The organism is Streptomyces sp. NPDC026417, from assembly GCF_055567695.1.
Genome location: NZ_JBVHPY010000021.1, coordinates 1 through 57466 on the forward strand (window position 1 = coordinate 1; position 57466 = coordinate 57466).

Consider the following 57466-nt stretch of genomic DNA (forward strand, 5'->3'; position numbering starts at 1 on the left):
CTCCGCCAACTGAGGCCGTGACAACGGAGGAAGAGACGAGCCCGCAGCCGAAGGTGAGGGTTGATAAGCCACCCCGAAAGCCTCCCACCCACGCGACCAGCACACCCACCGAACTTACGAAAAGATCAGTAGGGCGTGTATCTGAAGTCTCAGGTAAGGAAGGTGCGAGGGGTCTCTGTGGGCCAGAATGCTCGGATGGTCCTGCTTGAAACTCCCCGGTTAGTCCTGCGTCGTTGGCACGCGGATGACGTTGTGCCCATGGCTGCTGTCAATGCAGATCCCGAGGTGATGCGGTGGATCGGTGATGGCAGTGTCCGTGACGAACAGCAAACTCGCCGAGGGATCGAAGCGATGGAGCGCGAGTGGGACAGGCAGGGCTTCGGCCTGTTCGCCGTGGAGATCCGCTCAACTGGCGAACTGGCCGGGTTCACCGGTCTTTCGGTCCCCGACTTCATGCCGGAGCTCCTACCTGCAGTTGAGGTTGGCTGGCGGCTGGGGCGTGCCTATTGGGGGCAGGGCCTGGCCACGGAGGCCGCTGCGGCTGCAGTGCGATTCGGGTTTGAGGACTGCGGACTGGGCCGGATTGTCAGCGTCGTCCAGCTCGGCAACGGTGCCTCGGAACGCATCATGACGAAACTGGGGATGCATCCGGTCGGTGAGACTGTCGATCCCAGTTGTGGTCGTCGAGTGCGGGTGTTCGAACTGTCATCGGACCAGGACGTCACAACCACTCGTTGATGGCAGCAAAGAGGACTGTCACCTTTCGGAGTGCAGGGCGACCGCCGAGGCACGAGGGGCCCACCGGCATCCCGCCCGGTGCGCCCTGGTGCGTCACGCCCCAGCTGCGGCCCAAAGGCGGTCCTGCCGCTTGCCTCGGTTGAACGCTCTCAACCCAGGCGATTGCCGGTACTGGGCAGCAGCGTTCACCAAGCCACGCTCGGCATCGCCCGGGTCCACAACTTGGCCCTCACTCAATGACTCGAGCCCATACGGGACAACATGTGGCGGCGATTCAGTGCCCTCCGGAGGGCAGCCCGCTTCGGAATTACTCCCCACGCAACCCGGCGATCAACTCGCCCCGCAGCGCAGGTAAGAGGACTTGGCCTTCAAGGCCCTTGCATTTGGCGGAGCAAAGATCGCGCGAGAACGAGATGGCGATGCTCTGGCTCCAGTACTGCTTGGGCGTCGTTCATGATCTGTACGAGCTCCTGCCACGCCGGATCGGTGCGGCCAAGGCTCATAAGTGCTTGAGCTCGTTGCAGCCGGGTGTGGAGGGCGTGAGGATGGTCCCGTCCCAGAATTCTGCTGCGTTCCGTGAACAACTCTGTGAACACCGCGATCGCCTCCCGGGTCCGGCCTGCTCGTACATGGAAGTCCGCCTGGGTGCTGCGGATGGCGAGTAGGTGCGGGTCGCCTGGCTCCAAGCTTTCCTTGGCGCACGCTGCCAGCTGGTCCAGTTCCTGCTCGGCCGCTGCGAGGCCATCGGTCATGGCGGAGAACCATATGAGGCTGCGCCGGACGGCAAGCACTTGGGGGCTGCTGGGTCCCTCCAACTGTGTGCGGAAGTGCCGAAGTTCCTCAAGCTGCTCTACTGCGGATGCAGCGTTCCCCGCTTCCCCAGTGAAGTAGGCACACTGATGCCGGGCGGCGAGTGTGTCAGCGTGCGCGGGCCCCAGCGTCACGGCCGTGGCGGTGACCAGGTCCCGGAATGCCTCAGCAGCGGCCTGCGCTTCACCAGCTTCTCCAGTGAAGAACGCCCACTGATGGATGCACGCCAGGGTCTCGGGATGGCAAGGGCCAAGCCGGGCCCGCCTGTGCCGCATGATGCCTTCCAGGCTCCGGGCCGCTTCGAGCGGTCGGCCACGCTCGCCAACTGCGATCGCCAGCGGGTATTCCGCTCTTGTGATCCCGCCAGCACGAGCACGCTCCAGAGCTTGGGTCGCTCGTCCCAGTTGGTTCGCCTGGTGCGCGAGAATTCCCATGTCGTAAGCGTCTGCTGCCCTCACCCGCGATAAGAGCCCTTCCCAAAGGTGATCGGGAACGCGGGGTAGCCCTGGAGTACTCAGCAGGTAGTCGAAGGCTGTGTATCCCTCACTGTAGTTGCCGATCAGAAGGCCGCTTGTGGCATAGGCAGCCTTGCAGGCCCATTGCATCGCTTCGGAAAAGGGTTCGGGCTGCAGGTCTGGTCCGCCACGCTCGGCAAGATAGGGCAGATGGAAGTCGTGCAGCCACTGCCTGCTTGCTGGCCTTCGTAACCCCGACCTGCGGCAGTCGACTGCCGCTGCGACGATTGCTGCGCCCCGCGGATTCGCTCCCGGCGCCCAGGCGTTCTCCCATGCCGCCAATAACTCTGGTCCTGCCGCCAGGACTTCAGCGAGCCCGAAGCGGTCGCAGCTCCGCAAAGCCAGTTGGACTCGTGGATCCGGTTGCGCGTCAGCGCGAGTCCGCTCTTCGGCCGACCAGCGGCGATCCAATCGCACCTGGGTAGCCATGTGAAGGACTTCGCGTTGGACTCGCCAAGCATCTCGGTCCGACCCCGTGAGCCGGCTCTCCTCCCGTGCGTCGTAGTGACGGAACTCTTCCGAACGCATCGTTGCCAGCACCACGACTTGGCCGAAACCGCCGTCCATCAAGCCAGCCATCTCAGAGGCTGTCAGCCCGTCAGCTCCCAGGTAGTTTTCGAGATCATCCAGCCAGAGGACGGCGCGGCGGCGACGCCTGGCCACCTTGATGGCATGCGGGAGTGCCGACCTGGTCAGAGGGCGCACGAACGTGTACTTAGGAAGACACAAACGCGCGACCTCATACGCGAGCCGCGTCTTGCCTGCCGTCGACTCCCCCACGATGAGAACGAAAGCCTTCTCTTGCACGGCCCATTTGACGTCAAGGTGTGCATCGCGCTCGACGTAGGGGGGTGCGAGCTGATGATCGGGGTGTCCGTCGGCGGGATGAACGCCTGCCAGCTCAGGACGGTCCACCTGCTCAAGACGAGGGATACTGCCCGCGGCAGTGCGCAGGAGCGCCGTCTGGTGCGCTTCTCTGCGCTGCGGTCGCACCTGATCGGTGACTACTGTGTAGACAGTCGTGACCGCGGCCCCGATTCCGGCGGCTAGCGGACCAGAGGCCCACGTCGCGGACAGGGCGACAGCTGCCCCGCCGGCGCCTACAGCTGTCAGGTACCTCAGCCAGTCTCGAGACCGCTCGCCACTCTGGCGGAAATACGCTGACACGCTGCCCCCCCCTCGCGTGACGTGGTCTTCCATTCTCGCCACCATGCCGCTGTTGTCGAGAGAACCGCTCGGACAAATGCTGCAGTGATCAAAAGTCGTGTCAATGTCTGTTCATGGGACACAAAAACCAGCGGTGTTGCATGAGTTGACATCCGAATTAATAGTCACGAACGTATCTTGACCCGGCTGCGTCACAGGGACGATATAACGCGCCACATCCTCGTTCTCGTTCTCTAGGGCCACATACGTATCGGAGCGTTGCGCACCGTCGTCGGCGGCCACGGTCTTTGCGGCGGGGTGCGGGATGGGACGGGGGTCTCTCCTCGGATGTGGCAGCACCGCGCTGGGATGTCTGGGCTGCACCGCTCCCGGGAGCCGGGCTACGGGACGTGTTGCGCTCAGGGGATGCGGTCGGGGAGGCAGTACTCGTACTTTCGGGGCCGGAGGTCTTCTGCGGCGGGCTCCCAGCCCCAGTACTGCGAGACTGTGCCGCCGCTGGCCGTGTAGGGGTCGGTGTTGGTGTCGACCTTGATGTCACTGACGACATACAGATCGACGGTGTGGTCCTTGTCCCGGGCGTACAGGACGTTGTTGATGGTGAGTTCGACGCTGGTGGCGGCCCCGGTGGTGCCCTTGACCTCGACGTGGCGTTCCTCGGCGGCGCGGGTGCAGCGCAGGCCGTAGGGTTCGCCGAGCTTCTCGACCGTCCAGCCCTGTTGTTCGCAGTGGGCGGTGGTGAGTTGTTCGGCGTTGCGGTCGTGGCTTTGGCCGGGGTGGGCAATCCAGCCTTGGCTGGCGGGTGAGGTACTTCACCGACGACGACTACCTCCTGCCTGTGGCGAGTGCGGGGACGATGACGCCTTCGCCGCCAGTTTCGCGTCGGCACAAGACGCTGCACGTCGGTTGCTGCAGAACCAGCGGCAAGTCCGCCGCTATCGATCACGTGCCGCCGATGAACGCGATCATGCGCTTCCAGGGCAACCTGTGCGCCCTGCGCCAAGAACGCTTCGTCGATCCCCCCACTCCCCCGATGCCGTCGGCTTCCGGCACACCGACCACGACCACCGCCGCCCCTCGCCCGGCGGCTCAACCTCACACGAGCGGCCGTGGAAGCGGGCGGCCGGCACCCAGCCTCGTCCTGTCCGATAGATGCCTGTTGGGTATCCGGTTCGCGATGATGTGATCACTTCCATGAAGAAGATCACGACACTGGCCGCCGCAACGGTGGGCGCCGCTTCCTGATGTCGGGAACCGCTGGCGCTGCCCCGGTGCCCGAGGTACCGCATCAGTGGGACAAACAGTCAAATGCCAGACCAACGATCCGAAAGGAGGCACATCGTCACCCGCTACGGGAACTCGGACCTGGGCTGGTACCACTTCACCGGCCGCCACAACATCAAAAAATGCTCCTCGCTGGCCGCGGCCCTTCACGGACGCGTGGACCGCAACGACCACCACGGTCATCTGGAATACGACGGGGTGGTCATCGAAACAGGCCCAAGACCGCGGCAGGTGAAGTTCACCGTCGTCGTGCAGTACACGCGCAAGACGACGGACGGCCCTACGATGCCGGGCGAGGTCAGAAGATTGGCGTCATCACGGCCTACTGCCACAACCAACCGAGGAACAAGTGTCCCGCATGGGCCAACATGTGAATTCACCCGAACCCGAACCCGGCACCGAGCAGGCGACCACGGGCCATCTCCTCGACCTCGTGCGCTCCTTCGTCACCACGCACGTGTCCTGGAAGCCGCTGTTCATCGGCGCGATCATCACCGGCGACGACCGTATGCGCCTCTACTTCCGTTCACCTGAGCGGAACCGCACGTACGGCGTGGACGTAGTGGTCAGCAATGCAGGCCCTGGTCTGCTCGGCTCTCTGGTTTCTCCGGCATTTCTGGCCAACGAGCACCTGCATCAGCCTTCCGACGATCCACACTGCGACGTGATCGTGGACCTAACCGACTACTGAGGCACGGGCAGAGGTGCAGCTGAGTCAGTTCAGGTGTTGCCCAGGCCACTCAGCGCGGCGGAGCCGACCTGGGCAAACCCCGCCGGCGTCAATTGACTGATGCAGGGCGCAATCGTCACAGCATTCGCAGCCAGCGCCCGCCCAGCTGCTGAACTGGTGAGCAGACAGCTGAGCAGACGTAAACCAGAGACGGACGCGGGTGGAGATCATGGGTACGCGAGAGGTCACATTTGCCAGCGGACCGGTAAGGCTGGCCGGCAGCCTCGGGCTGCCGCAGCAGGAAGCAGTCCATGCCGGAGTTGTGCTGGTCGGAGGGTCCGGGGACTCCGACAGGAACAACGACACGTTGTTTCCGCCGCTGCGCCGACATTTGCTCAGCGCGGGGTTCGCCGTGCTGTCTTACGACAAACGAGGCGTCGGCGAGTCCTCCGGTGACTGGCGCGCGGGGACACTGGCAGAGCTGGCCGCCGACGCGGCCGCGGCCCTCGATCTCCTTCGTTCCCAGCCCGAGTTGGACTGCGGCACGGTGGGTCTCTTCGGTCACAGTGAGGGCGGCTGGGTTGTGCTGCGGGCAGCAGCGGGCCGCGACGACATTCCCTGGGTGGTCACCAATAGTTGTCCTGCGGTAAGCCCGGCGGAACAGGAACGCTACGCGCTGGCACGTCATCTGGCCTCATCGCACGCCGACTGTCCGCAGGACCATGCGCGCACGCTTGCTCTGTACGATCGGCTCATCGAGGCGGGCCGCGGGGGCGCGGACTTCGCGACGGCAGCGCGCATCGTCGACGCTGCCGGGCAGCCGCCTGGGCTGGCCTACTTCTGGGCCGATATGGACGAACCGCTGTGGACATTCCTCAGGCGGAAGCAAGATCACAACCCAGTCCGTGATCTTCGAAGGCTGCGCTGCCCCCATCTGGCCTTCTTCGGCGGCGAGGACTCGTTGGTTCCAGTCGCCGACAGCGTGCACACGCTAAGCCGGACTGCCTGCGACGCGGCACGCCCGCGCCGAGCGACTCTTACGGTGGACGTCTTCCCCGGAGCGAATCACCGGTTGCAACTACCCGACACCAGCGAGCTGGTACCGGGATACCTCGATCGGCTGAACGGCTGGCTCCGCCAGCAACGCCCGTCTGGTGGTCAGTGGCGCTGTCCTGTGTAGGGGACGAGGAGCTGCGCCGCCCACAGGACGTCGAGGGCCTGCCGGTGGGGGGCTCGTCCATCTCGCTTCTAGCGGGGGCGACGCGCCGCGCCGGACCAGGCAAGGCGACCGTCTGATCAACAGGAACTGCCCCTGAAATCAAATCTGTCGGTTCAGTGAACGGCTTCCTGTTGCGCGGTAGTGGGGGGCAGGCCGGAGATACTGGCGCCAGGAAGAACCTGAGGTCGGAGCAGAAGGCCGTCACCTGCGCAGACCTATACTGATGGTCTCCCTCATCCCGTGCGGATGGGTGGGCCGGGACAGACGGCTGGCTTTGAGACGGCGTGGCCGTCTGTCCCGGGGATAGCTACCGCACGAAGAGGCGGGTCTCATTCAGGGGTAAGAGTTCGGCCAGCAGTCGGCACCGTCCAGCCATTCACCAATCAGGCGGGCATCCCGCTCGGCACGGGAGGCATTTCCGGTCACGAGCAGGTCCTCCAGTAGAGTTGATATCGCTGACTCCCATGGGACATCATTCGGCATATGCCGGTTCCACATGAACTCGGATCTCCCCCGAACAGACCAATCGCCGCGGGCCCCCACAGAACCAGAAGACAACAGGGGCGTGTCCGTTGCCGTCTGTTCGGCATCTCGCCTTTGCGCGCCCTCGGGATAGCGCAGATCTGTTGCGGTGGCTTAACCGGTTGGGTGCCTTCGCCCGGCGAAGAGGAGCGGGGTGAAGCCGGTGTGAATCAACTCCTCCGCCTGGCAAGCGTCTCCGGTTGGGTCATAGGTGTGCGATAAGACTGTGGGGCGCTCGGTGGGCGCGCCGGTCGGGCAGGGGGCCGCCGAGCAGGATGAGGCGCGCTGCCAGGTGGCGTTGTCCTGCGCAGGGGGCGAGGAGCTGCAGGATCATCTCGTCGGTGCCGTCGCCGCGGCCGGTGAGGGCGTAGCCGATCTGGACGGGCAGGTGGAGGTCGCCGAGGGTGAGGGCGTCTGGTGCGCCGAGGGTCCGCTGGAGGGTTTCCGCGGCGGTCCGGGGGCCGATCCCGGGGATGAGCTTGAGACGAGCCATGGCACTGGGCCGGGCCATGGTGGCGGCTTCTCCAGGCGCGGCTGACCGTCGCGTTTCTTGCGTGAGGTGATCTGGTCGGTCACACGCCGTCGATGGCCGCGAAGATCATCAAGGCGAACCACGCAATGGCGGCAGACCACGAGAGCAGGGCCGCGAGCGTCATCAGCAGGCGCACGAAGACGGAGGAGACGCCGACCGCGATGTGGGGGTGACGCGGGTCGTAGGCGATCTCGACGTGGGTGGTCCCCCGTGACGTTTTGAAGGTGTGGGTCTCGCCGTGCTGGTCCGTGTATTCGTACGTCCGTGTCGACTTGCCGCGGAAGGCGAATTCGGCCTGCACCGTGATTCCACGTCGGGGCAGGTGCCACATGTTCTTGGCCTGCGACGCCAGGATGAAGCAAGCCGCGTTCAGGCCCAGTCCCACGATGCCCAACACGAAAGTGACCAGGAGACCGGCCGGTCTCCCGCGGACGACGACAATCGTGCTGCTGGCTACGAGCGCCGCAAGGCCGGGGCTGAACACGGCCATGATCAGGCCCGATGCGAGGAACTTGTCTCGGACGCCTAGGGCGTGCGGGTCGGCAAGGGAGCGGGTGGTCACGAGTGCGGCTCCGTCAAGGGACGGGTCCGAATCGGGGAGTTGAGCCACGGCAGCGTTCACTGCTGTGGCGAACATGCCTGCTGCGGCCTCGCTGACACCGTCCACCCGCTGCACGACAGCCTGGGTGCCCTGCGGCATCCGTAGCTCGACGGTGACGGTCCGTCCGCTCGTCACGACGTCGTGGACGGCCTCCAGGGGGATGCGTATTTCCTCCTCTGCGCGGCGCAGGGTCAGCGCCGCCCCGTCGTGCCGGAGGACGGCACCCCCGCTGCCGCGCAGCACTGGAATGGAAGGTGTGACAGCCATGAGTGTGATCATATGAGGTCGACGACGTCTTGAGGGTTCGGTTCGTCATCATCTCCGGCATGACCAGGACCTTCCCAGTCCCACGCACTTTTCGTGGCCACGGCCAATCCGCTTCAGCACCGGCTGCTCTTCGAACACTTCCTCAATGCGCGGCGCACGTCGCTGCACGACATCGACCTGGACGTGGAGTCCGAGCGGCGCCTTGAGGTGCACGACGCGATCATCGAGTGATTCGGCAAGGAGCGGACCGCGGCCACCGGGATGCCCGAGACCTGTCGAGCCCGGCACGTCCTGCGCGAGACAGGACCTGCCCTCGGCATCCCACCGCAGGTGATCGGGGACATCGCCAAGAGCTTCTCGCACATCCGTGCCCGGGACATCCGCGGCGCCCTCGCCGGACTACCGCAACTGCGGCAACTCGTTGGTCGCGCCCATCAGTTCGGTCCGCTGTGGGAGCTCGCGGCAGGCCTGGACGCTCTCCCCCGCGGCTACGCCATGCACCCCAGCGGGGTGATCATCTCCAACGCGTCCTTGCTGGACCGCGTCCTCGCGCAGCCCACCCCGGCCGGCTACGCGAGGTTGCAGGCAGACAAGGAGGATGTCGAAGATCTCGGCCTTCTGAAGCCCGATGTGCTGGGCGTGCGGATGCAGAGCTCCGTGGCCCCCGCCGTCGCCGAAATCCATCGGGCCACCGGCCGGGTCCTCGACTTGGACAACCCCGATCACGTCGACCTCGACGACCCGCTCGCTTTCAAGCTCATCCAAGCCTCCGACACGGTCGGTCTCTTCCAGTTGGAGTCCCTAGGCTCGACCACCCAGCGGTGCCGGCCCAGACGTACCGCTGACTCGAAGGCCTGGCGCGACTCCGGTTTGACCAGGCACTGCGACGCCGTGACCGTCCTCGGCGACGGCGCATACATCAACACCGGGCTCGTCGTCCCGCACCGCAAACGCCCCGGCCGGGCCCTGCAGCCCGGCGAGGAGGAGGAGGACAACGCGAAGCACCGCAAGGCCCAAGCCCGAGCTGTGCACGCCTTCGCCTGTTCAAATACAGCCCTGGTTCCAGCGGTCATCCAGGTAGGGCTTGAACGGTCGGGCTTGGACGGACGGCCCTGCCACTGCCCGCGGAAGAGGTCCTCCGGGAGGGCTCCGTCGGCGAAGAGCTTGACGGTGAGCAAGTTCATGCCGAGTTGGCGGCCAATCGCCCTGCAACTGAGTCCGGGGGTCAACAGTTCATGGACGGTCGCGTGACTGGCCCGGGTGCGGTCGGCGAAGCGGTGTCCCCTTGGCCAGGGGAGCCGGACCGGTCTTCGAACTCCGCCGCAACTTCTTCCACGGGTCGAACTGTCAACCAAACCGCCCTGAGGACAAAACATTTTCAGGCAGCTTCCCGCGGCCCCGGCCGCCCGACAAGCGTCACTCCGCGTATGGATTCACGAAAAGTGAGCCAGAACCCCGGAGATGACGTCACCCGACCGACGGAGATCGTTGAGACCGGCCCTGACCGGACTTCGTGGAGGCGCCGATGCGTGACAGCTGAGCGGTCTGAAAGCTGATGGGCCGAGGGCTCTCTCCGTCGACATACTGAGGGCGGCTGTCCTGTCGCAGAAGGAGACGTGTCCATGGAGGCGCCAGGGTTCACCGTGCTGGTGACCGAATCCGGGAACGGGGGACAAAGAGCCCTGCAGGCTGTTGGAGCGGTGACCGGACTGAGCCTGTGGCGGAGCAAGCTTCTTCTGGGCAGTGCCCCTGCGGCGGTTCTGGAAGAAGCCCCGCTCGACACGGCCGTCGTCGCAGCCCGGCGCCTGCAGGAGGCCGGTGTGCCCGCGGCCGTCCGGTGCACCTGGTGCGACCGGACGGTGCCTCGTGACGAGACGCTGCTCGACCCCGGCCAATGCGCATCCCGCTATTGGCCGACGGCCCATTGCCAGGCGAACTCCCTGACCAGCTGTGATTGCGAGTTCTGCAGCACCTATGGGCCCACCGGCCTCAGCCTCTGAAACTACGTTGAAGCATTGGCTACGCGGCTTCGGTGCCCAAGGAGATGAGCATGTGGGACTTGCCGGTGGCGGAGTCAGAGATCAGGCGGAGCGGCCGGCTCTTCTTGATCCACTCGTAGCTGGCGAGGGCAACCAATGGCGCCCCGTGGACAAGCCTCTAGCTTGTGTGCTCGTGACTGATGGTTCGCAGATGCTCCCGAATCGACATGTCCTGGTTCGGGTGTTCAACGAAGTGCCTGAGCTCTACCGCGACCGCTCGGGCGACTTCGGGCGTGTGCGCGATGATCCATACCTCGGCTCGCCCGAGCGGGCCAGTGTGTGGGTCTCGATGTCCTTCACGTGGGCGTGTTCCCTTCGGGGCGAGCGAGAAGCCGGCGGGTAGGGGCACCGTGGCGCCCTCACCCGCTGCCCGGGTCGTAGGAAGGCCCGTTCCTCACCGGTCGGCATTCGTGCGGTGGGCTCGACGACTGGTGTCGTCCGGCAGGCCCGGAGGTCTCGGCAGGGGGTCGCTAAAGTGGTAGGCCGCGATCCGTGCGTCGTGCTGGGCGTTGAGCAGGTGGATCAAGCGCATTCCGACGCCGGCCGCGAGGACCATCACCGCGATGATGACGAGGGTCTCCACGGAGCTCACCTCCAGCCGTTCCCGGGCTGCGGCAAGGCGCTTCGTTTCATCGGGCACCCGAAGGGAGACATGCAGGCCCCGCCCTCGCCCTCCCAGGTGGCTTCCCGGCGCACGGCGTCACGGATGCCGCGCCCGATGACGGCTTCGTTGGTCATCAGGACGCCCGCCGTGAAGAAGCTGCCCGGAATCGCGGCAGCGGCCATCAGGCGGGCCGCGGCGGTGGCTGCAGTCTCGGGCGGGATGACGAGGAGGTCCCAGCGGCCGACGGTGTAGGAGAGCAGAATGAGCTTGTCGGGGTCCTGTTCGGTGAACCAACCCACGTGCAACGTGCGCCCGTCCACGGCAACCGTGTGCGGGACGACGGGCCAGCGGGTGGGATTCACGGTGACGCGGGTGATGCGCCCCCAGGGATCCTGCAGGGCGGCGGCGAGCGCTGGGAGCTCGGTTTCGAGGTCGCGGGAGTAGGGCCACCAGGCCCCGTCCAACTGGCCGGCGAGCGTGGTCTTCGGAGTGAGGGACAAGCGTGCCGGAAGCTCTGCGGCGAGGTCGCGGGGCGCGGTCCGGTCGAAGGTCGTGGTCATGATGCAGACCTGCCCCCGGACTGCCCGTCGACAGCCCGGTTTATCGTGGTCGCCGGAAATGACACCCGCGTGAAAGCCAGTGTGCGAAGTACTCCCGGTGTCTTCACTGTACGCCTGCTCGGCGGACTATGACCGGCGTGACCAGGTACTTTCCGGGGGTCGGCGGGAGTATCGTGAAACGCATTCGATTGGCTTCGGGTCACTTGCAGCAGTCGCAGCCGGGGCGGCATCCGCACGAGTCGGCTTCGATGCCGGCGGGCGACGCAACCGCGGCGGCCGGGGTGGCGCAGCAGCCCTAACCGGGGGCCGCGTCGAATAGGGCTCTGACGTGCGGAGACCCCATACTAATGATCGCCCTCGTCCCGTGCGGGATGGGTGGGCCGGGACAGACGGCTGGCTTTGAGACGGCGTGGCCGTCTGTCCCGGGGTACAGCTACCGCACGAGAGGCTGGGCCTCATCCAGCGGCAAGAGTTCGACCCGCGGCCGGCACCGTACGTTCGCCGATCAAGCGGCGTTCCCGTTCGACGCGGACGGCCGTTCCGGCCATGGGCAGGTCCTCCAGTGGAATCGATGTCGCTGACCTTAGGACACCATCCGGCATATGCCCGTTCCATATGGTCTCGGATCTCCCCCAAACAGACCAACGCATCGCGGGCCCCACGGAGCCGGGAGACAACAAGAGCCCGTCAGCTGGAGCCGGTTCGGTATAGCGCCTGGCAGCGCACCCCGTCGTGGTCGAGGGTGAAAGCGGGGGGCGGCGGCCGACGTCAATTGGGATGTCAGTCCGCAGATCCAGCAGGGATGGCCGAGTTGCTTCACGGCGGCGGCAAGGCGGCAGTAGGGGCGCCGTTGCGGATGCCGGCCACGGGCGCCACCTCTGCTCGCGTCAGGGGGCGTCGGTCTCGACCCCGTCGACGTAGTCGTCGACATCGTCCAGAGCATCGTGGAGGTCGTCGGTGGCGTGCTTACCGGCGAGCTCCGCCCTGTCGCCCCGCACGGTCGCGTCGCCGACACCGTCGCACTCGGCGGGGTGGAAGACGTGCTGCCCGTTCTTCATGGCATCGAGGACCTGCTGCTCGATGGCGGCCTTGCAGGCAACCGGGTCGGCCTTGTCGTCGCTGCCGCAGCCGGTAAGGGCGGTGAGAGCAAGCAGGGCTGCGACTGTGACTGTATGGGCGTGCATGATCCGCCCGAGGACGTGGGGATCCTGATGGGGCATCATGCGTCTCTTGGGGGTAGCTGCGGGCCCGTGTGGCCGCTCGTGACCGCTCGTGACCGCTCGTGACCGCTGGGGGGATACGACGAAGCTCCGGCCTGCGCCCGCAGGAAGTGGACCTGACTGGTCGAGACTCCTGTGCGTATGGATGACCTAGCGGTCAGCGTCGGCCTCGGTGCTCCGGAACTTCCAGCCTCTGCCCTCGATTCCGTGGTTGCGCTATTGGCCAGACGTGCCGTCCGGCGTCATGGGCCGTGACCACCACCGCAGGCCCGGTCCCGGTCAAGGCGCCGCGCGTCGTGAACTGGCCAGAGCCCTCAGCCGCCCACGAACGCGAAGACCAGTGGTTCGGGCTCCATCGGAGGACCCGAGCCCTCGTCGCGTGCGCAGCATTACCGACCGGCGAGCTCACCACGCTCAACCTGGGGCGATGCGTCGCGGTCGTGTCAGGGATGGCCTGCTTCCTTCTTGGATGCCGGGCCGCAGGTAGGCACCCCGAGCCTCGCGGCCACCCGGCGTCACGGCATGCCCGCACCGTGACGCCCCGGCTGCACACTGCGGACGGGCTACGTCATCAACTCGATGTGCGGATGCTCGGGCTCTGCCGGGCAGACGAACAGGTGCTGCCGGTAGCCGCTGCCTATCTGGACCCCGGTCGCGTTGTAGCCGCGGTGGCCGGGGTACGGTCCGGCACCTGGGTGGGGGTGCGGAGACCAGCTGTTCCCGGCGTCGTCCCCTTCCTCGAACGTGGCGACGGTCATCAGGACCTCCATGCCGGTGCCGCACTCGGAGCAGGGCTGCGAGCTGGGGTCGGTGGAGTTCCAAGCGGGCCAGCCGCCGACCTTCCAGCCGGGTGCGTTGGACAGCACACAGTCGTAGTACGTGTCCAGGTCCATGTCTTCCTCCGCTGCCTGCGGCACGCTCCATTCCTTGAGCTGCTCCCGCATTTCTTCACTCAGCTCCAGATGGTCCGGGTACTCGGTGATCTGCTCCGGTTCGAGCACGCACGGTTCCGGTAGATAGCCGTCGAACTGCACTGCGGGCGGCTCGGGGGGCGTGTCGAGGATGTCGGTGACGGCGGCCGCCGAACGCCAGAAGAGCAGGGTCCTTGGCATGATCGGATGATCGAAGGGGCACCACAGAACCTGCAGCAGGTCCTTGCCTTCCGGCGGGCTCAGATCGGGCACATCCCGTACGTACAGCTGCGCGACGGGCAGCATCGCTATGGGGCCGTCGTACGCCTGGACCGCCAGCCTCACCGGATACGTCCGAGGGGGCCGGATCCGCTCGAGGGTCTCCCGCTCCTCCGGAGTCAGGTCCCGGCCGTGCGAGGCGGCGAAGATCCGTCGTTCCAGCCGCAGATCCGCCGGGGACCGGGCTGGGTTGATGCCGTCCACCTCATGCGGTTCCTCACAGTGCGGCCACGGCTCCTCGGCGGGCCACAGCAGCGGCCCGCCGATCGAGCTTTCGTGCCACGTCGGCGCCCCAGGGCGGGGGTGCAGGCGGGTCGCCGTGCGGGCCAGCGGTGCCAGTTGGGGAAAGACCGCGGCAACGTCGATCGGCCGTGGCGGAGTGACAGGAGCGACATTCATGACCCCAATCTTGCCAATCACCTCTGACAACGGCCCTCGTGGCCGACCCACGAAGAGCTCCGGCACGGACGCCACCCGGCAGAGCGCTACCGCCGGTCCGTTGCCGGCAGATGCCCCACGAGCAGCTCCACAATCGCCGTGTGGATGTCCGTCCACGCGCACGGTTCGTCGCCACGTACCACCTGGACAGGGACGACCTTGACGCGTCCATTTCGTCCGCACCGCCGCCGGTCAGGACATGGTCCATCACGATCTCCATCGGCCGTCACGCCGTGGCCGAACCCCTTGAAGTGGAGCATCTCGCCGATGGTGAATACGCAGACGGTCCGGGCTACAGCCGGTCAGGCCGCACCAGCCGATGAACGCGCCGTCGGAGACGCGGTCGACGGCCACCCGCGCTCCCGTGCCTTTCTCCTCGATCGTCCGGCAGGTCTCGATGAAGCGCTGGGCGTCGGCCGGTTCGGTCCACGGCGGGGAGTCCCAGTAATGCAGGACGTTGGCGCTTTTGTGCAGCGCGTAGAGCAACGCCGCGTCGGCGTCGGTGAGCGGACGCAGTCGCAGCTACGTCGGCAGTGACGCCGGACGCGCCGGATGGGCGGTGAGTCCGCAGTACCGTGCCAGCGTGGTGAGCAAACGGCCGCCGTGCTGGCGGACCTTCGGGACGCCGACCATCCTTGTGCTGTACCGAATCCCGAAGGGATGGAGGTACGCCGTTCACTTCACCGGACCGGCCGGCATCGCCGACGGCACTCTCGCTGGTCCTCCGCCCTCGTCCGAGCCGGACATCGCGCGGGCGGCCCTGGTTCACAAGGCGGAGGACCTCACTCACCGCCGGCTCGACGTCCTCTGGCACGCACCCGATCAACCGGACTGGTGGACTGGCACGGTCACCGTCGCAGGGCCGCTTCCACCTGCCTGAACCCAGCGCACCGACGCGGTCAGGGCCCCGGACCCCGACGGCGTCGGTCATCGCACTCGACAGCACCTCTCCGTGCCCGTGCTGCTGTCGAAACCACCCCGAGGCCCGCCGGTCGGTGCCGGCATCCCGTAGCGTCTGCCGGACGTCCCCGGTACGGGGTGGGCGAGGGAGGGAAGTTGAAGATGCGCGGCGTTCGGCCGGCGGCTGCGGCCGCGGCGGTGGTGCTGCTGGGGTTCGCGGTGGCGTGCGGGAAGCCGGATTCGGGGCCCGGGGGCGCGACTACTGCGCCACCGGCGCACGCCCGCTTCGAGGAGGAGGTCACGCTCGACGACGGCAGCCGGGTGGGCTTTTCCTACGCGAGGGGGCGCGGGCTCGTGGAGCAGCACCGCACGCCAGGAGCACGGGCTTGGAGCGCGCCGCACCTGGTGCACCGGACCACCTCCGATCCGTGCGGGAGCATGACGGTGACGCCGTTCGGCGCCACCGTCGCGGTCATCGCGAACTGGGGGCCCTACTGCGCGGACGGCGAGCCTCCCACGGAGTCGGTAGCCGCCGTCGGTACCGATGGCCCATCCCGGTGGGACACGAAGGTCACCGAAGACTTCGACGGGTGGGAGAAGGTGTCCGCCGTGCGCGGCTCTCAGGACCTGCGTTTCGAAAGCATGTCGACGGAATGGGCGACGCTGCTGCGCTGGAACCGTGACGAGGGCTTCGCGGAGGTGGACGAGACACGGCGCTGAGCCGAGCCGGGTGTGCGGGAGGCGCACGAGTGTCGGCGACGCTTGGCGAGTGAGCCGGCTGAAGAACCCGAGGCTCGCTACCGGTCGACGTTTCAGCCGTCGCCGACAGGTGGAGCCGGCGGCGGTCTGGCAGACCATGTCGCCGCCGCAAAGGACGTCGTGGCGTGGGGGCGTGGCGTGGGCTTTGCCGCAGCGGCGGACCCCATGGGGCAGGAGAGGCCCTGCACGACGGATTCGACGCCGAACTCCTCCGCACCCTGCTGAAGCCCGCAGAAGAAGGCCGCGGTGAGTACGACGATGATCTTGTGCAGCGTCTCGCGGTGGAGGCGATCACCCGCGCTCTGGGCGGCGGCCGCGCCGAGTTGACGATCCTGCCCAACAGAGTCACGCGCGCGGAGCGTACCGCAGGAGTCACCAGTCGTTACCCCGCGCCGACACCACACTGTGAAGCTCAGAAGTCGAGAGGAGCCCCCTACGCTCCCCCATCGCAGGACAGCAGGAAGTCGAGGAAGTGATCTGCCAGCGGTTCACCCAGAAGCGGTTGAAGGAAGAGGAACTGCCCCTGAGGATTCACCTCGAGCCATACTGGCTCCCCTCGCGGAGTCAATTTGATGTCGATGATCCCCATGCGCAAATCGAGTTTCTGAAGCACCGCAAAAGTCTGCCGCGCTACATCATCAGGGATTACCCATTTTGATATCGGTACGTTGAGATCGGCGCGCGAGTCCAGGTTGCCTGTCTCGATCAGAGCGGCATACATTTTGCCGCCAAAGCAGTTGAGCCTCACATGCCGGTGCCCCGGGATGTATTCCTGATACATTGCCGGGCACGCATTGAAGGACTCCTCTGGGATGTCAGCCGGGTCATCGACGTACTCGGTGAACATCATCGGACCAGGCACACCTACCATTGGCTTAACGATGACGCGCCCCACTTGTCGGGCGAATTCAACTACGTCGGCACGGGACTGCGACACCATCGTACGCGGAACCCGGAATCCAGCCTGCCGCGCCACAGTAAGCTGATAGAGCTTATCGGCGGCACGACTGGTGGCCTCCGGGAAAGAAATCCATTGCCCCTGATAAGACGCCGCAAAAATACCGCTGAATGCTCCCCGGGACTCCGTGTTCACCACGCGTCGCTGATGATCATCTACTGCGTTCTCCCACGCCTGCTGCCTCGCCATCGTCCTTCGCCACCAGACCACGGAGACATCACTGATGGGGACTGACATCCCCTCACCAGTCAGGATGGTGTTGGGGGCGTCTCCATGGGAACTCCAAGTCAGGCTGTGGCGACCGCTGATTTGGTCGCATTCGGCGATGTGGAAATCACGATAGCCACGGCTCAATGCCGTATGCTGCAGGACTCGAGCGTGAAGATCATCCTTGACCGAGACGGCGAGGATCATCAGCACATATCCGGATCCGTGATTGAGTCATCCCATATGCCCCCGGACAACGACTCGGACGCCATCCGTGAAAGCGGAGTCTCGATATCCACGTTGATGCCGGTGGTCTTCCGGAAGGAGTCTTCCCACTCTTTGAGCTCTTCCGGCCCGGACACTAGCCGACGGCCGTCAGACTGCACGTGGAAGATGATCGGCGGTGGACTATGAACGACACCTTCAGCATCTCTCGGGAGAGATTCTCCAAATCTGAACTGTGACGACGACATCGACATCACCTGCATCTTGTCCTGAGTCATCGAGTCTCTTACCAAGGTAAGCGCAACCAGGCAACCTTTGCATCTCGACAGGGGCCGGCCAGATTGTCGCTGCGTCAACTACCGACTTTGAAAGCGGGATGTTGTCATGAGCGGCTTCCAGGAGAACCTGGAAGCCGTACTACGAGCAGCACTGCACGCTGTGCGCGCCCCGGTCGGCGGCGGCCCTGGACAAGCCGGTGGATCAGTGGCTGTCCAACCTGCGCCGTCCTTGTGCCGGCCCGGCCACGCGGAGTGGAAGGCGGCGCCAAAGACCGTGGAGGAGGACTGGAACCCGCAGTGGCCGGTGGAGTGGCAGCGGCATTATGCCGCGCTGCGCGAACTCGTAGTGCTTGCTGCTTGCTGCTTGGGGCGACAGGCGGGCAGGCCGGGGTGGAAGCTCACTCACGCGCAGGCCCCGAGGACCTGGTCCAGGTCAATGCCGTCCGGGTCGCCGCACCCGCCCGCGAAGAAGGCGTTGACAGCCGGAGCCGAAGCGAGGCGGGCGCGCCAGCTGCGGACGACGTCGTGGACCAGGGCGAGGCTGAAGGAGTGACGGGCGTCGTCCAACGCGCCTGCCCAGTCCTGCTCGAACGCGGGCACCGGCGGGGGATGGTTGTCACAAGCACGGCACGCGGCTTGTCACACATGCTCATTCGGCAGTCCTCACCAGAGGCGAAGATCAACCGCCTCTGGCTCCCCGAGACGACACTTCACCACAACCGCGTCCTGCTCCTGTGCGTCCTACTACCGAGCGCCGGCAGAAGTCGGCTACCCCCGGGGGAACGGGACGCGAGTCATGCAGAAGTACGCGATGATCCAACACGTCACACGGTTCTTCCGGCCCCCGCGTGGTGCAAGACGGCAGCCACCCACGTTCGTCCGGCAACTGGTGGAACTCTGGCTGTTCGCGCTTGCCTTCGGGGCCGGGCTCACTGCGATCGGCTGGGACGAGGAGTTCGGCATGGGACTGCTGCTCCTCTTTTACGGCGACATCATCGACGGGGTGCGGTACCGCTGGACGGCCATACTGGCCGCGGTAACAGTCCTGTCGGCTGCGAGCCGGCACACGAGAGCCGTCCTGCCCGGCTCCCTCGACGATGCCTGGGCGCACAGCGTTGGCTCCGCTGTCGGTTTCACGCTCGGGCTGGCAGTGAGCGCCGCGATCACACGGCTTCCGGAACGCCGGCCACATCGGCCCGCCGGGGGACACGATTCCGGGTTCAGCGGGCAAGACTCGGCGTGAAGGGAGAAGGGCCGCCTCCGCATGACCGAGGCCATGTCGACGGTACCGACACCGACCAGGGTCTCGTCACGGCCATCCCCAACCATCTCGCTTGCGGCTTGCCGAACCGTCAGGAGCCGGCCCGCTTCCGAGTCGCCATGCAGCCGACGGAGCACCTCAGCCGGCGCCACACCGTGCACCACCACCACGGTGGGCAGGATGTAGTCCTCCTCCAGTTCCAGCTCGTAGACCCAGGCGAAACGCTGCTCCGCGACGTCGCCAGCCGTCAACCCGCCCAGGTCGTCGCCCGCCCATCCGAGGCCCACGGCACAGTTCGCAGAGCCCGAGGTGCCTGGTCAGGCGTCAGCGGCACGTACCCTCCGATCAAGCTCATGCGCGGCAAGTGTGGGGAGCCGCTGACAGATCTCCCCGTCGCTTCGCGGGAGCGTCTGTCCTACGCGGGCGGCAGAGACCTGCGTCATGGAAACGGACGGGTTCTGGCAGTTCATCGAGACCGCACGCTCAGGCTTTCGATGTCGACGGACGGCGCTCGGCCGGCGGATGCCCGTGTCGGCCGGTTGGTGGAGGACGCGACGGGTCCTGGGCGTACGTACCCCGATATCGTCCGTGCGTCCCACGAACCGTCAAGCCGCCGCCGATCCTCGCCGTCACCCCCGAGGCACGACCTCCGTGCCACCGGGCATCGCCGGGTATCGGGCAAGCGAGCTGGTCAACCGGCACGTGGCTCTCCGCCCGCATCGACCGAACGAGCATGGGAGAGGCACGTCGCCTGGTGATCTCTAGACGGTGAGCAACCCGGCGAGCAGCACAGCTGCCATCGCGGAGCAGACGCGCGGCTTCCTCCAGCCCCGCCCCGAGGCTTGGCGGTTCAACTCCCCCAGGAACACCAGCCCGCCGGCGAGGCCCAGCGCGCTCCGCAGCAGGAAAACGGTGGTGTGCACGGGGATCCTCCAGAGACCATCGGTTGGACAGGAAGGCTACATCCGATGAGGTCGCGTGAATTGCCGTCCCGGCTGCGGCCTATGGCGCTGAGAGATCGACTCCGAGCCTCTGGGCTGGAGCTGCCATGGGGCGAGTGAGCATGGCCCCGTAGTCAGCTCGGTCCACGGCGATCATTTCGGTCGTGACGAGACGCCTGAGGGACGCCAATAGGTGGGGCAGCCGCTGGGGTTGTGTTACTGCGCTTGTTGTGCGGCCTGCTTTGCTGCCAGGTTCCGGGCGTGAGCTTCGCGTCGTAGTCGGCGTTCGTAGTCGGCGATCTGACGGGCCAGGGGGGCGCTGGTGGCTGTGCGGATCAGCCGCTCGTTCTCACGATCCACTAGGAAAGGACCGTTGCCGCCCAGCCGAGGCCGCTGTCCGCCCTGGCCGTCCCAGGTCGCGCCCCAGTGGAAGATCCACCCGAACGGCAAGGCCTCCACGCGCAGGATCTGAAGGTCGTATGCAACGCGGCCCCGTACGTCGTCGATCTCGGCAAGCACCAGTCGGCGCGCGTCGTCCTCGGTCAGCATCGCTCGCTGTCTACCGTCGTTGTCGTCCGAAGTTCGATGTCAGGCCGGCCGAGGCACTATGTTCACTGCCCGGTAGTGGTAGCCGTCCTGCTTGAAGCCGGGGGCTTCCCACTGGAGATCTACACGTTGCCCAGGCGACAGCGTATGGAAGCCCTTCGTCTGGATGTCGGCGTAGTGGCCCCAACAACCGCCGGGTGTCTCGGGAGAGTCGAGCACCCCCCACCCTTCCTCGTCGTACCACTCACGGACAGTCGCCATCACCATGCAGTGACTATACGAGTCCCGGTTGCGCTGACGTATCAGGGGCTCAGCTTGGCATCGGTGCACTCGTCTTGGGTTCTTCGCCGTCTCGTGCATCGGTGTCACAGAGGCTGCTGTGTGTCGAGGCCGTCTGGAGGTGTTGCTGGCAGCGGAACGGCCGTCGGCACCGGAAAGGATTGCAAGCGCCTTCTCGCCGTTGCGATGGCGCTGGATCTTGTTGAGCACTCGGCAGCGCAACGGTGCGGTTTCTGTACTGGCCGCCCCTGCAGCCGGCCAGGATCCGGAACCTACGGGAGGGCGACCGGGACGGGAACGACATCGGCCGTCTGGTGTGGGTGGTATGCGACGCCTGCCACGTCGGCAACATCAACAAGATCTCCATCGACCGAGCCCCGGACGACGCATGATCCGCAGAGCCTGAACGACAGCCCACCCCGACTGCACCTGACAGACCACCCACCACTCCAGTTCTTCCCTGCCCTGAATCCTGGCAAGCTCAGCCGTGTCAAGGAGAGGCCAGGCTTGTGTCGCAGGGAAGCAATCGCGATCCACCCTGGTTCCTCGACGTCCAGGTCGAACTGTTGCTCCTACCGGTACATCCCGAATACCGGACTCCGCTGCCGGAGGAAAGCCTGCTTCCGAACAGTCGCCGTCGTCTCCTCCAAGCGCACGTGAGCTGCGCTGAAAGGCCATGGTGCCGTCCGGCGTGCGGTTCAGACGTCGTTTCCGATGGCTGCTCCACGGGCGTGGCAGACACGGCTCAGCGAGTCATGAATCGGTCCAGGCTGTGTGACGTCGCGCGCAGGTTGGCCGACCACGCCTCATGATCAGGAGGTGGATGGTTCGGAAGTTGGATGTCCCTCAGTCCGTCATCCGCGCCGAATCCGGTCGAGTTCCAGTCCACCGCGATGCCAGCCCTCTCCGCGAGCACCAGCACCATGGCGACGAATGCTTCGGACAGGGCGATCACGACGGCGTGGTTGATCTCGCGGTGCCACGCCAGCAGGGCATCGACGAATGCTTTGAAGTCGGCGGGGTTGATCTGGCACTCGTCGGCTGCCATCGGCCCGATGCCGGAGACCAGACCCAGTTCGGCTTCGTAGAGGGCCACTTGGCGCAGGAACAGCCGAGAGGCGCCGTTGGACGGGTTCCACAGGGTCTGCTCGGCCATCTCGTAGTACTGGCTCACCGGGCTATCTCTCTCCTGGTCACAGGCACAGCCTAGTCAGCCGACGGTAGCTGCATCGGGTTTACGAAGGCGCGAGGCGGCGATGGCATACGAGCGTGGCAGAGATGCTCGCGGAAGCGAGGAAGTGCTCATGCTTGCGCTGGTAGCAGCGGTGCAAGCCGTTAGCCAGGACAGGGTGCGTTCGACAAGCCGGCGGTACCGGCCCAGTCGGTGCGGGGATTCCACGCCTTTTGCCTGCGGTGTGGGGTGTGATGCCGCGCTCGCACTGCTCGTCGCGGGTGATCGTAGTCGTAGCTCGTGTAGCCGTGTCGCCGTGGCACTTGGTCGGCTCGCGGCGACGCGGTCCTCCCCGTGACCGGATGGGCGGAAGGCCACGGATCCGTGGTTCCAGGTCCTGGCAGTCGCGGAGATTGGCGCCCGAGATACCCCTCGATGACGGAAGGCCGTTCCGGTCGGTGATCAGGTGGATCTTCGATCCCAACTTGCCTCGGCCGGTGGGATTCGGTCCGGTCAGGTAGCCCCCTGCCGCCCCACGCTGACAGAGCCGATCGCGCAGCGCGACAAGTCCGCGTCCCGCGGCCAGGCGGCGCCGGCACTTCATGCCCGAGCCGAAGCCCAGCTCCTGCGGCAGGTGCTCCCTTCGGATGCCGGTGTGCAGCACGAACTGGATCCCGCACAAGGCCTGCCTGTCCGGGACCCGAGGTCTGTCCTCGACCAGCGTCGGCGCCGGCTCGGGCAGCAACGGCTCGATAGGCGACCACAGTTCATCCGACACGATCCAGGGCCGTGACTGACGTGTTCCCACGCTCGGACCACCGACCACCCAGGCAGAAGGTCACATGATCAACAGCTTCCATTAGACCGTCTAAAGAGGGCATCCGACCCGGCCGGTCGGCCGCATGGCCGGGTAACACTTCAGCGAGCAAAATGGACGTAAGAGCCCTGGCCGCCGCTAGTGGCGCCCTCGGCTGTCATCGATGCGCGGGAAAGGGCGCCGGGTGTCACCGAATCCACCGGGGGAACAGCAGGGCCCGGCACCTCTCTGGTCGGAGCCGGGAACGCTGCTGGAGCACGTGGCCGTCGCCGTGCTGGGGATGGATGACGAGGACCGGATCTGCTACTGGGGACCCGGAGCGCGGCGGCTTTTCGGATACAAGGCCACGGACGTCCTGAACAGGCCCGCCGCAAACCTCTTCCCCGCCGCCCCTGTGGACGGGACCAGCGCGGCACAGGTACTCGCGGAACGCGGCCGCAGCCTCGGCTACTGGCGGGTAAGGATGCCCGCCCTTCAGCAGGACGGCACGATCTTCGACTGCGGATTCCGGGTCTTCCCCGTCACGGACCACACAGGCCGCTCCGTCATCGTCGGCCTGGCCAGCAGGGGCGACGAACTCGATCGTGTGAAATCCAACCTCGCCTTCCTCGACGCACTCTTCGAGACGTGCCCGATCGGCCTCGTCATGCTCGACCAAGACCTCCGTTACGTACACCTCAACCAGGCTCTCGCCGACATGGACGGGATCCCGATCGAGGACCACATCGGGCGCCGCATGGAAGACTTCATGATCACCTCCGACGGGGGCGCGTATCAGCGCATGCTGCGCGCGGTCGCCGACGAGGGACGGCCCGTCGTGAGCGCGCTGGCCGTTCTTCGCACGCCGGGGCGTCCGGACCGGGACCAGGTGCGTTCGGTGAGCTTCTTCCCCTTGAGCCAGGCCGGCGATACGCGAGCTGGACTGGGCGGACTCCTCGTGGACGTCACCGACCGTGAGCAGGCCATCGTGGAGGCGGCGGCCGGACGGCAGCGGCTGGCCATGCTGGACCGGGCCACGGCCCGCATCGGCACCACGCTGGACGTGGACGTCACCGCCCGTGAGCTGGTCGAAGCGGCTGTTCCCGAATTCGCCGACGCCTCCGTCGTGGAGATCGTGGAGTGGATGGACGAGCCCGAGGTGTTCGACCCGGACAAGCCCCTGGTCACGCGCAGGATCGCATCCGGGACGAATCTGCCGCCCCCCGCTCCCGAACTCGTCGGCGGCGTAGAGCACGTGACGTACCCGCCGGGCTCCACGATCCACGAGATCGTGTCGACGGGCCTGCCCATATGCGTTCCCGTGGACGAAGAGTTCACGACACGGACCGTGATCCATCAGACCCGCAGCCAGTTGCTGATCGACAGCGGCCTGACCAACCTCCTCATCGCGCCCCTCATCGCCCGGGGCACGGTCCAGGGAATCACCATGTTCGGCCGCTCCGCCGCCCGCCCGCCCTTCACCGAGCAGGACCTCAGTTTGGCCGGCGAACTCGCCTCGCGCGCCGCCCTGTGCCTGGACAACGCCCGCCTCTACAGCCAGGTCCAGGAGATCGCGCTCACCTTCCAGCGTGCGCTGCTGCCCACCGCCCTGGCCACCAGCCCCTCTCTGCGCATCGCCCACCGCTACCTCCCCGGCAGCCACCTCACGGAAGTGGGGGGTGACTGGTACGACGTGATCGACCTGCCGGGCGGCCGGATCGCTCTCGTGGTCGGCGACGTCATGGGACACGGCGTGCCGGCGGCTGCGGCGATGGGCAGGCTCCGGATCACCACCAAGGCCCTGGCCCGCCAGAACCTGGAACCCGACGCCCTCCTCAAGGAGCTCGACGCCTGCACCCAGGAGGCGGGCATCGAGTTGGCCACCTGCCTCTACATCCACTACGACCCCGGGACGGGCCGAGCCCGCATCGCGAACGCCGGCCACCCCCCGCCTCTCGTGCGCGAGCCGAACGGCACGGTGAGGGTCATCGACGACGTGTTGGGCGTTCCTCTCGGTGTCGGCGGCTTCCGCTTCGACACACTCGAGATCGAACTCCGGGAGGGCGACACCCTGGCCCTCTACACCGACGGCCTCGTCGAGGCACGCGGCAAGGACATCGACGAGGGCATCGGGGCGCTTTGCACCGAACTTACCAGCGCCACGGGCACGTTGGAGGAGACGGCGGACGGCATCCTCGCGCAGCTGCGGTCGGCCGCCCCCACGGACGACACCGTGCTCGTGCTCGCCAAGGTCGGCCCACCGAGAGGACCGTAGGCAGGACCACGTGGGCTGGGGCGTCGCCTGTGCCCCCGTCGAGGCGTCGGCGAAGGCTTAGATCTGGTATTTGCCGGCGAAGCGCACCAAGGAGCACCGCAGCGCCGGGCCTGCTCTGTTCGGGGCATCACCGAGCGGCAAATTGCATATTCTGCCGCGCTCGACCTGCCCATGCCCTCGTGGAGTGGGTCACGATGCTCATCGTCGCCCTGAGAGGGACCGGCGCTGCAAGCTCCACCCGTCCAGCGCGCGATGGTGGCGCTGGTGCACCTGCGCGAGCACGTCTCCCTGGCGAAGATCGCTGCCGGGTTCAGGATCAGTGAGTCCACCCCCGCCTACACCAGCGCGGTCATCCACCTGCTCGCCGAACGAGCACCGGGTCTGCTGAAGGTCCTGCGCGAGGCCGACCCCGACTTCGTCCTGCCGGACGGCACCCCCGCCGAGTGCGATCGGGTCGGCGACTCAAGCGCGGACTACTCCCACAAGCACCGCCGGCACGGTGTGAACGGGCAGGTGGTCGCCGATCCAAGGCCGGCTGCTGTGGCTCTCGCCCGGGCTGCCGGGCCGGGCTCACGACCTGACCGCCGCCCGCACTCACCGGATCATTCGCATCTGCGAGCGCCAAGGCGTCCGTATCAATTCATTGTCCGACACCCTTTCCTCACAAGGCCGATCCCGCCACAATGGCGCCACAAACTGGCTGGTACGTCAGGAGACAGCGGCACGTACTGGGCGCGGGGAAGGCGGATAAACCTGATGCAGCACGACCCGGGCGACAGTGCCATGCCGACGGAGGGCGGCGGGCTGATCGACGACACGCCCGATGCTCAACTGACGGAGCTGCTGCGCGGCGACCCCCCTACCGCGTACACGGCCCTCAAAGCGCTCCGTGGACGCCACGGGGCCTCGGTCCTTGCCTACGCCCGGCTGTGCACCACGAGCGAGTCGCCAGCTGCCCAGCTTGCCGCTCAAGCCTTCACCCTCGCGGCTCGCGAGACGGCACACGGCATCGACCCGAAGGTCCCCTGGCGGCATCAACTCCTGCTGCTGGCCGGCCAGGTGGCCACCTCGTGGGTGCGGGACCAGCGGGCGGCAGGCCTCGACCCCGGTCTGCTCCTCGTTCTGAGCACCACCGGCCACGGCTCCCCCGTGCCGTCCCTGCTGCCCGCCTTCCACACTCTTCCGACCCGCGCCCAGGGCCTCATCTGGTACGCGGTCGTGGAGCGCGAGCCCACGGAACGCACAGCTGTCCTGCTCGGCCTGACCAGCGAGGAAGTCACGTACGGCACGGACCAGGCGCTTCAGTCCCTGAGCCGGGCTTGCCTGAAGCACCGGCTGGCCGAATCGGACGACCCGCGCTGCGGAGACTTCCGCCGCCTGATTGAGGAGTCGGTACGCCCGGACAACCCTCGCTCCAGCAGCGACCTGAACACCCACATGGCGCGTTGCGCCCACTGCTCGGCGGCCTACACGGAAGTGACCGCCCTGCGCGACGGTCCGCGGTCCGCACTGGCCGAGGGGTTGCTGCCGTGGGCGGGCACCCGGTACGTCGCCCATGATGTGGCAAGCCCGGAGACCCTCGCGCTCGAAGTCCCATACGGCCCGGGGGAATCGACGGTCTCCTGGCCCTCCCGTCGCTTCGTGCTGCGCTCGGCGGCTGTGCTCGGTGTGGCTGTGGTGCCCGTCCTGCTTCTGCTGCTGTTCTCGGGTGGCGCACCTTCCACGGACAAGGGCGCAGCACCGGATCCGCCGTCGGTTCCGCCCGCGGTCACGGTGTCCGTCACCGCGACACCCACGTCCCCGACGTCGCCCGCGGCAACCTCCGCCCGCCCCAGCCACAGTCCGGCGCCGTCGAGGTCGGCGGTCCCGAAACCGTCCCCAACCGTCACGTTCAGGCCGCCGGGTAGCACCTACGCGCAGGTGGTGAACATTGCCTCTGGCCTGTGTCTGGACATCCGGAACGGTGAACTGGCGAAGGGCACGGACGTCACGACGGCGCCCTGCACGGGTTCTCTCACTCAGCGCTGGCGCGTCGATGTCGACAGCACATCCCTTCGATCGGCAGCCGACGGGGAGCTGTGCCTGGACAGCCGCGGTTCGACCGACCGGGGCGTGGGCATCTGGCCGTGCTCCTCGCTCCACGGCGAGCACGGGGACAACCTGCGGTTCACCGTCGACGGGGACGGCGCCATCCGGCCGGCCGTGGCCCACGAGACCGCCGTCACCCCGGACGGCGACGACGGTATGTCGCTGGTGCCCTTTCGCGACGGTCCGAGTCAACGCTGGCGGGCAGGCGAAACGTGACAGTTGCGACCCGCTTCGTTCACCTCCATCCCACCGGCGCCGTGGTGGGCAGCGCAGTGGGTGATCACGAGACGGCGAGGTCGAGACAGGCCTTGCGCGTACGTCCTGATACGTCGGGCCTGTCGACTCCGCCCTGCCGGGTCCACTCTGCGCCGGCGGCCCGTCAGTCCTGGCCTGGACCACATGGAAAGTTCGACGCCGAGCAATGACGGAGCGTCACCCGGCACAGAACCCGAGCCAGAACCCGGAGCCGCGGTTCCAAGCCCCCTGCCGCGCTGACCAGCCGCGAACCGGCCTGGCCTGGACGTCGGCGCCTATGGGTGAACTGCTGGGCACGTCGGACACCCGGCCGGTACTAGGACTGGTCTGACGCACCGGACTGCATCTCGCCCCGGCAGCGGACTCGCCTGCGGCCATTCGTCCTTGGGCTGCGCGAAGCAGTCGCGGCGTGAGTGTTCCTCCGGCACCCGCGCACGGTCGTCCCGAACGTGCCAGAGCGCTTGGGTGGAAAAGGGTTGGCAGGCGCGCGCCAGATAGGAACGCGCCTGCGAATGCAGCTCCTCTCAGGACTTCGGCAGGACCAGTCCGCCCACCGCCGCCCACGCCAGTGCCTCGCCTCCTTGAGACCGTCGGCCGCCACGCCGACCGCGGTGAGGGTGCAGGGAGATTCCTCCCTTGCCACTCGAGCGCGCAGACGGTCTCCGAGCCGATCATCCGATGCACATCTCCGTATACCCAAAGAGGCAGTTGTCGTCGCAGTCCCGCACTGCCGACCGGATCGCGGGCAGCCTTTCCCTCTGGTCAGCAGGTCCCCTCGGCCGCCGCGGACCTGGACGCCCTGCTGTTGCGGCTGGTCCGCCACGCGAAGCGCGCCGCCTGACAGAAGCCGCACCGTTGACGCGCGTAGCACTTGGGCTCAGGCTGGGGTCGACGGCCGTCACGAGAGCGGCGGTCGCACCGACGACCCGGAGGTCTAGATGTTCAGACGGTTCGCACGCCTCCTCGCCGTGATTGTCATGTGCGCGTCAGGGACGGTGGTCGGTGTGGGCGCCACCGCGGGCACCGCACACGCCGACGAGTGCTACACCTGGAGCCGCACCCTTTCCCAGGGCGCCTCCGGCAGCGACGTCACCCAGTTGCAGATCCGGGTCGCGGGCTGGGTGACCTCCGGGGAGCGCCTCTCCTACGACGGCCAGTACGGCGCCCGCACGGCCGCCGCCGTGCGCACGTTCCAGTCCGCGTACGGTCTCGCCGCCGACGGGGTCGCGGGGCCGGCGACCTTCAGCAAGCTCTACGCGCTGCAGGACGCGGACTGCACGCCGATCCACTTCGCTTACGCCGAACTCAACCGCTGCAACTCCGACTGGTCGGGCGGTGCCGTCCCAGCCGCCACCGCCAAGGCGAACGCGCTGAAGACCATGTGGAAACTGGAGGCGATGCGTCACGCGCTCGGGGACGTCCCGCTCAACATCTCCAGCGGCTTCCGCTCCTACGCCTGCAACAGCGCCGTCGGTGGCTCGTCCACCAGCCGCCACCTGTACGGCGACGCCGCCGATCTGACCGGCTCCCCCACCCTCTGCCGCCTCGCCCAGCAGGCCCGCACGCACGGCTTCTCGGAGATCCTCGGTCCGGGCTACCCCGATCACAACGACCACACCCATGTCGCACTCGACCCTTCCCCGTACTGGTCCGCCCCCACCTGCGGCATCTGAGCCCCGTCGCCGGTGCCGGCGGACGCCGCGCCCGTGAACGAGGCTTCTCGGGACGACCGCGCGCCGCCGGCGGCCACACAACCGCCCGCGGTGCCCTGCTGATCACCTGCGCTCACCAACCGCGCTGCCCACGTCCGGCCGGACAGCACCACCACCGGCACGCTCGCCCGTCCCGTCGAACGCACCACCGCCCGCCCGGGTTCGGCGCACTCCAGCGGGTCTGGGAGGATGGCCGGCGGCGTCCGTAGCGGGTCCCCGTAGTGCACGGGCCCGGGTCCCAGGGCGCGGCGCGGGAACGGGCGGGCACGGGCAGCGGCCCGCGGGCGGGAGAGCGGAGCGGTGCGGCACATGCCGGAGTACCCGGAGTACCTCGCCGCGGTCGTGTTCGCTGCGGGTGGCGTCGTCAACGCCCTGCTGGCACCGCACCGGTTCTCCACCGCCGTCCTGTTCTGCCTGGCGGTGACCTCTGCCGGACTCGGCGTGGCCGCTCGCAGTGCGGCAGCGCACCCGGCCATCGCCACCGTCCTCGCCGTCGCCGCCCTGCTCCTGGCGCTCGCGCTGGGCCTGCTGCTGCTGGCCGACGGCGTCCTCCTGGTCCGGCGCTACGGACCGCAGGCGGCCCTCCTGGCAACGGGGGGCGCCGGCTGCGCGGTGCTGGCGGTGCTCGGCCTCGACGCGGTCTTCCACCCGGTCGGCGGCGAGGCGTTCGGCGCCCTCGTGGTCGCGGTCAACGCGGCCGCGGGATACCTCACTCTGCTCTTCCTCGTCTTCGCCGGCTACGTGTTCCTCCGGGGCCGCAGCACCCCCCTGCCGGGAACCACCCATGTCGTCATCCTGGGCGCCGGGCTCGACGGCGACCGGCCCGGCCCGCTGCTGACGCGCAGGCTGGAGCGCGCCCTCGCGATCGACACCGCCCGCGCACCGGACACGCCTCGTGTGGTGTTCGTCGTCTCAGGCGGCCAAGGCGATGACGAGGTCCGCTCCGAGGCGGACGCGATGGCCGACTATCTACGCGGACGCGGAGTGCCCGCCGACCGGATCGCGCGGGAAGACCGCTCCGTCAACACCGGGCAGAACCTCCGCTTCAGCGCGGCCCTCGTGGACGGCACCACTCCCGGCCACCGTGCCACGGTGGTCACCAGCGGCTTCCATGTCTACCGCACGACCCTGCTGGCCCGCCGCGTCGGCGTACCCCTGCATGTCGTGGGTGCGCCGACCTCGCCCGCCTACTGGCTGGCCGCGACACTGCGCGAATTCGCCGCCGTCCTCTGGCTGGACCGCCTCCCCCTGATCGGACTCAGTCTGCTGCTCGCCGTGCCCGTGGCGACGGCTGTCTTCCAGCACTGAAGCACCGGCCGCACACCTCGCAAGAGGTCCGCACAAAAGCGCAGGACGTGGGCGGCTCATGATCAGGCAGATGGCGAGGCCGAGAAATGCTTCGCGGATGTCGTTCACCGTCGACGGACTGCGGAGCCTTCCAGGCGTGGAGGCCTGTGGGCGGAATGGCGGAGGGGCCCGACGTCGCCGGGCCCCTCTTCATGCAGTGGGACTCAGCCCGGAGCTCTAGAAGCTTCGGACATCCATGCGCTGACCGTTCGGGTCAGCCGCGGACGATGTTCTCGGCCTGGGGGCCCTTCTGGCCCTGGGTGACGTCGAACGTGACGTGCTCGCCCTCGACCAGCTCGCGGTAGCCGTTGCCGGAGATGTTGGAGTAGTGGGCGAAGACGTCCGGGCCGCCGCCCTCCTGCTCGATGAAGCCGAAGCCCTTTTCGGAGTTGAACCACTTCACGGTGCCGCTGGCCATACTGCTGTCCTTCGAAATAGCGCCGGGGCTCCCCCGGCTGATCTGTGGCAGATGCTCCTCCGTCACCGGAGTGCACCCGACACCTGTTCTACCCCAGCCGCCCCGTAGATCAACCGTGCGCCACATCACATCCTGATGGTCGCCCGCGACCGAGGGATCGGCTTCACCTCGCTCCACGAGAACCCGGACGCCACGACCCCCGGCCGCCGGCTGGTCCTCCATGTGTTCGCCGCCCTCACGGAGTTCACCGCGAACTCATCGTCCAACCAGGGCCTGGCTGCCGCCCGGAACGCGCTGCCGACCCCGACCGTGCCATCGCCTCGATCACCGAGTTCCTCTGCGTCTCCCCGGGCACCCTCCACTACCACATGCCGTGGATTCGGTCCTCGACGAGGCGCCTGGCCACCGGTGTTGGCGGCCTGCGCGAGAGCGTCGTGGAGGGGAGCTGGTGACCGCGCAGTCCAGCGGCCTGCCGGAGATGAGCAGGCGCGACAAGCTGAGCGCGGAGCTGGGCACGTTGTCGATCGCGACGTCACGCACCATCTGCTGGACCACCACCACCGGCTCCTGCGCGAGCTCGGCGCGATCGACGCCGCCCACCTGAAGGGCCTGGATCCCGGCCAGCGCGTACTGGTTGCCGGCGTGCGAGCAGCCTCCGCCCGCCGCGACCATGGCCCGCAGGCCGCCCTCGACCTCCTCGGCCGCCCCTCCCCCGCAACGACACCCGCCCGGCCCACCACCCCGGTGCCGCAACGGACCCTCACAGACGGCACGGCCGGAGCGAAACTCCACCCCTACGCCGACCTCCAGCCCGCCGGCAGCCGCTCCGCCGACCTGCGGCAGCTCGGCCACCGAGTCAAGGAAGTGCCGGATGAACGCCGGCAGCAGCCGCAGCATCCTTCACCTGCGCTTCGAGCTACCGCCAGGCTCCGACGTCGAATTGCCCGAGCAGCTGCGCCGCCTGCTGGAGAACATCACCCCGGGGGTGCAGATGATCGAACCCGACAGCGCCGTCCCCGGCCCGACCGGCGCCCTCATTCCCTCTCCACGAATCCGGGTCGTCCCCGGCAGCCCGGGGACGACCCGGCCATGTCAAGAACGCCTGCGTCGGGCGAGCACGAGCAGGCCAGCCCCGACAATCAGGACGCCGGCAGCTATACCCAGCGGTACCACCGGGTCGGAGCCGCCGGTCTGTGCCAGCGGTTCGCTCCCGCCGTGGGCCGCGAGGTCGGAGCTGTCGCCACCAGTCGCGCCGGATGTCGCGGCGCCCTTGCCGCTGGTCGCACCCGCGCCGGCAGAGGACCCTGCGTCCGTGTCATCGGATGATTCGCCGGCAGCCGCGTTCGGGCTTTCCTGCGCTGCCGTGTCGCCGCCACCGGGAGCGGCTCCGAGGCTGTACGCGCCCCGGTCAGGTGCGCCCCCCTTGCGGGACTCCCCGGTGAAGTCGGTGATCACAGCCGGGAACGGGGTGGCAGAACCGATGGCGGGTGAGCTCTTGGTGAGCCGGAAGTCCGCGGCCAGGCCTTTGCCGGGGTCGGTGAACTTCGGGTCGGCGATGATGTCGTGCGGGCCCTTGGTCTCGGGTGCCTTGCCACCGAAGTAGAGGTTGTAGTCGTACGTGACGTTCACATTGCGGGACTTGCTGTTGGTTGCCTGGCCGGGGCGGCCGTAGGCGATGTTGTTGAGGAGCCGTACGTCGGTGCTGTCGTTGGCGAAGATGTTGGCATATGGCTTTTTCATACGGGTGCTTCGGCCATTGAGGTAGGCCGTGTTGTGGACGATGTCGACGTGCTGGCTCTTGTAGGCGTGGATACCTGAACCGCCGTTGTCGTAGCTGACGTTGTTGGCGACCAGTACGCGCCCGCTATAGGCGGGCCTCGCACGCTTCGGGTCGCCCTTCGTGGTGTCGACGATGATGCCGTTGCCGTCGGAGTAGCAGCGGCAGCCTTCCCACTTGACCTTGGTCTCGTTGTCGTGGACGCGGTTGCCGGTGATACGGATCTTGTATGTCCGGGGTGCGCTGCCGCCGATGTCGCGGGGGGTGAGGATGGAGATGCCGCTGGTGCCGTAGACGGTGAACCAGGCGTTGGAGTGGACGTGGTTGCGGCTGATGGTGACGTGGTCGGCCTCGATCGCGGAGATTCCGCCGCCCGCGCAGCCGTGTACCAGGTTTCCTGTGATGTTGACGTGGTGGGGGAAGGTGCCGGCCTCCCGGTTCTTCTCCACTGTTATGCAGTTGGTGTTGTACGTGGGGTCGGTCTTGCTGGAGGAGCGTTCGGCGTCGGCCAGGGACAGGGCGGCGTTGTTGCCTTTGACTTCCAGGTTCTTGATGACGATGTGGGACGCGCCGTAGACGCTGATGCCGTTCCAGGCCGTCTTGGGGTTCAGGACTGGCCGGTGGCCGGGATACGCCATGAAGGTGATGGGGGCTCCCGGACGCCCCGAGCGCTTGATGGTCAGCACGTTGGAGCCCTTGCGGGGCTCGGTGTACGTGCCGTTCATGACGGCGACGACGTCGCCGGGGCCGGCCAAGTCCGCGGCCCTCTGCGGCGTGCGCAACGGCGATCCGGCCGACGTGCCGGGGTTGGAATCGCTGCCGCTGGAACTCACGAAGTAGGTGGGGACAGGGGGCTTGGCGGACCGGGACGTGCGTGAGGCGACCGTGACCACGCGGGACGGGGCGGGGCCGCGCGGGTCGGCGCTCCGTTGGGAGGTGGGGGCGGGTGTCGCCGCCCTTGACGGACCCACCTGGGAGGCGGTACTCCGCGCGCCGGCGGAGTGCTCCGCCCCCGTCGGGACCAGGACGAGGCCCGTGACGACGAGCGCGGCCATCCCGGCGGCGACAGTCGCACCCGTCGCCTTGGCGGAGAGCCCGCCGACCATTCCGTGGTCACCGCGTGGGCGGTCGGTCGCGCGAGAACCTTGCCGGCGGCGCGCGGGCCGGTATGTGGTGTGCCGGACGGCTGCGGCCTGGTGGGACTGGCCAGCAGCGCCGGTGACACCGGCATCGACCGGGGCGTCCGCGCCGCCGTACGACCCGCCGACGGCGTCCGCCGGACTCCCCGCCTCGCCGAGCCCCGGCTGCACAGCCGGACCGGTCCACCTCGTCACTTCGGCTGCAACATCTCCCACTCGGCCCGGTACGAGCAGCGGCAGGCCCGCGAGCAGTCGCTCGGGCGGAACCAGCCGGCCGGTGGGATGACCACACGCCTCGCACGAGCGCAGGTGCCGGGCGATCCGCTTGCGCAACAGAGGGCTGGGCACCGGGTCGCCGGGGCCGACGAGCTCGGTCAGCTCAGCGCAGCGCGGAATACGAGACAGCGCTCGCACGACCGTCCGCGCCACGTCCAGCTGGGTCTTCATCCGCTGCACCTGGACCGCCAGATGGGTCGCCGGAAGCTTCAGAGCCGCTGCGATGTCCTTTCGGGACAGGCGTCCGCACGCCTCCAGCCACCACAGCGACAGCAGATCACGGTACGACGGGTCCAGCCACGCAGTGGCCGCGGCGACCTGCCGCTGCTCCGCGGAGAGCGATTGCCGCAGCAGGAAGAAGGTCGCGAAGTCGGGTTCCGGCGAGTGCCGTTCGTCGGCGTGCTCCAGTGTTGCCAGCCGGCCGGACCGCGCGCGGCGCCGGGCGTCGGTGAGCTGGCGGATCGCGATGGCCACCAGCCACGAGCGGAACTTCGCCGCGTCCCGCAGGTCCGGCAGCGCGCGGATCACCGCGACCATGGTGTCCTGCACGATGTCGTCGACGTCGAGGTCGGCCTCCGCCGCCCGCCCGACCACGTTGTAGACCAGCGGCAGGGCGCCTGCGGTGAGCCGTTCGATGGCCCCGGTGTCACCGTCTCGGGCTGCCTCTACCGTGCGGAGGTCCGGAAACGCATCGGTCCTGTCGGACCTGTCATGTCCCATGCGATACATCCTCGTACAAGAGCAGACATGGCTGCTCTGGTGAGCGGTTATCGCAACAGGAGACGAGAGGACGGCTAGGGAATAACACTTTCCCGTCCCGCGCCCCACCCGCCTTCCTCCTCGGCGCATAACGGCCCCTCAGCTCAGCCGCCGACGTCGGCTCGAGCAGGACGACGACGCTGGGACCAGCAGCCGTCCTCATCCGATCTGTTGCAGTCACAAGGGGCGGCCGCTCGTCCGGCGGGGGCGCGGCCTTCTGTTCCTCCCCCGCCAGGTCGGCGCCGTCGCGAGGCGCGTCGCCTCGGGCGGTGCTCCGGCACATGCGCGAGGGGTGGACTCTGCTGTTTCGGCGCAGCCTGCTCCTGCTTTTGTGTGACCGTCCTCAACCTGGTGCTGGTTGTCATGCTTGCGGCATTCCAACGGCTGCTGTTGCCGCCGTGGCGGTCTGGAAGAACACCATGCGCTGCGCGCTTCTCTGCACGACCTCTGCTGAAACAGGCCGCCGAGCAGCGCCTTCGTGAAGAACTTGCTCGACCGGGACACACCATGAAGGGAATCATGGGCGAGTGACGCCGACCGAAGCAGCAGCACTCGCTCTACAGGACCATGCCGTCCTCTGGAGCATGGGGGAAATCCGCGCGAGCGAGGTCGTCACTTCCGCCTGTGATGCGCTCGTCGCCGGACTCGACACCCCCGGCCTACGGATTCTCGCCGCCCGCACACGCGCCGAGGCGGACTACGACATCCACGACTTGCTTCCGCCGGCACTCGCCGAACTCGGCCTCACCCTCTTTCCACACGGCAGCAAGGCCGGCCAGGAAGCCGCCGCCCGAGCCCTCGCACGCCGCATGCTCGCCGGCGAGCTCGCCCCTTGGGAGTTCACTTTCCGGATTCATCACCGCTACGGACACGAACTGCCCCTGACCAAGCGACTCGCAGAGCTCGACGACGAATACGGCATCCTCGATCATGAGGACAAAACCGTCGTGGCCCAGGTCACTGCAGAGGTCATCGCCGAAGCCCGTCGTCTCACAACCCACCCCACACCTCCCACCGGCACACCCCGCCGATGATCACGTAACCCCGCTCCGTCGAGGATCTTGTGGTTAGGCTGGCGCTGACCCCGCGGCGGGGCAGGCGGCCCGGATCTCCTTGAGCCCCAAGGCATCGCCGGCGGTCAGGCGGTCCGGACCGGTCATGATCCGGGGGATGCCGTGACAGCCCTCGTTCCACCGTTGGTGCAGGTAGAACTTGTACGCGTCGAGGATGGACTGCCGATTGACCGCCTTGACCAGCAGCTCGTCGATGCTGGTGGCCCGGGGCGAATCGGGGGACGGTGGAGCGGTCAAGCCGGAGTTCCCGACCGATCGCCGTCAGGGACTGCCCTCGGCCAGCCGTTGCTGCACCGCCGCGTAGCGGTCCTCAAGCCCCGCCGCCCTCCCCCTCATGAGCCCTCGCCCAGGCGGGCAGCCTCACTGCCGCTCACCCCCGGGAACTGCGGCCGACCCCCCCGGTCGCAGGACTCACGAACGGGACCGTTGCTCCAGGCCGGCCCGGCGCGGACGGCTACGCAAGAAGCTCGATGGCCTCACAGCCGACAACGATCACACGAATCCCTACTCGGTGACGAAAGGTGCGTATCCGACCGGGACCTCGCTCACCTGAAGGTCCGAGAAGAGCAAGGTCACGTTGTGCGCGCTGGTCTCCATGCGCACCTCGTGAAAATCGATCCCGAGGGCCTTCGACCAACGGCGGGCCGCCTCCGACTCAGGAAGGAGTCTGGCTCCCGGGTACAGGGCGTGCCACTTCACACCCCAGACGTATCCGTCGAGGTCGACACCGGTTTCGTGGTCGATGAGCCGCTCGTCCAAAGAGACCCGCCAGGTGTCCGCCGGCACTGAGGTCTCACACCGGGCCTCAACGCAGTAACGGAAGAGGTACCGCAGATGGTTGGGCGCGATGCCGGTTCGCGCGTCAGCCGTCGCGTAGACGATGACCTCGTAATCGCGCATGTAATCGGTGTATCCGTGGTGCACAACGGCGTGATCGAAGGTCTCGTCCAGCATCCGCTCAAGTACGGCGATATCCATGCCGCCCTTTTACCTCACTGGGCAAGACCTTCGACAACGAGATTCAAGCGTGCTGGGCGCCTCTGCCCTCAGAAATCGCCCGGAGGAGTCCTAGAAGGTCAGGTTCCAGGCGTCGATCTTGCCTGTGTCGGAGGCGGCGTTGTCGTTGACGCGCAGCTTCCAGGTGCCGTTCGCGACCTCAGAGGAGGCGTTCACGGTGTATGTCTGGGCGATGTTGTCGGCGCTGCCGCCGGCGTGGTTGTGCAGCGTGTAGACAGTGCCGTCCGGCGCCACCAGGTCGACCTTCAGGTCACCGATGTAGGTGTGCTTGATGTCCACACCCACCTTGAGGGTGGCTGGGGCGTTGCCGGTCACGCCGGTTACGGCGATGGGGCTCTCCACGGTCGCGTTGTCGCTGATGGTGAAGTCCGCGAGGCTCTCGAAGTACTTACCGGGCGGCGGGGTGGTCCCGACGGCCTTGAGGGCGTCGACTTGTCCTTCGCCGAAGAACGAATTGTTGGCCGTCGTGCCCGTGCAGCGGCTGTCCGAGGGGCAGGCGATGTCGTTGGCCTGGGCGGCCAGCTTGGCGCGGATCTGCGCCGGGGTGATGCCCGGGTTGGCGCTGGCGATGAGTGCCGCCACGCCGACCACATGCGGGGTGGCCATCGAGGTGCCGCTCTTGCTGCCGTAACTGCCGCCGGGGACGGTGGAGTACACGCTGCTGCCCGGCGCCGCGATGTCGATGACGCCCTGCCCGTAGTTGGAGAACGAGGCCTTGGTGACACCCGTGCCGTTGGCCGCGACCGTGACCACGCCCGGCAGCTCGGTCGGGATGTCGAGGCAGGCGTTGGTGATGGTGCGGGTGACCGGCGTCGAGTCGTTCGGGCTCGCGGAGTCGGTCGTCTTGTGGGCGAGGTCGTAGTTCTCGTTGCCCGCGGCGGCGATCTGGAGGGAGCCCTTGCCCTCGGCGTACTCCTGGGCGCGCTTGACGCCCTCGATGATGGCGGCCTGGTCGATGTTGTCCGGGCAGTTGAACTGCCACGGGTCCGTGTAGTAGCTGTTGTTGGTGACCTTGAAGCCGTGGTCACCGGCCCAGACGAAGCCGCAGATGGTGTTCTCGGCGAAGAAGAAGGAGTTGCCCGGCTCAGCGACCCGGACCGCGGAGATCTTCACGCCGGGGGCCACGCCGACGACGCCCTTGCCGTTCTTGGCCGCGGCGATGGTGCCCGCTACGTGGGTGCCGTGCGTGTCGACGTCACGCCAGGCGCCGACACGAGTGTCGGGCTTGCCGTAGGCGCAGGAGACCGAGTCGGCCGCGTTGAAGTTGGGCGCCAGGTCCTGGTGCTGGTCATCCACACCGGTGTCCAGGACGCCGACCGTGACGGACGCAGAGCCCGGGTTCACGGCCCAGGCCTGGTCGGCCTTGATCTGGCTCATGTCGGCCCGGACCGGTTCGCCGGCCGGGGTCGAGGCCTGGGCCGGACTGGCCGGGATCGCCGGGTTGTAGGCGGCGGCCGGGACGTCCGAGGTGCGCGTGGCGCCGACCTGCTGCACACCGGCGACGCCACGCATGGTGGCGGCGAATCCGCTGGACGCCGAGTGGGCGACGATCACACCGATGGCATCGAAGTTCGAGAAGACGGTGCCGCCATTGGCCGCGATCGCGGAACGGACCGCCGAACTGTCACCGGGGGCGGTGATCACGAGGTAGGCACGCGTGCCGGCCACCCAGGTCGCACTCTGGGAAGCCGGTACGGCGGCCGGAGCGTGGGCGCTGGCGGTCGGCGCGGTGGAGGGGCCGACGGGGAGCGTGCCCGCAAGGGCGCTCGGGGCGCCGAACGCGAGGGCGGCGCCGAGCGTGGCTGCCAGGATCAGCGTGCGTCTAGGCCGACTGGATATGTGGGGTATCAATGCGTCCTCCGGAGACGGCCCGGCCCTACTGAGGGCACCGGCGAGGCCGTACGAAACGAGTGGTGGATGCAAGATGTCAGGCGCGTGCTCCCGTACGGAAGTACCTTTCCGTGCAGAGGCGTTCTAGGGGAATGGCTGAAAAAAGACGTACTCCGGGCATCGGAGAGCCGGGGTCCACCGGGAGCTCGTTGCATTTACTCACTGACGCCGTTCCGGTCACATCTGGACCTGCAGCGGATGGAGGGCGTCGCCGTCGGCGGAACGGGTTTCGCTCGGGCAACTGCTGGTGGGTCTGCCTCTCTTCTCCCGGGCGGGGGCCACCGCTCATGCGCAGGGGCGGAGAAGGTACAACTGTAGGTACGAAAAATGGGGCCTGACGGCCGATCAGTACCAGCAGGGGGCGAAGTGGTTTCATTCCGGACGGTGTACGTGCCGCAGTGCGGTACGTGCACGGCAGCCGTCACCGACGACCAGGGCCGGGAGCGGACCGCGGCCGGCACGCTGCTGCCGGCCGAGCTGCGCAGGCAGCTGGCCGCCGACGGCTGGCAAGTCAAGGAGGGCGATGCGCAACGGGGCGCGAGTGACCCACTGCTGGGCGACCGCCTGCAATGTCCGGCCTGCACTGCAGACCTCGCCGCTCGCCAGGCAACCGCCGAGCACCGCCACACCACGGCCCTGGCCCTCCCCCGCGTCACCACGCTCGACCTCACAGCGCGGCTCGGTCCCGGCTGGCGCTTGACCCAGCGCGCCAATGATGTCGAGGCCGCCCGCTGGCTGGTCGAGCATCAGGGCACCGTGCACGGCATGGTCAACCGCTACCGACGCCGCGACGGTTCCCTGTCGAGTGGCTGGGAGGCGCACCTGAACGCCGGCACGGGATGGCGGCGTTTGGATGCCGTCAGCGCTGCCCAGCACCGGCCGAACTCCAGCTTCCTGTGGTCCGGACGCGACCTCGCCGCCTGGGGCATCGCGCACCGCCCCCGCCACGACGCCCCCCGCCCGGCCTGGGCCACCCGCACCCACCAGACCACCGTATGACCGCCAAGTGCGTGCCTCTTGACCGCCCGTTTCGGCGGGAACGTGCTCCCCATGTGGTGAGAGGGCTGATGACGGCCTTCAGGCGTCAGCAAAGCCCTGCTGGAGTACTAAGCTCTACGCCGGTCGGGCCCAAGCGCAGGCCCCTCAGGGGGCGGGAACAGGATGTCCGTAGAACGTCATACAGCTGGGATGCTGCGGCAGATCGCCCGTCAGCAGGACATCGTGGAGATCGCCCCTCAGGGCTTCCACGCTGAAGGCGGCGGCCCTGGCTCACGTAGCGGAGCAGTACGGCTACAGGTACGGCACGGCGTACAGGACCGGGTTCAAGAACTCGCTCGTCCAGGTCCGGATGTACGGGCCCCGCAGCCGGACGCACGCGTCCGCGAGGCGGCCACCATCACCAGCCCATCCGCGGGCGGGCAACGGCGGGCCAGTGCCGGGGGCGGCCCGCTGGTTTCGCGTGACGAACGAGCCCTCGTCGAAGGCCGGGCCGACTGAGCCCCCTGTGTGATCAGCATGGTCGAGATCGGGTCAACCACCTGACCACGGACTCCAAGACGGCAACGAAGGAACGCAGCCAACTTGGGATGACCTGACTGTTGCCGCCATAATGCGTCACGGTCGCCTCGATCGTGTGCAGGCCTCCTCCAGCCACGGCCGGCCGGGCTCCCCCGGCACGCGGGGCCAGGCGCCAGCGCGACCAGGTGCTGCTGTCTTCGGTCGCAGGAGTACAGCAGCTTGGAGGCCGGCGACAGGACTCGTTCAACGTGAGCTGTGGCAACAGACGGGTCCACTTCGGTACGGCCGCGGCAGGACTCGCCCCAGGGAGCGCGGGAAATGTCGCGCCTGCAGTTCGCGGCAGCGAAGGTGCGTCCTGGCGCCGAGACCGCGCGGCCGTACTCGTCGCTTTCAGCCGTTAGACGTCTTCTGCTCCTCGTCAGGGTGCGGTGGCTCCGGGGCGTTCTCATCGTCGACCACTTCGCTCGGCTTCGAGGGGCCGGTGGTCTGTGCGACGGGCGGCGTCGGGCTGGTGATCGTCTGCGCCTGGTCGGAACCCGGACGTGTGCTGGGCTGGGAGTGGCGCGCGTGGGGCGTCCCGGCCTTCTCTTCTTCATCGGAAGCGGTCATGGGTCAGGGGTTCCCAAACTCTTGACCTCGTAACGCAGCCACCACCTCACTCCCTCTGGGGCTGTCGCTCGCGGAGGAGTTCTCACTCTCTTGGAGTCCTTCGCCCGCGGAGGCCTGGCGTGCCGGCCTGTCGGTACGGCGTGGCACACTCCTGCCTTGATCGCTGGGGCGCACGACTCCCATGGCCTGGGAGGGGAAGTCTGTGCGCAGAACGACGTGGGCTGCCGTGGTGACAGCGGTGATCGCGCTCGGAGCCGGGGGCTGCGGTGGTGGCGACGCCGTCACTGCGGTTTCCCCGTCGCCACGGCCCAGTGGCACCCGGCCGCTCACGAATGAAGCCGTGCGCACGGACCTCGACGATTCGGCCGCGGACGCGGGCGTGCCGGCGAACGAACCCGACTACGCCGATGCGCGCCGGAACGCTCGGGCGGGCTCGCCGCGAGCATGCGGCGTCGCTTACAAAGGCATCGGTTCCAGCACCGCCCCGCCGACGTCGCCCGCTTCACGGCCATGGTGGCCGAGCTGCGTGAGCGTGACTGGCCGCAGGCTGGGAAACGCTCGGAGCGCAGAGGTGGGGACGACGGCCGGATCTACGAAGCCCGGACCGTCCTCACGCAGCGCGGCTGGACCGTGATTGCCGAGTACCGGCTCCTGAGGGAGGACGGCGTCATCACTGTGCTTGCCTTCGAGGACGCGTGCATGAAGAAGAACGACGCCCACGTGGATCCGGCCGGCTGACCGGCCATCCCGGTCGCCCCCTGATGCCCCGGGGAGTGGACGCTGCGTCCCCGGCGTGTGGTGATGCCGCTCGTGTGCGCGACGGTCGCCGGTCTGCACGGTGACCTCAGGGGCGGGAAGAGGCAACCACGAGGGCTGACATCTCTCGGTCGATCACCCAAGAATGACTCCGCCTTCGTCTACCGACGCCCCCGGCTGCGGCCATCTCACCCGGGTGCGAGCGCTGTGGTGTGTGGCAGACGGCGGCCTGGTCACCGGCAGCCTCGTCCGGACGAGGCTCTGGCCATGAGCCGTGCGCCGCCAAACGTCTTCTACTGGTGTCCCCGACGTCGGCGCCAGAAATCACGCGCGCTTTCCGACTGTGCCCACATCGCGAAAACCGCCAAGGGGACGATCGCGATCACCGCAAGAACAAAAACCCATTCGTTCACCGTGTGGCCCTCCTGACCGCCGGCCCTGCCACGTACCCACAGTTGACTCGCTGCAAGCATGCCCACCCGGACCCCTGTGGCGGCGTTCCACAGCCTCACGACGGGGGCTGGGTCTCGGGTCCTGGATCGTGCGCCGTGCCGGGAGAGCCTGCCAACTCGAGCGCGCGTGCCACTGTCAGTGGCCCCGCCTACTGTGGAGGCAGCACAAGACCCGCGAAGACGACAGGAGTTCACCTTGACAACCCTGCCCGATCGGCCGAAAACCGCGCTGCTCGTCATCGACGTCCAGAACGGGGTGGTGGCGGAGGCCCACAACCGTGACGGCGTGATCGCGAACATCAGCGCCCTGGTGGGCAAAGCCCGTGCCGAGGATGTGCCCGTGATCTGGGTGCAGCATTCCGGCGAGGGTCTGGAACGGGACAGCGAACCCTGGCAGTACGTACCGGAGCTGGTTCGTAGGGACACGGAGCCTCTTGTCCACAAGACCTACGGCGACTCGTTCGAGGACACCACGCTGGAGTCGCTGCTCGCCGAGCACGGGGTGGGCCGGCTCGTCGTGACGGGTGCCCAGAGCGACGCGTGCATCCGCTCCACCCTCCACGGGGCCTTCGTCCGCGGGTACGACGTGACGCTGGTCGGCGACGCCCACACGACGGAAGACCTCAGCCGTTACGGCGCGCCGCCTCCGGGCCAGGTCATCGCGCACACCAACCTCTACTGGCAGTTCCAGACCGCACCCGGACGCCGCGCAGGGACCGTTGACACAGCAGAGGTGACGTGGACGGCGGACGCGGGCTGAGCCGTCCCGGCCGCCGGAACCGCACCGACTAGCGGTGCGGTTCCGGCGGCCTGGCCGGCACGGGCTCCCCACGGACGGGACTTCGACGGCGGACGGCAAGGACGTGCTCGGCCTACGGAGTCCTCACGAGCTCCAGACCCACAGCGAACTGGTGCGGTCGTTGGCCTTCCAGGACACGTCGCTCCCAGAGCAGCGGCCGCAGTAGCTCGCGAAGAGGCACTGTCGCGGATGCGGGAGTGCGCGCCCTTCGGGATCGACTGCATCGGTCCGAAGCGGTTGTCCCCGCCCTATCAAAGGGGGATGCAGGGCTGGGAGAAGGCGAGAAACGCGATGAATCGCGGTTAATGCAACATCGGGCGGCTCGCCAGAATCGCCGTTCTCGCTGATCACCCCACCAACTCCCTTGCCATGTCGGCGTCACAGCGGAGCCGCTGACCTATGACGAGGTCCAGGCCCTGTTCGAAGCACGATGCCCGGCCGGCCCAGATCAACGGACACGGGCGAAAGGGGACACTGACCGCGCTGCGCGACGCCGCGGTGCTGAAGACGATCTACGCCTACGGAACCCGGCGCACCGAGTCCTCCATGGTCGACCTGGTGGGTTTACGACGGCATGGGAAGAGCCCGTAGTTCGGACAGTTCGGCTCGCTGGCGGTGCGGTACGGGAAGTCTGGGAGCGCCAACGAAGCGGCGGACCATAGAAGACCACTACGAGGAACTACGCCGGTGCCTGAACGACCCCAGGCTTCCGTCGGACGTTCGCATCGCCGCAGCCCTCGTCCGCCTCTACGCCCTCCCTCTGACCCGCATTGTCGAACTCACTCCCCAACCACCTCCACCACGACGCGGATCACACCTAACTGTCGATCATCCGCCACCCCGTCGTCCTGCCACCGAAGCTCGCCCGCCTCATCGACGACCACCTAGAAGACGGATCCCGGCACGGCAACGAAGCCACCAGGTACCTGCTGCCGAGCCGAGCCCCCGGGCGCCCCCGCAACCCTGCGGGACCGTCCGACAAACTCAAGCGCTACGACCTGCCCGCCCGCGCAGCCCGGAACACGGCCATGATGCAAGTGCTCGCCGACCTGCCACCCGTCGTGCTCTCCGACTTGATCGGCATCAAGCGGAGAACAGCGGAACGCTTCGCAGCCTTGGGCGGCGAGAACTGGTCCCACGACCTGGCGGGTCGCCATCCTGCCCGCGCTTGAGACCGGAGGCGATCATCGCCGCCGCGGACCTCACCATTGAGAGGCAGCGCTGAAGACGCCCCGTGAGGTGATGCTTCCGCTCGGAGTTCGAGACACCGGCCGCTTGATCCTCAGTGCTCGCAGGACTCCCTTATCAACTGGCTGTGCAGCGGGCTGGCGCCGTCCAGTCGACCCGCGATGCCCTCGGCGAAGTACTCCCGCACGGAGGTGATGGTGGTGGGACAGAGCTTGCGGCAGCACTCGTTCCCATCCCATACCCAGATGCGGCCGTCGGGCGTGCGGAAGTCGACAAGGGTCCACATCGTGCAGCCGCGGTCCATGATCGGAACGATGCCGTGCGGGACGGTCTCATCGTCCGGGTCTTGGGTGGGAGTGGTGAAACCGCGGTAGAGCTCGAGGATGTCCTCACCGTCGCAGAAGTAGTGGTCAGGAAGCGGGCTCAACGAGGCGCACTCCCAGCCGTCGATGCCGAAGCCGCCGTTGGAGACTTCGGCATAGAGCCTGCGGAGGAAACGGGGCATCGGGTGACCGACCTCCGCCTCGACGGCGGAGGTCACGGTGAGGGTGGCGACCGGTGCCAGGTTGTCGTCGGGTGTCTGCTTCCTGACTGCCGCGATCAGTTCGTCCTCGGTCATGTCGTCTCCCTCGGTTCATCAACGCATGGAACAGCATGAGGCATGGGCACGACAGGAGGGAGCACGCCCCCGAGCCCGTCTACCGCTCTGCAGAGGCGGACCTCAACCAGGACCGGGGTGCAACCGTCGAGGCCTGCCGGCCTTTCGGCCACCGCAAGGTCCAAGAGGCCTCGACCTCCTCCAGCCGAGCGTCGTTGTCGAAGTGAGCGCCGACATCTCCTTGGACACTCGTGGCCGCTGGCGTCATCCCGCGCGACGTGAACGAGCCCGCACCGGCCTCGCCGTCTCCGACGTCCAACTGTTCCCGCCTACGCCGACTGACTACAGAGTCCTCAGCCTGAGCGTGCTCTTTTCACGGTCCTCCTGAGAGCGGGGCTTAGGGCCTGCTGACCTGGGCAGTAGGCTCTTCGGTGTCGCCGTGTGCGACAGGGGGAGGCGACATGACCAGGTTGCAGGACTGGAGCGAGGACGCGGCATGCCGCACCGGCGACTCCGAGGCGCTGTTCGCCGACGGCGCGGGCCAGACCCGGGCCAAAGCGATCTGCGCAGGCTGTTCCGTCCGTGCCGAGTGTCTCGCCGATGCCCTCGACAACCGCATCGAGTGGGGTGTGTGGGGCGGCATGACCGAGCGCGAGCGCCGGGCGCTGCTCCGCCGCCGACCTCACGTCACCTCGTGGAGAAAGGTGTTGCTCGACGGGATGGCAGCTCATTCCGGGTCCGGCAGCGCGTAGTAATGGGGTTCTGTGCCATCGCCCAGGGCCGCTCGTCGTCCCACTCGGTCCGGCGTTCAGCGGAGTGAGGATCTCCAACGAGAGCACCTCCGTGTGTTTCCACCGGGGCCACAGGCCGTGGAGTGTTTGGGCCGTGTTCAACGGCCAAGGGAGCCGTCGCGGTCCACCGCGGCAGCCGTCTACGCTCTCGGCATGCAGCGCAGCGATGCCACGAGGGACGATGGCACATGGATGGGCCTGTCCCTGGACGTACAGGGCCCCCACCAGCCGGGGTTGTGCGTGTTCAGCGCCGGGACGCAACTCTTGGTCTCCCAGCTGTCGCGGCCTGTATTGCTCGCCGTTGTCGATGAGCAGCTCCAGGGCGTGGACTTCTGGCGCACTGACGAGTACCGCTCCTTCGTCCCGCCGTTGCGCGCCGATGTGGGGCGCGCCCTGGCGGGCAGCCCGGAACGGTGGGCTCACCGCTTTGCGCAGTACCTCATCGACTCACCGGACAGTCCATTGCATGAGGGACGGTGGCTACTGTCATGCGACAGTCCGCTCCTGCGCTGGCGCCACGCCGACACCGCGCATGCCGAGTACTGGAACTCGATGCTCGTCGACGGTTGTCCAGACGGCTACATCGACTGGTTCTTCCATTCCGGTTCGTGGGAGGTCCTTCCGCTGCGGCCCATGCCCGATGCCGACGACAGCCGGGTCAAGGCGTACCGCAAGCAGGCCCGTGAAGGAACGCTCCCACCCGTCCTGTTGTGGTGGGTCAGTGGCCTGGACTGCCATCTGATCCTGGACGGTCACGCACGGCTCGCCGCGGCGATCGCCGAATCCGTCGAGCCTCCGCTGCTGCAGTTGCACCGCACGGTGCCGCGCGATGACCTGGCCCGGGGTGTCGATCAGGCCGTGAGCTTCTACGAGGACGAACTGAAACGCTTCGCCGAACTCCGCGCCTACCACGGCTCCACCGTCCCGGACGGCGCCGGCATCGTCGGCCCACAGCTCGTCCGCCTTCTTCACGACCTGAACACCGCGGAACAGCCGACCTGGGCCTGGCCCCTGCCCGGCGGAGAAGACCAGTGGCGTCACGTCGCACGCGAAGTGACAGCCAACCAGGACTGGCCCCACATCTGACTGGTGTCGGCCCACCACCGGCCCCAGATCATTGCGCCCGGAACATCGGGCCGGCGCCAGGACTTCGCGGACGCGTTCGCCCATGACGGCCGGGGCGGGCCCTCCGAAGCATTGCCGCTCCGCCGGCCCGATCGGCTGCAGCGTCATGGGTTTTCTCGATCCTCCGCCGCGTGGCCGATGAGTTTATGGCTCCCGGCCAGTCCAAACTCGTGACACCCGAGGATACGAGGAAAGGACACGTCCGTCGCCACGCTCGTCCGCGAGGACGCCGTCGAGACGGTCCGCGCCATGAAGTCCAATGGCTCGGGACTCCTCAGCACGATCGGCAGCCTCAGCCTGTGCCGGTCCCTGCTGCGAGCCGGACTCGTCGACCGCTTCCGGGTCGTGATGTTCCCCGTGATCACCGGCGCCACGGGCGAAGAACGCATCTACGACGGCTATCCGGACGTCGCCCTCGAAATGATCGAGCACCGCACCTTCGACGACCGCATCCGGCTGGTCGAATACAAGCCCCGCCTGCTCGAGCACCCACCGCTCGGCACTCCTGCGTGACCTCACCCCGTCCGTCCAGAGCCCAAGACGGCGCCAGGGCATGGAGCAGAAACGTCCCAGGGCAACCTGCCTCTATTGGAGCCCTGTTGGCCACGCGGCTGGCAAGCCTCCACTCCACGCCACGCCCCGCTACAACTGCGTTGCCAGCGAGGCGCCATCCGGTGCAGGGATCCAGATCCGGTCTCAATCCTCACCAATCGGCCGCCGAGATTTTACGATCGCAAGCAGGAAGTGCCTTCCAGCTGGGGTGACGGAAGCCCTGGAAGAGCCTCATCGCCCCAGTCCAGAAGGCACTTTCAGTATTTTTCAAGATCCGGACGTGGCCGCAGGCGAATCGTGCAGGCTAGAGCCTGTCCAGCTTGCGGGTCAGCTCCTGACCTGGGTTTCGATGAACTTCGCGCTGGTCCTCTGGGGCGCGCCGCACACAGCCACGGACTTCTGGTACCACTGCTTCCACGGGCCGTAGACGATGGACGTGTCGCCGTTGATGCCGTCAGTGCAGCGGATCTTGGCCCGCTGCTCTCCCGGGCCGTAGCGGCAAGTCGAACTGATCGAGTAAAGGTTGATCTGGTGGAACGAGCAGCCGTGAACCGCGGCGCTGGCCGGGGTGGCCAAGGCAATAGGCGCTGCCACAGCGATGCCGCCGAGCAGCAGCGGCGTCGAGAGGAGCGAGGTGAGCGTCCTCTTGCCGAGCTTCTTCATGTGGAGCACAAGATCCCCCTCTGTTCGGGCCGGCTGGTCAGGCCGGCCGCGCGCTGTCGGCTGTGGATGACCGACAGGCTGGTCGGGAAGCAGGTTAGTCATCCGTCGCCGATCATGTCCATGCTTTAACTTCGATCTTGCATGACGGTCCGCCGACGGAGACGGGTGCGCCGTAGTGCGTGCCGACCGGGACTGGACATGCCGTGGCGTGCTCGATGAGAGGGAGTGCGGAGGACAAGCGCGCCTGAAGTGCGGCCGATGAGCGCACGGGGTTCCTGACCACGCCGGCGGGGGCGGCGCTGCGGAACAGGCAGCAAGGGCGGTTCCTCGACCAGATCCTGAAGCAGCAGGCCGACATCTCCAACGGCATCGGCGGCGTCGGCGACGACATCGATCAGATCAAGGCCAGCAGCTCCCACACCAACCTCGGCCCGAGCGACAACGGGTTGAGCCATACCCGGACAACATCCTTCGGGAGCACAGCCCCAGCGTCTCCCTCTCCTACGGCCTCATCTGCCGGCGACGGCTTCGGACGCCCAGGAACGTCTGACCGGCGTCAGAGAAGGCCAGGACACCAGCGGGCTGCTTCAGGACATTGGTATTGTCCGCATCCACGACGAGGAGGGGAGATGATCGTGAGGGCCGCGCCGTCGAGTCCTCCGGGCCGCCGGTTCAGAGGAACTGGCTTTGGGCTCCTCTTCGGTGGCCTGACCGCAGTGGTGTCCACTGCTGCGATCGGGACTGCGTGGGCTGCTTGTGACATCGGCAACGGCGTAACCAATGGCATGACGTTGCTGCTTCTTGCGCCTCTCATATGGATCGCCGCTGCGGTTCCGTGGGTGATCCTGCACAGCACCCTCGGAAGACGTCATCACAGGGCAGCCCTTGCAGCAGGGCTCGTCTTCACCCTGTGGTTCACCTGGTTCCTTGTCACATGGCTTGGCACGCCGGACTCCTATCCCGCCCCGTTGTGCCCAGGCAACGTCCCACCTTGGTGGCCGAACTTCATCCCGGCCTGACTGCCTCCGGCGAAGCGTGTGCCCCTTGGCGCCGTCAACGGCACCCTGCTCGACACCGTCCCCGGCCAGGCTCTGCGCCGGCAAGATCGCGTTGGGCGGGGGCATTGTCCACGAGCTGCGGCTCGTCCCCCGGGACTTGCAGCGTTCGGCGCGTCACGGTGACAGGGGCGGGTCCACCTGGACGATCACCGGTGGCGGGCCCCAACACCCGTCAATAGCTTCGGCCCATGAACAAACGACAGTTGGCTCACCTCGCCTGCGCGGCGGCGGTCGTAGTGTCGGGCCTGGGCGCGGCCGCCCCCTCGGCCGCCCACCCGTCGGTGCACCTGGTGCGCGCCGGCCAATCCATCCAGAAGGCCGTGGACGCGGCGAAGCCCGGCGACACCGTCGTCGTCTTCCCCGGTACCTACCACGAGAGCATCCGCATCACCGTGCCGGACCTGACACTGCGCGGCGCCGGCGCCCGCAACACCGTCATCACGCCGGGCGCGGCCACAGCCGACGCGTGCGCGAGGGCCGGCAACGGCATCTGCGTCGCCGGGACGGACAGCAGTCCCGTCCGCGGTGTCACCGTGACCGCGCTGACACTCAGGGGCTTCACCAAGCAGGGTCTGTGGGCCACGAGAACAGACCGGCTGACCGTCCGCGGGGTGACCACCGAGCACAACGGCCAGTGGGGCCTCGCCACCGAGCGGTCCGTCCGCACGAGGCTCGTCGACAACACCGCGAGGAACAACGGCGACGCCGGAGTGTTCCTCTCCAACACCATCGACACCGAGGAGGGCGCCCGCGACAGCAAGAACACCGTCGTCGCCCGCAACCGGCTGATCGGCAATCGGATCGGCATCACCGTACGACGGCTGCGGAACCTGACCGTCGACCACAACGACGCCACCGGCAACTGCTCTGCCGTCAACATCGTCGGCGACGAGAACAAGCCCCGGGTCGGCGCTGTGACCGTGCGTCGGAACCATATCCACGCCAACAACAAGTTCTGCCCCAAGACCGCACGTCTGCCCTTCCTCCAAGGCTCGGGCATCGTCCTCACCGGCGCGGAGAACATTCTCGTGACGGGCAACCGGATCGAGGACAACGTGGGCACGTCCCCGCTGTCCGGCGGCATCGTCCTCTTCAAGAGCTTCGTAGGCGCACTCAACGAACGCAACGACGTGAGGGACAACGTCTTGCGGCGCAACGGCCCTGCCGACCTCGTCAACCGTGACACCGGCAAGGGCAACACGTTCCGGGACAACACCTGCACGGTCTCCGAACCCGCCGGAATGTGCTGACTTCGGATGCCCGCTCGAATCGTCCGTCTCCGTCGCGACGGCCGCTTCCTTCGGGTTCGTGATCGCGTAGCGCAACCGCTGTCTCCTGGTGCGCGAAGCACGAGGTGAGGAGAGACCTGTCGCTGCCGTGGCAGGCCGGGCCAGAAATGGCCTGCCACGGCAACGGCACGCTTTCGTACCGCTCGGCCCTCGCTGCGAGGGTCAGGCGAAGGTTCGGCGCAGGTGGGCCGCCAGGTCTTCCGGCGCGGCGGGGTGGAAGCGTCCGGAGATGTAGCCGTCCGGGCGGATCAAGATGGCCTCGCCGTCACGTGGCGCGTAGGCGTCGCGGAACTCGTTCGCCGCGTCCTGCACACGCGGGGGCCTGAGGCCGACTTGTCGGGCGTCCTCCGGTACCTCTGCGGCGGTGATGAGGTAGGCGTCGAGCAGGCCGTGGGCGGCGCGGTGCGCCTCGGCGGCGCAGGCTTCGAGGCGGGTCACTCCCTCGCCCGACGCGTGCTCAATGCCGGCGAACAGCAACAGCACGTGCCGCGGGGTACGCAGCAGGTCGAACAGCCGTCGCGGGTAGCTGGTGAGGTCGCTCAGCAGGCCGCGGCAGTCCGGTGCGCGGTCGCCGGGCACGGGACCAGCCTCGGGTACGTGGTCCGCCGACTGCCGCTGGGTCAGTGGGCTGTCCGGGTAGGCGACCATCAGCTGAGCCTGGCGCATGAGGGCCAACTCGGCGTCGGCGCCGTTGTTGAGGGGGCCGGCACCGGCCCGGCGGACGGAGCGGGCATGGCGGACGGTGCGGTCGACCACTTCCTTCGCGACCGGGTGACGTTCGGCGTGATAGCTGTCGAGCAGGTCGTCCGTGGCCAGCCCGCGGACGGACAGGGCCAGTTTCCAGGCGAGGTTGAAAGCGTCCTGCACGCCGGTGTTCAGCCCCTGCCCGCCGATCGGCGGCTGGATGTGTGCCGCGTCCCCGGCGACGAAGACACGTCCCTCGCGGTAGCGGTCGACGAGGCGGTGGCTGGTCCGGAAGGCGGAGGACCAGCGCAGCGTGGAGGCGGTCGTCACCTCCGGGGACAGCCGGTCGAGCACGGCCTGAATCTGTTCGAGGTCCAGTCCCTGGTCATCCTCCAGGGCAAGGACGGACTCGTCCGGGGCGCTCGCGTCGTCATCGCCCTCGGCTTGGGTGCGAGGGCGGAGCATCGACAGCCAGTAGCGCCGGACGCCAGGCATCGGAATGCAGACGATCATGTCGTCCACTTCACCGTTCGCGTCCAGTTTCACGGACCGGATGCTGTAGCCGGCGGGCAGTTCCCAGTCGAGCTCGACGTCACCGATCATGTACTGCTCGGAAAGGGCGTCGCCCTCGAAGGTCAGTCCGGCCGCCTTGCGGACCAGACTGTGCGCGCCGTCGCAGCCGATGACGTAGCGGGCACGTAGCGACTCGGTCCGGCCGTCGGCGTGCGCGACGACGACTTCGACGTCGTCCGGGCGCATCTGCAGCGAGCGGAGCTCGGTCGCCCGCTCCACTTCCGTGCCGAAGCCCGCGAGGTGCTGGGTGAGCAGTTGTTCGGTCTTGTACTGGGGCAGTGTGGCGAAGGGGTAGGGGATCTCGGCCGGCAGAGTCAGCTCCACGTGGGGCCGGGGCTTGCCGTCGATGTAGACCAGCTGGCCGAGGTGCGGCACCCCCTCGTCCAGCACCTCGCGGGTCAGGCCCATGGCGTCCCACACTTCCAGCGTGCGGGGCACGATACCGATGGCCTTGGCGTAGGGGTCCGGGGCGGCCAGCCGATCGATGATGCGGCAGTCCACGCCGTGCCGCCGCAGCTCGGCCGCCGCCGTCAGTCCCACTGGGCCCGCGCCTACCACGAGTACGTCGACATCAGCCATGATCAGGCTCCCTCGCGTCCGGATTGGGTACCGAGAAAGTCTGCTGCATCGAGTCCCTCCGGGCCGGGCGCGCCGAGGCTCCCTTCGAAGTGATGCCCACTGAAATCCTGGCCAGGGCTGCGCTGCCGGATGTTCAGGTTCACCGATTCGGCCGTTACCGGATTGGCCCAGCGTGCGTTTCTTCGACGGGTTCGTCAGTCGACCGTGTGTGCCTCCGCCGCCAAGCCTCCGCGCTCCCGTGGGCGACTCGTCGCTCACCCACCCCGGTGCGCGGGTTCTGATCCGTCACCCTCCCCCGTCATGGCCGCCGCCATCCGATGCTCCTCGCGAGCCGAGCCGACGTCCCGCTCCAGAGGCGTGCGGCTCACTGCGGTTGCAAGGTCTTCCAAGGCCTGCTTCTGCAGTTCCGCCCCACGCCGCGCCACTTGGCTCCGGTCCCCGGCAGCGGCCCCCTCCCACTCGTGGAGCGCCTCCCCCACGCGTCGCCAGTCCGGATTCCTGTGCTCGCGCACGTCCACCGCGGCCTGCGCGGTGTCCGCTTCCAGGGCCTCTGCGAAACGCTGCGCCTCGGGGGCGACAGGGCTGTCGGCAGGCGGGGCGTGGCTCTCCACGAGCATCGCCGCCCGGCCGAATCCCTTCAGCGCCTCCTGCGCCTCCTCCGCCTCGCGCGACGTCAGACCCCTGGGACGTACCGGTTCCTGTTTTGCCCGGTCGTATGCCTCCTGCCAGGCCGCACGTGCCTCCCTGCTCTCCAGTAGCGCCGTGCGCATCTCGGCATGATGCTCCCGGGTCGGTTCGGCGTAGTTGCGGAGCACCGTGGCCGCATAGCGGCCGTTGGCTGCGAGCCAGTCCGCGAGCCGACCCGTCAGTCGGGGCGTCTCCCACGCGGGGAAGACCACATACGCCAGCATGGCCAGGCTCCCGCCGAGCAGGGTGAGCCACACCCGCTCGGGGACCGTCTGCTCCCATCCCTGTCCGCCCATACCGAGCAGGAAGACGACGTACGCGGCAGTGAAGCACTGGGAGTAGGCGTAGCCGGTACGGATCAGCGTGTACGACAGGCCCGCCGAGACCACCGCCAGCGCGCCGAACACATCAGCGTCCGGGCCCAGGGCCCGCACCATCCCGGTGGCGAGCGCGACCCCCACCAGGGTTCCGGCGAGACGGGCCACCGCACGCGCGAACGTCCGGTGGAAGTCCGGCCGCATCACCATCACCGAGGCGATGGGCGCCCAGTAGCCGTGGCCCAGTGGGAGCCGGGTTGCGACCACGTATCCGAGCGTGGCCACCGCCGCCAGGCGGAGGGCGTGCCGAAACACGGGCGAGTCCCGGCGGAGCTCACGGCGGACCGCCCGGGCGACGACCGGGACCAGTCGGAGCATTGTCGGGCGCACCAGGAACTGCGCGTTCGCGCGGCCGGGCAGCGTGGGGGGCGTCCCACGAGCGCCGCCGCTCCCGGCGATCTCCATGGCCTCGCCGAGCAGTTCCACCAGGCGCTCGGCAGCCTGACGCGCCGGGCCCTCCAGTACCTCGTGCTCCTGGTCGACACGTAGGACGTCCGTGCTTTCGGGCGGCACCTGGACGGGAGCGCCGCGGCGGATCGAACGAGCGGCTGCATCCAGGACGTCGGCGGCCGCGTCAAGCAACTCCCGCGCGCGTTCCCGCCCTGGCCCCTCCGCGGGCGCGCCGACGTCCGGGTCGGCGAGCGCGGCGACGACCGGCCGGATGCGCTCGGCGAGTCCCCGGGGGCCGTGGAGGACGGGGGGACGGGTGCGGGCCTGTGACGGCGTCACGGCGGCCGCGTCGCGGGCCGTCATCAGCGGCTCAGGGTCGAACGGAGCGGCCGGGTCGTGCCGCAGCCGGCGGGCGTAGTCCGCCACGGCGGCCAGGGCGTCGGCGAGCGCGTCACGGTGCGCCCCCCAACGGCGGACCGGGAAGAGCAAAATCAGCACGGCCTGCACCACGCCTCCGAGCGCGATGACTCCGGCGTGCTCCAGGGCTCGCCCGACGCTCGTAGGCAGGGTGATGGTCACCAGCATGCTGCCGACGGTGGTCGCTGCGACGATCCCGGCGGTCGATCCGACTGCCCAGGCCATGCCCGCGGCAAAGGCCCATACAGCCAGCAGCGGGAGGAACGTCACGAGTCGCCCCGCCGCCAAGTAGCCCACGAAGGTACTGAGCGCCAGACCCGCGCCCGCGGCGAGCGCGATCACCTTGCGAGGACGCCAAGTGCGCTGAAAGGTGGCTCCACCCGCGGAGTAGGCACCCAGGGCGGCGGAAGCGGCATACGCAGGGGAGACGAGCCACAGCGCCAACCCGACGACGATCGCCACCCCGGCGGCCGTACGCAGAGCGAGCAGCGGCTCCAGCCGCGTCTCCTCGATCGTGAGCGCGGATCGCACGACCTCCCCGAAGGTCCGCAGCCATCTCACGGTGTGAACCCGGTCGGATCGCCCTGACGGCTCGCGTGGGCCTGGACGAGGTACGGCCATCGGACCATGAACCATCCCGCGCGGCCGAGGAACTGCGCATCGGTGAAAGTGCGACACATCAACATGCGGCCTCACCAGTCCAGGAATCGCGCCGCATCGCACGTCCGGTGGGTTCCCACCACTGGCTTGACGAGCGTGGGTTCAACGGGCGGTGTCGCAGGCCCGTCCGTGGCAGCGACTTCAGGAGCATCTTCAGGCGCCTTCGGTCGCGCACGCGCCCGTCAGGCCGGGTGGAGCCGCGGTCCGCCCCACCGGGCCGGAGCCGCCTCGTCACCTTGGTTCATCCCCTGCTGCAGGAAATCAGGGTGCTTGCCCCGCGTCACCCGGACTGGTCCCGGAAGACAGACGGACAGCGGCGCCGGGTTCGCTATCGCTTGTGGCCGTTCGAATGTCCGTCTGGATGCAGGACCACCTTCGTCCAGCCCTCGTCCCGGGCGTCGAAGTGCTCGTAGGCGGCAGGTGCCTCGTCCAGGCTCAGTTCGTGGGAGACGACGAAGCTCGGATTCGCCTTCTCTCCGGCGATCAGGTCCCGCAGCGCCCGGTTGTACCTCTTCACCGGAGCCTGCCCGGTCCCCATCCGCTGGCCCTTGAACCACATCATCCCGAAGTCGATCGGGACCTTGCCCTGCGCCTCCAACTCGCCCTGGGCCTCCTCGCCCCCGGGGTCCTGGGGCAGGAACACGCCCACCACACCGATGTGGCCCGTGAACCTGACCGAGTCGATCAGGCCGTTGAGCGTGAGGCTGGCGTCCTCGCGTCCCTCGGCATCGTGTGCCTGGTAGCCCACGCACTCACAGCCGTTGTCGGCACCCAAGCCGATGGTGGCCTCCTTGACGACCTCCGCAGGGTTCTGCTCGGCCGTGTTGATCGGGATGGCACCGATCTCCTCCGCCTTGCGCAGCCGGTCGGGCTGATGGTCGGCCACCCAGACGCGTCCGGCGCCCTTGAGGAGGGCGGAGTAGGCAGCCATCAGCCCGACGGGACCGGCCCCGAAGACGATCGTCTGATCGCCGGGTTTGACGTGGGCCATCTCGGTGGCGTGATAACCGGTGGGGAAGATGTCGGCGAGCATCACGTAGTCGGTCTGCCGCTCGGCGGCGTCCTCACCCAGACGCAGCGCGTTGAAGTCGCCGTAGGGCACGCGCAGCAGTTCCGCCTGGCCGCCCTGGTAGGGGCCCATGTCGGCGAAACCGTAGGCGGCGCCGGCGAGGGCCGGTTCCGGTTGCATGGTCAGGCAGTAGTTGGTCAGACCCTGCTCGCACTGCTTGCAGAAGCCGCAGGCGATGTTGAAGGGCAGGACCACGTACTCGCCGACCTGGACCTTGCGGACGGCCGAACCGACCTCCACGACCTGGCCCATGTTCTCGTGTCCCAGGGTGCGGCCGGACTCGAACGAGGTGCGGCCCTCGTACATGTGCAGGTCCGAACCGCAGATGTTGGTAGTAGTGATCTTGACGATGATGTCGCAGGGGTGCTCTATCTTCGCGTCCGGCACGTCCTTCACTGTGACCGCTCGCGGGCCTTCGTATACCGCTGCTTTCATGATCGCTTCTTTCGGTGCTGCGACACGACCGCAGCACGTCTGCTGGGGAGGCGGAGCACGCAACCTGACTCTCCACGTTGTGACAACGGGGTCCGCGGCTCCGGCACGCCTCGGCGGGCCGTTCACCCGGTTCAGGCGTAACGGTGGTGTTGCCGCCGACTCGCCAGGAAACCTCGGCGCTGCGACGGCGTGTCTTCCGAGTCCCCGTCGACCGGGGAGGCGAAACAACCCACACCAACCGATTTACGAAAATTCAAGACCCGGCTGGCCACCGGCCGATGGCGCATCCCAGTCAAGATCACCGGCTAGTCACCGTGGTCGTCCTGCAGCGCGCTGCGGCGATCCTGTTCGCGCTTGGAGTAGGCGGCTGCCCGGATCGCCTCGTCGCTCTCCAACCCCGATCCCAGTGCTCCGCCCGCTGTGGCAACCGAAGCCACGAACCAGGCCAACGTCCAGTACTCCGTGGCATGCAGCGGGTTCCGCGTCATGGAGGCGAACACCTGCTCGTTGAGGATGAACAGTGCCCACACCAAGTTGATGACCATCAACCCCACGTAGCAGGTGAGCACTCCGATTCCCACGGTCAACACGGTCGAGGCGTTGTAGAGAGCCGCCCTCTTCCGTGCTTCCGGCGAGGCCTCGGTCGTTCGATGCCACAGGTTCGCGTCCACGATCAGCCAGCCGATCATGAGCGCGACGGACCCGACCATGGCGATCACGAGACGTGGCGTGCTCAGGGACGCGGCCAGGCTCCACACGGTCGAGTTCACCGTGGCGACCGCACCCGTCGCGAGCGCGGCCGCCAGGGCCTTCGACAGGCCCGGCACCAGGCGCCACGGCCGATTGGCGCGCACCATGCCGAGGAGCACCCGCAGGTAACCGCGCGGCCCGCTGACGACGTACCGAAGGTCAGGGGTCTCTTGCTCACCGATGCGGCCTGGGTGCATCGGCGCGAAGCGACTGGCGAAGGGCCCCTGCAGCGGCCGGCTTTGTCGAGGTCCCCCGGTGTCGGCGGTCCGCGAACCCGCCAAGCTGAGCACGGCTTCTTCCACGGCTTGCCGGGTCCGCGCGTGCAGGCGCAAACCCCCCAGTGAAGGAAGAGAAAGCAGCGCCAGGCCGTGTTCGTGGCTGAGGTCGACCACGAGCTTGCGTCCGTGGGAGTGCAGCGGAAGATCGGTCAGGGCCACGAGGATGTCCCAGTTCTCCTCACTTCCGCGGTCCATGATGCGGCGCATCAAGGTGGACGGGTCTTCGGTCCCCGCAGTGAAGGGCTCACTGATCACTTCGACGTCGAACCGTCGCCCCTGACCCCCTTTTTCGGCGAGCCTTGCGGGAAGCATCCGGGCCATGCGCTGGGCGATCTCCGTCGGCGCATCCGGGTCCGCCAGGAGAGCCACGACCGTGACGCCCTCATGTGCCGTCTGCATGACTGGGCCTCTTCTCGTCGACTACCCGCGATCGCGCGTACCAGAAGGAT

Annotated in this window: 47 protein-coding genes and 7 pseudogenes; 24 read left to right on the forward strand and 30 right to left on the reverse strand. The window is 67.7% G+C overall.

Going from position 1 to position 57466, the window contains the following annotated elements; translation table 11 throughout:
* Nucleotides 1-195 precede the first annotated feature (195 nt).
* On the forward strand, nt 196-738 hold the full coding sequence (locus tag ACZ4NT_RS28825; RefSeq protein WP_467728238.1) for a GNAT family N-acetyltransferase: 543 nt from the start codon (nt 196-198) through the stop codon (nt 736-738).
* A 368-nt stretch (nt 739-1106) separates the two neighbouring features.
* Here ACZ4NT_RS28825 and ACZ4NT_RS28830 read toward each other — a convergent pair whose 3' ends face one another.
* Nucleotides 1107-3056: a hypothetical protein gene (locus tag ACZ4NT_RS28830; protein WP_467728239.1), complete on the reverse strand. Its 1950-nt coding sequence runs from the start codon at nt 3054-3056 to the stop codon at nt 1107-1109.
* Nucleotides 3057-3628: 572 nt separating this feature from the next.
* Nucleotides 3629-4012 (reverse strand): protein NO VEIN domain-containing protein, encoded by a 384-nt coding sequence (locus ACZ4NT_RS28835; protein WP_467728345.1) that lies wholly within the window; start codon nt 4010-4012, stop codon nt 3629-3631.
* Nucleotides 4013-4029: 17 nt separating this feature from the next.
* Between ACZ4NT_RS28835 and ACZ4NT_RS28840 the strand changes: the two genes are divergently transcribed.
* From ACZ4NT_RS28840 to ACZ4NT_RS28850, 3 genes are all read left to right on the forward strand, one after another.
* Nucleotides 4030-4413, forward strand: coding sequence for a hypothetical protein (locus ACZ4NT_RS28840; RefSeq protein WP_467728240.1), 384 nt, complete (start codon nt 4030-4032; stop codon nt 4411-4413).
* Between the two features lie 456 nt (nt 4414-4869).
* A complete protein-coding gene (locus tag ACZ4NT_RS28845) occupies nt 4870-5202 on the forward strand; it encodes a hypothetical protein (RefSeq protein WP_467728241.1) in 333 nt (110 codons plus the stop codon).
* Nucleotides 5203-5410: 208 nt separating this feature from the next.
* A complete protein-coding gene (locus ACZ4NT_RS28850; RefSeq protein WP_467728242.1) occupies nt 5411-6361 on the forward strand; it encodes an alpha/beta hydrolase family protein in 951 nt (316 codons plus the stop codon).
* Between the two features lie 766 nt (nt 6362-7127).
* Here the strand turns inward: ACZ4NT_RS28850 and ACZ4NT_RS28855 are convergent.
* Both ACZ4NT_RS28855 and ACZ4NT_RS28860 read right to left on the reverse strand, forming a co-directional pair.
* The gene (locus ACZ4NT_RS28855; protein WP_467728243.1) at nt 7128-7433 is read right to left on the reverse strand and encodes a hypothetical protein; all 306 of its coding nucleotides are present in this window, start codon (nt 7431-7433) and stop codon (nt 7128-7130) included.
* A gap of 61 nt (nt 7434-7494) precedes the next feature.
* Nucleotides 7495-8298: a hypothetical protein gene (locus ACZ4NT_RS28860; RefSeq protein ID WP_467728244.1), complete on the reverse strand. Its 804-nt coding sequence runs from the start codon at nt 8296-8298 to the stop codon at nt 7495-7497.
* 90 nt (nt 8299-8388) lie between these two features.
* Here ACZ4NT_RS28860 and ACZ4NT_RS28865 point away from each other — a divergent pair.
* Together ACZ4NT_RS28865 and ACZ4NT_RS28870 are read left to right on the forward strand one after the other, a co-directional pair.
* A pseudogene (locus ACZ4NT_RS28865) lies at nt 8389-9168 on the forward strand (DNA polymerase III subunit alpha); the annotation flags it as partial.
* Nucleotides 9169-9938: 770 nt separating this feature from the next.
* On the forward strand, nt 9939-10322 hold the full coding sequence (locus tag ACZ4NT_RS28870) for a ribosomal protein L7/L12 (RefSeq protein ID WP_467728245.1): 384 nt from the start codon (nt 9939-9941) through the stop codon (nt 10320-10322).
* 22 nt (nt 10323-10344) lie between these two features.
* Here ACZ4NT_RS28870 and ACZ4NT_RS28875 read toward each other — a convergent pair.
* The 6 genes and pseudogenes from ACZ4NT_RS28875 to ACZ4NT_RS28900 all read right to left on the reverse strand — a co-directional run.
* Nucleotides 10345-10455, reverse strand: a pseudogene (locus ACZ4NT_RS28875) (IS21-like element helper ATPase IstB); the annotation flags it as partial.
* 300 nt (nt 10456-10755) lie between these two features.
* Nucleotides 10756-10944, reverse strand: a complete 189-nt coding sequence (locus ACZ4NT_RS28880) for a hypothetical protein (RefSeq protein WP_147464409.1) — start codon at nt 10942-10944, stop codon at nt 10756-10758.
* A 5-nt stretch (nt 10945-10949) separates the two neighbouring features.
* A complete protein-coding gene (locus ACZ4NT_RS28885; RefSeq protein ID WP_121407702.1) occupies nt 10950-11525 on the reverse strand; it encodes a DUF5994 family protein in 576 nt (191 codons plus the stop codon).
* A gap of 887 nt (nt 11526-12412) precedes the next feature.
* Nucleotides 12413-12748 (reverse strand): hypothetical protein, encoded by a 336-nt coding sequence (locus tag ACZ4NT_RS28890; protein ID WP_467728246.1) that lies wholly within the window; start codon nt 12746-12748, stop codon nt 12413-12415.
* Nucleotides 12749-13308: 560 nt separating this feature from the next.
* Nucleotides 13309-14334, reverse strand: a complete 1026-nt coding sequence (locus tag ACZ4NT_RS28895; RefSeq protein ID WP_467728247.1) for a hypothetical protein — start codon at nt 14332-14334, stop codon at nt 13309-13311.
* A gap of 324 nt (nt 14335-14658) precedes the next feature.
* A pseudogene (locus tag ACZ4NT_RS28900) lies at nt 14659-14895 on the reverse strand (GNAT family N-acetyltransferase); the annotation flags it as partial.
* Nucleotides 14896-15435: 540 nt separating this feature from the next.
* On the opposite strand from ACZ4NT_RS28900, the gene ACZ4NT_RS28905 reads away from it, so the two are divergent.
* Nucleotides 15436-15993 (forward strand): hypothetical protein, encoded by a 558-nt coding sequence (locus tag ACZ4NT_RS28905; protein WP_467728346.1) that lies wholly within the window; start codon nt 15436-15438, stop codon nt 15991-15993.
* A gap of 472 nt (nt 15994-16465) precedes the next feature.
* Here ACZ4NT_RS28905 and ACZ4NT_RS28910 read toward each other — a convergent pair whose 3' ends face one another.
* The 3 genes from ACZ4NT_RS28910 to ACZ4NT_RS28920 form a co-directional block, all read right to left on the reverse strand.
* Nucleotides 16466-17404 carry an ATP-grasp domain-containing protein gene (locus ACZ4NT_RS28910; protein WP_467728347.1) on the reverse strand — a complete coding sequence of 313 codons (939 nt, stop codon included), beginning with the start codon at nt 17402-17404 and terminating at the stop codon, nt 16466-16468.
* Complete coding sequence (locus tag ACZ4NT_RS28915; RefSeq protein ID WP_467728248.1) at nt 17404-17700, reverse strand: hypothetical protein; 297 nt, start codon at nt 17698-17700, stop codon at nt 17404-17406. The genes ACZ4NT_RS28910 and ACZ4NT_RS28915 overlap by 1 nt, the downstream gene beginning before the upstream one ends.
* Before the next feature lie 402 nt (nt 17701-18102).
* Entirely contained in the window at nt 18103-18300 is a 198-nt protein-coding gene (locus tag ACZ4NT_RS28920) for a DUF6247 family protein (protein WP_467728249.1), read from the reverse strand.
* A 196-nt stretch (nt 18301-18496) separates the two neighbouring features.
* On the opposite strand from ACZ4NT_RS28920, the gene ACZ4NT_RS28925 reads away from it, so the two are divergent.
* Nucleotides 18497-18943, forward strand: coding sequence for a hypothetical protein (locus ACZ4NT_RS28925; protein WP_467728250.1), 447 nt, complete (start codon nt 18497-18499; stop codon nt 18941-18943).
* Between the two features lie 779 nt (nt 18944-19722).
* On the opposite strand, the gene ACZ4NT_RS28930 is transcribed toward ACZ4NT_RS28925, so the two are convergent.
* From ACZ4NT_RS28930 to ACZ4NT_RS28940, 3 genes are all read right to left on the reverse strand, one after another.
* Complete coding sequence (locus ACZ4NT_RS28930; protein ID WP_467728251.1) at nt 19723-19884, reverse strand: hypothetical protein; 162 nt, start codon at nt 19882-19884, stop codon at nt 19723-19725.
* A gap of 234 nt (nt 19885-20118) precedes the next feature.
* Nucleotides 20119-20451: a hypothetical protein gene (locus tag ACZ4NT_RS28935; protein WP_467728252.1), complete on the reverse strand. Its 333-nt coding sequence runs from the start codon at nt 20449-20451 to the stop codon at nt 20119-20121.
* Nucleotides 20452-20490: 39 nt separating this feature from the next.
* Nucleotides 20491-20715: a cold shock domain-containing protein gene (locus tag ACZ4NT_RS28940; RefSeq protein ID WP_121407709.1), complete on the reverse strand. Its 225-nt coding sequence runs from the start codon at nt 20713-20715 to the stop codon at nt 20491-20493.
* A gap of 236 nt (nt 20716-20951) precedes the next feature.
* Here ACZ4NT_RS28940 and ACZ4NT_RS28945 point away from each other — a divergent pair, with 236 nt between their 5' ends.
* Nucleotides 20952-21119: a hypothetical protein gene (locus ACZ4NT_RS28945; RefSeq protein WP_467728253.1), complete on the forward strand. Its 168-nt coding sequence runs from the start codon at nt 20952-20954 to the stop codon at nt 21117-21119.
* A gap of 353 nt (nt 21120-21472) precedes the next feature.
* On the opposite strand, the gene ACZ4NT_RS28950 is transcribed toward ACZ4NT_RS28945, so the two are convergent.
* Complete coding sequence (locus ACZ4NT_RS28950; protein WP_467728254.1) at nt 21473-21901, reverse strand: DUF6086 family protein; 429 nt, start codon at nt 21899-21901, stop codon at nt 21473-21475.
* Nucleotides 21902-21962: 61 nt separating this feature from the next.
* Nucleotides 21963-22679, reverse strand: a pseudogene (locus ACZ4NT_RS28955) (transposase).
* 220 nt (nt 22680-22899) lie between these two features.
* On the opposite strand from ACZ4NT_RS28955, the gene ACZ4NT_RS28960 reads away from it, so the two are divergent.
* The 5 genes and pseudogenes from ACZ4NT_RS28960 (at nt 22900) to ACZ4NT_RS28980 (ending at nt 30332) form a co-directional block, all read left to right on the forward strand.
* Nucleotides 22900-24969, forward strand: coding sequence for a SpoIIE family protein phosphatase (locus tag ACZ4NT_RS28960; protein WP_467728255.1), 2070 nt, complete (start codon nt 22900-22902; stop codon nt 24967-24969).
* A gap of 141 nt (nt 24970-25110) precedes the next feature.
* Nucleotides 25111-25672 (forward strand): annotated as a pseudogene (locus tag ACZ4NT_RS28965) (transposase); the annotation flags it as partial.
* A gap of 53 nt (nt 25673-25725) precedes the next feature.
* On the forward strand, nt 25726-27273 hold the full coding sequence (locus ACZ4NT_RS28970; RefSeq protein WP_467728256.1) for an RICIN domain-containing protein: 1548 nt from the start codon (nt 25726-25728) through the stop codon (nt 27271-27273).
* A gap of 977 nt (nt 27274-28250) precedes the next feature.
* Nucleotides 28251-28985 (forward strand): D-Ala-D-Ala carboxypeptidase family metallohydrolase, encoded by a 735-nt coding sequence (locus ACZ4NT_RS28975; RefSeq protein WP_467728257.1) that lies wholly within the window; start codon nt 28251-28253, stop codon nt 28983-28985.
* A 348-nt stretch (nt 28986-29333) separates the two neighbouring features.
* On the forward strand, nt 29334-30332 hold the full coding sequence (locus tag ACZ4NT_RS28980; protein ID WP_467728258.1) for a YdcF family protein: 999 nt from the start codon (nt 29334-29336) through the stop codon (nt 30330-30332).
* Between the two features lie 253 nt (nt 30333-30585).
* Here the strand turns inward: ACZ4NT_RS28980 and ACZ4NT_RS28985 are convergent, their stop codons facing one another.
* Nucleotides 30586-30789 carry a cold-shock protein gene (locus ACZ4NT_RS28985; protein ID WP_081220973.1) on the reverse strand — a complete coding sequence of 68 codons (204 nt, stop codon included), beginning with the start codon at nt 30787-30789 and terminating at the stop codon, nt 30586-30588.
* A gap of 436 nt (nt 30790-31225) precedes the next feature.
* Between ACZ4NT_RS28985 and ACZ4NT_RS28990 the strand changes: the two are divergent.
* Nucleotides 31226-31644: pseudogene (locus ACZ4NT_RS28990) on the forward strand (DNA polymerase III subunit alpha); the annotation flags it as partial.
* A 237-nt stretch (nt 31645-31881) separates the two neighbouring features.
* On the opposite strand, the gene ACZ4NT_RS28995 reads toward ACZ4NT_RS28990, so the two are convergent.
* Complete coding sequence (locus tag ACZ4NT_RS28995; protein ID WP_467728259.1) at nt 31882-34701, reverse strand: sigma-70 family RNA polymerase sigma factor; 2820 nt, start codon at nt 34699-34701, stop codon at nt 31882-31884.
* A 566-nt stretch (nt 34702-35267) separates the two neighbouring features.
* Here ACZ4NT_RS28995 and ACZ4NT_RS29000 point away from each other — a divergent pair.
* Nucleotides 35268-35774: a hypothetical protein gene (locus tag ACZ4NT_RS29000; protein WP_467728260.1), complete on the forward strand. Its 507-nt coding sequence runs from the start codon at nt 35268-35270 to the stop codon at nt 35772-35774.
* 33 nt (nt 35775-35807) lie between these two features.
* On the opposite strand, the gene ACZ4NT_RS29005 is transcribed toward ACZ4NT_RS29000, so the two are convergent.
* From ACZ4NT_RS29005 to ACZ4NT_RS29015, 3 genes are all read right to left on the reverse strand, one after another.
* On the reverse strand, nt 35808-36050 hold the full coding sequence (locus ACZ4NT_RS29005) for a hypothetical protein (RefSeq protein WP_467728261.1): 243 nt from the start codon (nt 36048-36050) through the stop codon (nt 35808-35810).
* A gap of 267 nt (nt 36051-36317) precedes the next feature.
* Complete coding sequence (locus ACZ4NT_RS29010; protein WP_467728262.1) at nt 36318-36791, reverse strand: YxiG-like protein; 474 nt, start codon at nt 36789-36791, stop codon at nt 36318-36320.
* A gap of 90 nt (nt 36792-36881) precedes the next feature.
* Nucleotides 36882-38642, reverse strand: coding sequence for a S8 family peptidase (locus ACZ4NT_RS29015; RefSeq protein ID WP_467728348.1), 1761 nt, complete (start codon nt 38640-38642; stop codon nt 36882-36884).
* Between the two features lie 444 nt (nt 38643-39086).
* On the opposite strand from ACZ4NT_RS29015, the gene ACZ4NT_RS29020 reads away from it, so the two are divergent.
* On the forward strand, nt 39087-39719 hold the full coding sequence (locus tag ACZ4NT_RS29020; protein ID WP_467728263.1) for a hypothetical protein: 633 nt from the start codon (nt 39087-39089) through the stop codon (nt 39717-39719).
* 909 nt (nt 39720-40628) lie between these two features.
* On the opposite strand, the gene ACZ4NT_RS29025 is transcribed toward ACZ4NT_RS29020, so the two are convergent.
* The gene (locus ACZ4NT_RS29025) at nt 40629-40847 is read right to left on the reverse strand and encodes a hypothetical protein (protein WP_147464410.1); all 219 of its coding nucleotides are present in this window, start codon (nt 40845-40847) and stop codon (nt 40629-40631) included.
* A gap of 510 nt (nt 40848-41357) precedes the next feature.
* On the opposite strand from ACZ4NT_RS29025, the gene ACZ4NT_RS29030 reads away from it, so the two are divergent.
* From ACZ4NT_RS29030 to ACZ4NT_RS29040, 3 genes are all read left to right on the forward strand, one after another.
* Complete coding sequence (locus tag ACZ4NT_RS29030) at nt 41358-41585, forward strand: hypothetical protein (RefSeq protein ID WP_467728264.1); 228 nt, start codon at nt 41358-41360, stop codon at nt 41583-41585.
* A gap of 666 nt (nt 41586-42251) precedes the next feature.
* A complete protein-coding gene (locus ACZ4NT_RS29035) occupies nt 42252-42815 on the forward strand; it encodes a cysteine hydrolase family protein (protein WP_121407721.1) in 564 nt (187 codons plus the stop codon).
* A gap of 438 nt (nt 42816-43253) precedes the next feature.
* A complete protein-coding gene (locus ACZ4NT_RS29040; RefSeq protein ID WP_467728265.1) occupies nt 43254-43445 on the forward strand; it encodes a hypothetical protein in 192 nt (63 codons plus the stop codon).
* A 691-nt stretch (nt 43446-44136) separates the two neighbouring features.
* Here the strand turns inward: ACZ4NT_RS29040 and ACZ4NT_RS29045 are convergent.
* Nucleotides 44137-44661, reverse strand: a complete 525-nt coding sequence (locus ACZ4NT_RS29045) for an SMI1/KNR4 family protein (protein ID WP_467728266.1) — start codon at nt 44659-44661, stop codon at nt 44137-44139.
* A gap of 440 nt (nt 44662-45101) precedes the next feature.
* Between ACZ4NT_RS29045 and ACZ4NT_RS29050 the strand changes: the two genes are divergently transcribed.
* From ACZ4NT_RS29050 to ACZ4NT_RS29060, 3 genes and pseudogenes are all read left to right on the forward strand, one after another.
* The gene (locus ACZ4NT_RS29050; RefSeq protein ID WP_121407723.1) at nt 45102-45392 is read left to right on the forward strand and encodes a WhiB family transcriptional regulator; all 291 of its coding nucleotides are present in this window, start codon (nt 45102-45104) and stop codon (nt 45390-45392) included.
* A 192-nt stretch (nt 45393-45584) separates the two neighbouring features.
* Nucleotides 45585-46517 (forward strand): hypothetical protein, encoded by a 933-nt coding sequence (locus tag ACZ4NT_RS29055; RefSeq protein WP_121407724.1) that lies wholly within the window; start codon nt 45585-45587, stop codon nt 46515-46517.
* A gap of 246 nt (nt 46518-46763) precedes the next feature.
* A pseudogene (locus ACZ4NT_RS29060) lies at nt 46764-47069 on the forward strand (dihydrofolate reductase family protein); the annotation flags it as partial.
* 366 nt (nt 47070-47435) lie between these two features.
* Here ACZ4NT_RS29060 and ACZ4NT_RS29065 read toward each other — a convergent pair.
* The gene (locus tag ACZ4NT_RS29065) at nt 47436-47771 is read right to left on the reverse strand and encodes a hypothetical protein (protein WP_121407725.1); all 336 of its coding nucleotides are present in this window, start codon (nt 47769-47771) and stop codon (nt 47436-47438) included.
* A 1246-nt stretch (nt 47772-49017) separates the two neighbouring features.
* On the opposite strand from ACZ4NT_RS29065, the gene ACZ4NT_RS29070 reads away from it, so the two are divergent.
* Nucleotides 49018-50079, forward strand: coding sequence for a right-handed parallel beta-helix repeat-containing protein (locus ACZ4NT_RS29070; protein WP_121407727.1), 1062 nt, complete (start codon nt 49018-49020; stop codon nt 50077-50079).
* Between the two features lie 201 nt (nt 50080-50280).
* Here ACZ4NT_RS29070 and ACZ4NT_RS29075 read toward each other — a convergent pair whose 3' ends face one another.
* From ACZ4NT_RS29075 to ACZ4NT_RS29090, 4 genes are all read right to left on the reverse strand, one after another.
* Nucleotides 50281-51954 carry an FAD-dependent monooxygenase gene (locus ACZ4NT_RS29075; RefSeq protein ID WP_467728267.1) on the reverse strand — a complete coding sequence of 558 codons (1674 nt, stop codon included), beginning with the start codon at nt 51952-51954 and terminating at the stop codon, nt 50281-50283.
* 254 nt (nt 51955-52208) lie between these two features.
* A complete protein-coding gene (locus ACZ4NT_RS29080) occupies nt 52209-54386 on the reverse strand; it encodes an FUSC family protein (protein WP_467728268.1) in 2178 nt (725 codons plus the stop codon).
* 427 nt (nt 54387-54813) lie between these two features.
* Nucleotides 54814-55989, reverse strand: coding sequence for a glutathione-independent formaldehyde dehydrogenase (locus ACZ4NT_RS29085; protein WP_121407730.1), 1176 nt, complete (start codon nt 55987-55989; stop codon nt 54814-54816).
* Nucleotides 55990-56294: 305 nt separating this feature from the next.
* Entirely contained in the window at nt 56295-57416 is a 1122-nt protein-coding gene (locus ACZ4NT_RS29090; protein WP_467728269.1) for a hypothetical protein, read from the reverse strand.
* Nucleotides 57417-57466 lie beyond the last annotated feature (50 nt).

Coding starts and splice junctions, on each gene's coding strand:
- ACZ4NT_RS28825 (WP_467728238.1), top strand. CDS start 196: ATGGTCCTGCTTGAAACTCCCCGGTTAGTCCTGCGTCGTTGGCACGCG.
- ACZ4NT_RS28845 (WP_467728241.1), top strand. CDS start 4,870: ATGGGCCAACATGTGAATTCACCCGAACCCGAACCCGGCACCGAGCAG.
- ACZ4NT_RS28850 (WP_467728242.1), top strand. CDS start 5,411: ATGGGTACGCGAGAGGTCACATTTGCCAGCGGACCGGTAAGGCTGGCC.
- ACZ4NT_RS28855 (WP_467728243.1), bottom strand. CDS start 7,433: ATGGCCCGGCCCAGTGCCATGGCTCGTCTCAAGCTCATCCCCGGGATC.
- ACZ4NT_RS28885 (WP_121407702.1), bottom strand. CDS start 11,525: ATGACCACGACCTTCGACCGGACCGCGCCCCGCGACCTCGCCGCAGAG.
- ACZ4NT_RS28890 (WP_467728246.1), bottom strand. CDS start 12,748: ATGATGCCCCATCAGGATCCCCACGTCCTCGGGCGGATCATGCACGCC.
- ACZ4NT_RS28895 (WP_467728247.1), bottom strand. CDS start 14,334: ATGAATGTCGCTCCTGTCACTCCGCCACGGCCGATCGACGTTGCCGCG.
- ACZ4NT_RS28905 (WP_467728346.1), top strand. CDS start 15,436: ATGCGCGGCGTTCGGCCGGCGGCTGCGGCCGCGGCGGTGGTGCTGCTG.
- ACZ4NT_RS28910 (WP_467728347.1), bottom strand. CDS start 17,404: ATGATCCTCGCCGTCTCGGTCAAGGATGATCTTCACGCTCGAGTCCTG.
- ACZ4NT_RS28915 (WP_467728248.1), bottom strand. CDS start 17,700: ATGACTCAGGACAAGATGCAGGTGATGTCGATGTCGTCGTCACAGTTC.
- ACZ4NT_RS28925 (WP_467728250.1), top strand. CDS start 18,497: ATGCAGAAGTACGCGATGATCCAACACGTCACACGGTTCTTCCGGCCC.
- ACZ4NT_RS28935 (WP_467728252.1), bottom strand. CDS start 20,451: ATGCTGACCGAGGACGACGCGCGCCGACTGGTGCTTGCCGAGATCGAC.
- ACZ4NT_RS28940 (WP_121407709.1), bottom strand. CDS start 20,715: ATGGTGATGGCGACTGTCCGTGAGTGGTACGACGAGGAAGGGTGGGGG.
- ACZ4NT_RS28970 (WP_467728256.1), top strand. CDS start 25,726: ATGCAGCACGACCCGGGCGACAGTGCCATGCCGACGGAGGGCGGCGGG.
- ACZ4NT_RS28975 (WP_467728257.1), top strand. CDS start 28,251: ATGTTCAGACGGTTCGCACGCCTCCTCGCCGTGATTGTCATGTGCGCG.
- ACZ4NT_RS28980 (WP_467728258.1), top strand. CDS start 29,334: ATGCCGGAGTACCCGGAGTACCTCGCCGCGGTCGTGTTCGCTGCGGGT.
- ACZ4NT_RS28985 (WP_081220973.1), bottom strand. CDS start 30,789: ATGGCCAGCGGCACCGTGAAGTGGTTCAACTCCGAAAAGGGCTTCGGC.
- ACZ4NT_RS28995 (WP_467728259.1), bottom strand. CDS start 34,701: ATGGGACATGACAGGTCCGACAGGACCGATGCGTTTCCGGACCTCCGC.
- ACZ4NT_RS29010 (WP_467728262.1), bottom strand. CDS start 36,791: ATGGATATCGCCGTACTTGAGCGGATGCTGGACGAGACCTTCGATCAC.
- ACZ4NT_RS29025 (WP_147464410.1), bottom strand. CDS start 40,847: ATGACCGCTTCCGATGAAGAAGAGAAGGCCGGGACGCCCCACGCGCGC.
- ACZ4NT_RS29030 (WP_467728264.1), top strand. CDS start 41,358: ATGGTGGCCGAGCTGCGTGAGCGTGACTGGCCGCAGGCTGGGAAACGC.
- ACZ4NT_RS29040 (WP_467728265.1), top strand. CDS start 43,254: ATGACGAGGTCCAGGCCCTGTTCGAAGCACGATGCCCGGCCGGCCCAG.
- ACZ4NT_RS29045 (WP_467728266.1), bottom strand. CDS start 44,661: ATGACCGAGGACGAACTGATCGCGGCAGTCAGGAAGCAGACACCCGAC.
- ACZ4NT_RS29050 (WP_121407723.1), top strand. CDS start 45,102: ATGACCAGGTTGCAGGACTGGAGCGAGGACGCGGCATGCCGCACCGGC.
- ACZ4NT_RS29055 (WP_121407724.1), top strand. CDS start 45,585: ATGCAGCGCAGCGATGCCACGAGGGACGATGGCACATGGATGGGCCTG.
- ACZ4NT_RS29065 (WP_121407725.1), bottom strand. CDS start 47,771: ATGAAGAAGCTCGGCAAGAGGACGCTCACCTCGCTCCTCTCGACGCCG.
- ACZ4NT_RS29070 (WP_121407727.1), top strand. CDS start 49,018: ATGAACAAACGACAGTTGGCTCACCTCGCCTGCGCGGCGGCGGTCGTA.
- ACZ4NT_RS29075 (WP_467728267.1), bottom strand. CDS start 51,954: ATGGCTGATGTCGACGTACTCGTGGTAGGCGCGGGCCCAGTGGGACTG.
- ACZ4NT_RS29085 (WP_121407730.1), bottom strand. CDS start 55,989: ATGAAAGCAGCGGTATACGAAGGCCCGCGAGCGGTCACAGTGAAGGAC.
- ACZ4NT_RS29090 (WP_467728269.1), bottom strand. CDS start 57,416: ATGCAGACGGCACATGAGGGCGTCACGGTCGTGGCTCTCCTGGCGGAC.